Origin of the sequence: Mycobacterium sp. (assembly GCF_035623875.1) — a bacterium.
Taxonomy (GTDB): Bacteria; Actinomycetota; Actinomycetes; order Mycobacteriales; family Mycobacteriaceae; genus Mycobacterium.
Genome location: NZ_DASPSP010000122.1, coordinates 1 through 49,547, shown reverse-complemented (window position 1 = coordinate 49,547; position 49,547 = coordinate 1). Strand labels below are relative to the sequence as shown.

The following is a 49,547-nucleotide window of genomic DNA, read 5'->3' as shown; positions in this document are numbered from 1 at the left end:
GCCGAAGCGGTTGGTACGGAATCGATCCGGTCGACGCCGACCTGTTCACCTTCGGCAAGGTGATGAGCGGCGGGTTGCCCGCTGCGGCGTTCGGCGGCCGCGCCGAGGTGATGGAACGGCTGGCGCCGCTGGGGCCGGTGTATCAGGCGGGCACGCTCTCCGGCAACCCGGTGGCGATGGCCGCCGGGCTGGCTACCCTGCGCAACGCCGACGACGCCGTCTACGCCACGCTGGATGCCAATGCTGATCGGCTGGCCCGCCTGCTGTCCGAGGCGTTGACCGATGCCGGTGTGCCGCATCAGATTCCGCGGGCCGGCAACATGCTCAGCGTGTTCTTCGGCGATGCGCCGGTCACCGATTTCGCCTCGGCGCGGGCCAGCCAGACGTGGCGCTTTCCATCTTTCTTCCACGCCCTGCTGGACGCCGGTGTCTACCCGCCGTGCAGCCCCTTCGAGGCGTGGTTCGTTTCGGCGGCACTCGACGGTGCCGCCTTCGCCCGGATCGCCGACGCCTTGCCGATTGCGGCCCATCGGGCCGCGGCTGCTGCAGCCAAGGAGAGCAAACCCTGATGGCCGAACAGACCCGAATCCACCTGGTACGCCATGGCGAAGTGTTCAACCCCGAGCGGGTGCTCTATGGCAGGCTTCCCGGATACCGGCTTTCCGACAAGGGAATTCAGCAGGCCCAAGCGGTGGCTGACGCGCTGGCCGGCCGCGACATCGTCGCGGTCATCGCGTCGCCGTTGCAGCGGGCGCAGGAGACGGCCGCGCCCATTGTCGCCCGCCACGATCTGACCGTGGACACCGACCCCGACCTGATCGAGTCGGCAAACTTCTTCGAGGGCAAGCGATTAGGCCCGGGCGACGGCGCTTGGCGGGACCCGCGGTTCTGGTGGCACCTGCGCAACCCGTTCACCCCGTCGTGGGGTGAGCCGTACAAGCAGGTCGCGGCGCGGATGACGACCGCGGTGGAAAAGGCCCGTGCGCGCGCCGCCGGCCACGAGGCGGTGTGCGTCAGCCACCAGCTGCCGGTGTGGACGGTGCGGCTGTCGCTGACCGGCAAGCGGCTCTGGCACGACCCGCGGCGCCGACAGTGCGCGGTCGCGTCGGTCACGTCGCTGGTGTACGACGGCGACCGACTGGTCGATGTGCTGTACAGCGAGCCGGCGGGCGGCTGACCATGCGGCGGCTGGCGTTCGTTGCGACGGCGGTGGCCGGCCTGCTGGTCGGCTGTGACAGCGGTGCCATGGATGGGGGGACCGTCGCTCAGGGTGGCACCTTCGAGTTCGTCGCTCCCGGCGGCAAAACCGACATCTACTACGACCCGCCCGACCACCGCGGCCGGCCCGGACCGGTCGCCGGCCCTGACTTGATGGACCCGTCACGCACGTTGTCGCTCAACGACTTTGCCGGCCACGTCGTCGTCATCAATGTCTGGGGTCAGTGGTGCGGGCCGTGCCGAGCAGAAGTCACCCAGCTACAGCAGGTGTACAACGCCACCCGCGTCGACGGCGTGACACTGCTGGGTATCGACGTCCGCGACAACAACCGCCAGGCGGCCCAGGACTTCGTCAAAGACCGCAATGTGACGTTCCCGTCGATCTACGACCCGGCGATGCGGACCATGATCGCGTTCGGCGGCAAGTACCCCACCACCGTCATCCCGTCCACGCTGGTGCTTGACCGCCAACACCGGGTCGCGGCGGTTTTCCTGCGCGAACTGCTCGCCGAGGATCTGCAGCCGGTGGTGGCACGAATCGCGTCCGAACCCGCCGAGCAGCAGGCACCGCCGAGAGCGCAATGACCGGCTTCACCGAAATCGCTGCCGCTGGCCCGATATTGCTGGCGCTGGCCGTCTGCCTGCTGGCCGGCCTGGTGTCGTTCGCGTCGCCATGCGTGGTGCCGCTGGTCCCGGGTTATCTGTCGTATCTGGCCGCCGTGGTCGGTGTCGACGAGCACCCGAAGCCCGGTTCGGTTCAAGCACCGCCCGCCGCGCGGTGGCGGGTCGCCGGGTCGGCGGCGTTGTTCGTCGCCGGGTTCACCGTGGTGTTCCTGCTCGGCACCGTCGCCGTGCTGGGCATGACCACCACGTTGATCACCGATCAGCTGGTGCTGCAGCGGGTGGGCGGCGTGCTGACGGTCCTGATGGGTCTGGTGTTCGTGGGATACGTTCCGGCGCTGCAACGTCAGGTTCGGTTCGCGCCGCGGCAGTTGTCGACGGTGGCCGGGGCGCCGCTGCTGGGCGCGGTGTTCGCGCTGGGCTGGACGCCGTGTCTGGGGCCGACGCTGACCGGGGTGATCACCGTCGCTTCGGCCACCCACGGCGCCAGTGTGGCCCGCGGAATCGTGTTGACGATCGCCTACTGCCTGGGCTTGGGCATCCCGTTCGTGCTGTTGGCGTTCGGGTCGGCGTCCGCCGTCGCGGGCCTCGACTGGCTGCGCCGGCACACCCGGGCGCTGCAGGTCTTCGGCGGCCTGCTGCTGATCGCGGTCGGCGTCGCGCTGGTCAGCGGCGTGTGGAACGACTTCATATCCTGGCTGCGCGACACGTTCGTGTCCGACGTGAGGTTGCCGATTTGACCCGGCTTTTGGCCCTGACCCGCAACACTTGGCGCGCGCTGACCTCGATGGGCACCGCGCTGGTGCTGTTGTTCCTGCTGGCCCTGGGTGCGGTGCCCGGCGCGCTGCTACCTCAACGCAGCCTCAACGCCGGCAAGGTCGCCGACTACCTGGCCGCCCACCCGCTGATCGGGCCGTGGCTGGATCGACTGCAGGCCTTCAACGTGTTCGGCAGCTTCTGGTTCACCGCCATCTACACGCTGCTGTTCGTGTCGCTGGTCGGCTGCCTGACGCCGAGGATGATCGAGCATGCCCGCGGCATGCGGGCAACACCGGTACCGGCGCCGCGCAACCTGGCCCGACTGCCCAAGCACGCCACCGCCACGATCGCGGGCGAACCCGACCAGCTGGCGGCGACAATGGCGGACCGGCTGCGGGGTTGGCGCAAGGTCATCCGCAGCAGCGGCACTGTTGACGGCGACATCGAAATCTCCGCCGAGAAGGGCTACCTACGCGAATTCGGCAACCTGGTGTTCCATTTCTCGCTGGTGGGCCTGCTGGTGGCGGTGGCCGCCGGCAAGCTGTTCGGCTACGAGGGCAATGTCGTCGTGATCGCCGACGGCGGTCCCGGTTTCTGCTCGGCATCGCCCGCCGCGTTCGACTCGTTTCGGGCCGGCAACACCGTCGACGGCACGTCGCTGTACCCGATCTGCCTCCGCGTCAAGGACTTTGACGCCCGCTACCTTTCGAACGGGCAGGCCACGTCGTTCGCTGCCGACATCGACTACCAGGCCGGGCGCGACCTCACCAACGACAGTTGGCGGCGCTATCGGCTGGAGGTCAACCACCCGCTGCGCGTCGATGGCAACCGGGTCTACTTGCAGGGCCACGGCTACGCGCCGACGTTCACCGTGACCTTTCCCGACGGGCAGACCCGCACCTCGACGGTGCAGTGGCGACCCGACAACCCTCGCACGCTGCTGTCGTCAGGTGTCGCGCGTATCGACCCGCCGGCCGGCGCGTATCCCGACGCCGGCGAACGTCGCAAACACCAGATCGCCATCCAGGGCCTGCTCGCGCCGACCGAGCAGCTCGAGGGCACCCTGCTGTCCTCAAGGTTTCCCGCGCTGAACGCCCCGGCAGTCGCCGTCGATATCTACTCCGGTGACACCGGCCTGGACAGCGGCCGGCCGCAGTCGCTGTACACCTTGGACCCGCGTCTCATCGACCAGCACCGGCTCACCCGGGTCAAACGGATTAACCTGCGCGTCGGCGACAGTGTGCGGCTCGATCAGGGCCCGGCGGCAGGCACCGTGGTGCGTTTCGACGGCGCCGTCCCGTTCGTCAACCTGCAGGTTTCGCACGATCCCGGGCAGATCTGGGTATTGGTGTTCGCCATCACGATGATGGCCGGGCTGGTCGTGTCGCTGCTGGTGCGTCGACGGCGGGTATGGGTCCGGCTGATACCGGGCACGGCCGGTACGGTGAATGTCGAGCTAGGCGGCCTGGCGCGGACGGACAACTCGGGCTGGGGCGACGAATTCGAGCGGCTCGTCGACCGGTTGCAGGACGGATTGGAAACGCCGGCCGCGGCGCCCGGCGAGCCGGTTGGGACCGGGAGGAGCCGCCGATGAACCGCACCGACAACGATGATGCCGGCGCAGCCGGGATTGTGGGGGTACCGCCCGCTTGCGGGGGAGAGTGGCGCCAATGAACACAGCGCACATCAACCTGGAGCTGGCGCGCAATTCCGACTGGGCGTTCACTTCGGCGGTGGTAATGCTGGTGGTCGCCTTCTTGCTGCTCGCCGTCGAACTCGCCTATGCCCGCAGCCGGCGCGCCGAACCTGAGTTGGTGAGCGCCGGATCGGTGGCCGCTGACAGCGCGACGCCGGGCGTCGTGCTGGACGCCCCGCGGCGGCCGTTTGACGAACGCGTCGGACGGGCCGGGCTGATCCTGGTCTACGCCGGGATCGGCTTGTTGCTGCTCTGTATCGTGCTGCGCGGGCTAGCCACCGTGCGGGTGCCGTGGGGCAACATGTACGAGTTCATCAACCTCACCTGCTTTTGCGGCCTGGTCGCCGGCGCGATCGTGTTACGCCGACCGCAGTACCGTCCGCTGTGGGTTTTTCTGCTGCTGCCGGTACTGATTTTGCTGACGGTGTCGGGTCGCTGGCTCTACACCAACGCCGCGCCGGTGATGCCGGCGCTGCAGTCGTACTGGCTGCCCATCCACGTGTCGGTGGTCAGCCTGGGCTCGGGGGTGTTCCTCGTCGCGGGCGTGGCCAGCATCCTGTTCCTGTTGCGGACCTCTGGGCTAGGTGAGCCGGAGACGCCCGGCGCGTTTGCTCGGATGGTGCAGCGGTTGCCCGACGCGCAGACCCTGGACCGGATCGCCTACCGGACCACGATCTTCGCCTTCCCGGTGTTCGGGTTCGGGGTGATCTTCGGCGCAATCTGGGCCGAGCAGGCCTGGGGCCGGTATTGGGGTTGGGATCCCAAGGAAACGATGGCGTTTATCGCGTGGGTGGCTTACGCCGCCTACCTGCATGCCCGGTCGACGGCGGGCTGGCGGGACAAGAAAGCGGCCTGGATCAACGTGGTCGGTTTCGTGGCCATGGTGTTCAACCTGTTCTTCGTCAACCTGGTGACGGTTGGCCTGCACTCCTATGCTGGGGTGGGCTAGGCCGAGATCGGGGATACCGATCGGCACTGCGATATGTTCGGTAACAAGACCGTTCGTCAAAAAGCGACCCGAGTGTTGCTACAAGGGGAAAGAGCACGTGTCTGACCATCCGACGCATGGTGCGAATGCGGGGGGATCGCATAGTCGCGAAGACCGTCCGACAACCGAGCTGCGGCCGCAGCCGCCGCCACCGCCACCTCCAGCGGTCACCGAGCCGCCGACCAGGGCCTTTGCCGGGTTCCGCACCGAGCGGCGTTTCAGCGAGGCTGTGACGCGGGGCGTGCCGCCCCCGGAGACTCGCGTCGAACCGCGGGCCTGGGCGGCCACTCCGCACAAAGGACTTCCCCAGGTCGTCGATTCGCCGTCACAAAACTCCGGCGGCTATCACCGGGGACAACCCCCGGGCGCGCCGATCAACACCGGGCAACGGCCTACCATGCACCCGTCGCCGTATCCGGAGCTGTCCACCAGCACCCTGCTGCGCCATGTCAAGCCGCCGCCGTCGGAGGGCTGGCGCCGGTGGCTGTACGTCTTGTCGGGACGGCTGATCAACGTGGGCGAGAGTCCACGGATCCTGCGGTACAACGACCTGGTTGTGCAGGTCAACAGACCGCTGCGGGGTTGCTACCGCGTCGCGATGCTGTCGCTGAAGGGCGGCGTCGGCAAAACCACCATCACTGCCACGCTGGGGGCGACCTTCGCGTCGATTCGCGGAGACCGGGTGGTGGCCGTGGACGCCAACCCCGATCGCGGCACGCTGAGTCAGAAGGTGCCGTTGGAGACTCCGGCCACCGTGCGCCACCTCCTTCGCGACGCCGAGGGCATCGATCGCTACAGCGACGTTCGCAGCTACACCTCGCAGGGTCCGAGCCGGCTGGAAGTGCTGGCCTCGGAAAGCGACCCGGCCATGTCCGAGGCGTTCAGCGCGGAAGACTACGCGCAGACGCTGGAAATCCTGGAGCGGTTCTACGGCCTGGTGCTCACCGACTGCGGGACCGGCCTTTTGCATTCGGCGATGACGCCGGTGCTGGAGAAGGCCGACGCCCTGATCGTGGTCAGCTCGGGATCGATCGACGGCGCGCGCAGCGCGTCAGCGACGCTGGACTGGCTCGACGCGCACGGCCACGAGGATCTGGTCCGCAACTCGATCGCGGTCATCAACGCGGTGCGGCCGCGTTCCGGCAAGGTCGACATGCGAAAGGTGGTCGATCACTTCTCCCGGCGGTGCCGCGCGGTGCGCCTAGTGCCGTTCGACCCCCATCTCGAGGAGGGTGCGGAGATCAACCTGGACCGGCTGAAGCGGGAAACCCGGGAAGCGCTCATCGAACTGGCAGCCGTTGTCGCCGATGGTTTTCCGAACGATCAGCGCCGATCCAACGAGCACTTCATCTAGCTAGCGCGGGTTGTTGTCGCCGTGGGTTAGCCGCCACATGAACTCCGGATCATCGTCGGGCCCGATGACGCGAGTCTTCTGCCGGTTGACCTGTGAACGGGCAACACGCCAGCCGACGTAGATCAGTGTCCCCAGAACGAGGACGAGGAGCAGGTACAGCACTCAACACCTCCTTGGTGTGAATATACGCGGCGTCTTAGGCTCGCATCGTGCCAAAGGCTCAGAGCTCGGCCGGTCGGGCCGCCGTCAGCGTCCTGCTTTACGTCGCGGCACGGCTGGTCTTGGTGGCGGCGCTGACCGCGGTGATTTACGGAGCGGGCCGACTGCTCGGCGTCCACGAATTCCCGATGACCGTCGCCCTGTTGTTTGCTCTCGTCATTGCGATGCCGCTGGGCATTTGGCTGTTCGGTCCGCTGCGCCGCCGGGCCACCGAGGGCCTGGAGGTGGCCACCGAGCGCCGGCGCCGCGACCGCGAGCAGTTGCGGGCCAGGCTGCGTGGCGAGACACCGCCCGACGCCGGCTCCGAAACATCTGACTAAAAACGCATCCGGGGCAAGGCTTGCAAAGAGTCTGTCAACCTTCCTTGACACGCCTGAAGTTGTCAAGTTATCTTGACGAGCGTGAGCGAATTGTCCGATCTGTCGCTGGGGCCCGCAGCGGACGCCGCAGGTAGCGCCGATCCCGCAGTCGGGCTGCGCGCGGTGCGTGCACTGCAGCGCCTGCAGGAGCGGTTGGAGGCAATCCACGTCGCCAACGCACGCGAGCAGGGCTGGAGTTGGCAGGCGATCGCCAACGCGCTGGGCGTGAGCCGGCAGGCGGTGCACCAGAAATACAACCGGAGGAGATGACCGATGAGACCGTTTCAGCGGTTCGCCCGCAATGCCCGGGTCGCGGTCATGCTGGCCCAGGAAGAGGCGCGCGAACTGTGCGACCGCGAAACCGGTTCGCAGCACCTGCTTCTCGGAATCCTGCAGGCCGCGGGCGAGGAGCTCTCGGCGGTGTTGACCGGCTACGGGCTGACCACCGAGGTTGTGCGGGCCCAGCTGGCCGAAACTTCACCCGGCGACAAGTCGTTCGACGAGGATGCCGACGCGCTGAGCACCATCGGTATTGATCTGCGGGCGGTCCGCGACAGCGTGGCCCGCACCTTTGGCGCCGACGCATTTGACCAGGCCCTGTCCCGCTCGGGTCGCCGTCGCCGGCTACGGGGGCATATCTCGTTCAGCCACGGGGCCAAGAAGGTATTAGAACTTGCGCTACGAGAAGCATTGGCGCACAAGGACAACGAGATTCGCTGCGAGCATCTTTTACTGGGCATCCTGCGAAGCGGCGACAAAGCGGCCATCGACTTGATCACCGAGCACGTCTACACCGCACAGTTGCGTGCGGTGGTCGTCAAACTGATGGACAAAGCCGCGTAGTGCACGCGGCTTCTCGTCGAGTGTGCATCCACGACGACGACACGCCGACGGCTCCCGCCCTGTGTGCGCACTCGAAGTCCCTAGCGCACAGTCGAAAGCATCTCAGGTCGCCAGCGTCAACGCGGCTGCCACCGCGGTCGACCACACCAGCATCGCCAGGCCGGTGTCGCGCAGCACCGGAATCAGCTCGGCACCCGCCCGGCCCGATCGCACCGGCGCCGCCGCCCGCAGCGCCAACGGCGTGGCCAGCAGCCCCAGCGCGCACCACGGGCTGGCCACCGTCAGCGTCAGGGTCAACACGCAGGCGAGCGCTAGCAGTGACAGATAGAGCTTGCGAGTCCCGGTGTCGCCCAAGCGCACCGCCAACGTGAGCTTGCCGGACTGTGCGTCGGTGGGGATATCCCGCAGGTTGTTGGCCACCAACACCGCCGACGACACCGCCCCTGTCGTCACGGCCAACACCAGACCCACCCAGTCCACCCGCAACGCCTGGGTGTACTGGGTGCCGAGCACCGCGATCAGCCCGAAGAACACGAAGACCGCGAGTTCACCAAAACCCGCGTAGCCGTAAGGTTTTGAGCCGCCGGTGTACAACCAAGCGCCGGCGATGCAGAACGCACCGACTCCGATCAGCCACGGCGCGCTTGTCAATGCCAGCACCATCCCGGCCACGGCCGCGACGCCCATGCTGACCACGGCCACCGTCAGCACCGACCGCGGTGTCGCCAGCCGCGAGCCCACTAGGCGCATCGGGCCGGCGCGGTCGTCATCGGTGCCGCGAATGCCGTCGGAGTAGTCGTTGGCGAAGTTGACCCCGATGATCAACGCCACCGCGACGGCCAGTGCGAGCAGGGCCTTCCACCAGTTGGCGCCGTGCAGCCAGGCAGCGGCGCCGGTGCCTGCGATCACCGGTGCGATGGCGTTGGGAAGTGTCCGCGGTCGCGCGCCCGCGATCCATTGCGCAAAACTGGCCACCCGTCAATCGTTCCATGCCCGTGCACGACAATGAGCCCATGCCCGCCGGCTGACGGTGCAGTGCGGGCACGCCCCCTCGCCGCTGTGCGGCTGAGGGTACCCCCACCCGCTTGCGGGGGGACGAAGCGATGAGGAGGCGCGGCGTACATGATCGGAGTGATCGGCGGCAGCGGCTTCTACACGTTCTTCGACCCAGACGCACGCACCATCAACCTGGACACCCCGTTCGGCGAACCCAGCGCCCCGGTCACGGTCGGTGCCGTCGGCCAGCACGAGGTCGCGTTTCTGCCCCGCCACGGCGCCAACCACCAGTATCCGGCGCACAAGGTGCCGTACCGGGCCAACATGTGGGCGCTGCGCGCGTTGGGGGTGCGCCAAGTCTTCGCCCCGTGTGCGGTCGGCAGCCTGACGCCTGAATTCGAGCCGGGCACGATCGTGGTGCCCGACCAGCTGGTGGACCGCACCCGTCGCCGCGCCGATACCTACTTCGACTCCGGGGCCGCGCACGTGTCCTTCGCCGATCCGTATTGCCCGACGTTGCGGTCCGCGGTCACCGGGCTGGCCGACGTGGTCGACGGCGGCACCATGGTGGTCATCGAGGGTCCGCGGTTTTCCACCCGCGCAGAAAGCCAGTGGTTCGCCGCCGCCGGCTTCACCTTGATCAACATGACCGCCTACCCGGAAGCGGTGCTGGCCCGTGAGCTCGAAATATGCTATGCGACAATCGCTTTAGTGACAGATTTGGACGCCGGCATCGACGCCGGAGCCGGGGTGAAGGTCGTCGACGTGATCGGCGAATTCGAGAAGAATATCGAGCCGTTCAAGAAACTTGTGCGCGAGGCGATCGGCCGCGTCGCCGCCGAACGCTCCTGCACCGAGTGCCTGTCGCACACCGGTATCCAGCTGCCGTTCGACCAGCCGTGAGAGTGCTGCTGACCGGTGCGGCCGGTTTCATCGGCTCGCGAGTCGACGCGGCGCTGCGAGCCGCGGGTCACGACGTGGTCGCCGTCGATGCCATGCTGCCCGCCGCACACGGCGACGACGCCGCGCTGCCGCGCGATTGTCGGCGCGTTGACATCCGCGACGCCGACGCGCTGGCCCCGCTGCTGGACGGTGTCGGCCTGGTGTGCCACCAGGCCGCGGTGGTCGGCGCCGGCGTGGATGCCGCCGACGCGCCGGACTACGGCAGCCACAACGATTTCGGCACGACGGTGCTGCTGGCGCAGATGTTTCACGCTGGGGTAGCGCGTCTGGTGCTGGCGTCGTCGATGGTGGTCTATGGGCAGGGCCGGTACCGCTGCGACGAGCACGGGCCGGTCGATCCGCTGCCGCGGCGGCGGGCCGACCTCGATGCGGGTATTTTCGAGCACCGCTGCCCGGTCGGCGGGGAGGAGCTGGCCTGGCAGCTGGTCGACGAGGACGCGCCGCTGCGGCCGCGCAGCCTGTATGCGGCCAGCAAGACGGCACAGGAGCATTACGCGCTGGCGTGGTCGGAGTCGACGGGCGGATCGGTGGTGGCGTTGCGCTACCACAACGTCTACGGCCCCGACATGCCGCGCGACACGCCGTATTCCGGGGTCGCCGCGATTTTTCGCTCAGCGCTCGAAAAGGGCGAACCACCAGAGGTTTTCGAGGATGGCGCGCAGATGCGGGACTTCGTTCACGTCGATGACGTCGCGGCGGCCAACGTGGTAGCGGTGGCCGCTGACCGCGGCGGGTTCACCGCTGCGAATGTCTGCTCTGGGCAGCCGATTTCCATCATGGAGGTGGCGACGCAGCTGTGCCAAGCGCGAGGTTCCGCTGTGGGCCCTGTGTCGCCGGTTGTCACCGGCCAATACCGCAGCGGCGACGTGCGCCACATCGTCGCTGATCCGACCCGCGCCGCCGACCTGCTGGGTTTCCGGGCGGCGGTCAAGCCGCGGGAAGGATTGCGTGACTTCGCGTTCGCCCCGCTGCGCGGCTAAACAGCGGCACAGAAAGCTATTACGGCGGGTGCGCCGCCTGTACGATTCAAAGATGTCTGAACCAGCCCCGCCGCGGCCCGCCGTGACACGCCGCCAGGTGCTACTCGGCAGCTCGTTGCTCAGCGTTGGCCTGCTCGCCTGGCGCAGTTCACTACACAGCCCGGTAGTCCATAGCTCACCGGACACATCGAACGACACCTTCGCAGTCACCCACACCGATGCCGAGTGGCGGCAGCTCCTGAACCCGCAGCAGTATCAGGTCCTGCGCAAGGCCGGCACGGAGCAGCCGTTCAGCAGCCCGCTCAATGACGAGCACCGCCCTGGTGTGTTCAGTTGCGCGGGTTGTGCACAGGATCTGTTCTCGTCTGCCACCAAGTTCGACAGCGGCACGGGCTGGCCGAGCTTCTACCAGTCGCTGGCCAACGCCGTGATCACGCGTGAAGACACCACGCTGGGCATGACGCGCACCGAGGTCCTGTGCCGTCGCTGCGGCGGGCACCTCGGCCATGTCTTCGATGACGGCCCAGCACCGACCGGCCTGCGTTACTGCATGAACGGCGTCGCAATGAACTTCCGGCCTCAATCAGTTTGAGGTCGGCATGGCCGACGGTCTGGTGACGGTGGTGCTGCCGTGTTTGAACGAGGCCGAGTCGCTGCCGTTTGTGCTGGCGGCCATGCCCGCGGGTTACCAGGCGTTGGTGGTGGACAACAACAGCACCGACGACACCGCCGACGTGGCCCGAAGACACGGCGCCAGGGTGGTCGCCGAACCCCGGCCCGGCTACGGCTCGGCCGTACACGCAGGCGTCGTTGCGGCGACGACACCGATCGTCGCGGTGATCGACGCGGACGGGTCCCTGGACCCCGCCGATCTGCCATCGCTGGTCGCCGAGCTGGATCGCGGCGCCGACCTGGCGATCGGCAGGCGCCGCCCGGTACGGGAGCTGCGCTGGCCCTGGGTAGCGCGGCTGGGCACAGTGATGATGAGCTGGCGGCTGCGCACCCGGCACGGCCTCCCGGTGCACGACATCGCGCCGATGCGAGTCTTCCGGCGGGACGCCTTGCTGAGCCTGGGTGTCAGCGACCGCCGGTCGGGATATCCGCTGGAGCTGCTGGTGCGGGCGGCCGCGGCCGGCTGGCGGGTGGTCGAGCACGACGTGGCATACGGGCCCCGCGTGGGGGGTAAGTCCAAGGTGAGCGGTTCGTTGCGGGGCAGCATGACCGCGATTCTGGACTTCTGGAAGGTGATCTCGTGAGCCGCGACGGCGACAATGCGGAGTGGCGCGCATGAGCCGCGACGGCGACAATGCGGAGCGAAGCGACGAGGTGGGGGTACCTCCCGCTTGCGGGGGAGAGCGGCGCGCATGAGCGTCGTGCCGGTGACGCTGTTGGTGGTGGCCAAAGCCCCGGTGCCCGGCCGAGCTAAGACCCGGCTGGCCGCGACGGTCGGCGACCAGGTCGCCGCCGGGGTGGCCGCCGCCGCGTTGCTCGACACTCTCGATGCGGTAGCGGCCACCCCGGTCGCCGCGCGGGTCGTGGCCCTCACCGGCGAACTCGACGCCGCCGCCGACGCCGCCGAGATACGACGCCGGCTGGCGTCGTTTTCCGTGATCGGCCAGCGCGGCAACGACTTCGGCGAACGGTTGGCCAACGCGCATGCCGACGCCGCGTCCGTCGACGGGCATCCGGTGCTACAAATCGGGATGGACACCCCGCAGGTGACCGCCGCACTGCTGGGCGACTGTGGGCGCCGCCTGGTTGAATCTTCGGCTGTCCTCGGGTTGGCCAACGACGGAGGGTGGTGGGCGCTCGGCGTGCACACCCCCGCGCTCGCCGATTGTCTGCGCGACGTCCCGATGTCGCAGCCGGACACTGGAGCTCTGACGCTGAAAACCCTGCGCGGCAACGGTGTTGATGTCGCTCTTCTCGACGAGTTGGCTGATTTCGACATCGCGGACGATGTGGCCCCGGTGCGTGAGGCGTGTCGGCCGGGCAGCCGGTTCGCCCACGTCACCCGCGCCGCGGGTCTGTGAGCGATCGTTGGGTGATCGCGCGTCCGGTCAGGCCGATCGCGAACACCCCAAGCCCGACGACGACCGACTGCCACGGCAAGGTGGCGACCAGCAGCAGGCAGCCGACGACCCCGCACACGTTCAGCACACGCGGCCAACGCCGCTGCGTGGCCGGCTGGGTGTAGGCCGCCGCGTTGGCGATCGCGTAGTAGATCAGCACCCCGAACGACGAGAAGCCGATCACGCCGCGCAGGTCCACGGTGCCCGCCAGGACGCACACGACCGCAGCAACGGCGATCTCGGCGTGATGTGGCACCTGGTAGCGCGGATGTACGGCGGCCAGCCAGCCGGGCAGGTCCCGGTGACGGGCCATCGCCAGCGTCGTGCGCCCGATCCCGGCGATCAGCGCCAGCAGCGCACCCAGGCTCGCCAGCGTCGCACCCACCGCCACTGCCGGCAGCAACGGCGCGGCCCCTGCCGCGCGCAGCGCCTCGGCCAGCGGGGCCGCAGACCGTGCCAGCCGGTCGGGTCCCGCTGCCAGCAGCGCCGCGACTCCGACGATCAGATACACCGCCACCGTTATCCCGAACGCCACAATGATCGCTCGCGGTATGGCCCGGGCCGGGTCGCGGACCTCTTCGCCCATCGTCGCGATCCGCGCATAGCCCGCGAACGCGAAGAACAGCAGCCCGGCCGATTGCAAAACACCGTAGACCGTGGCCGATGACCAGGCGCCCGCGCTGCTGAGATTCGACGGCTGTACGCCGGCGATCGCGATGGCAATGACCACAACGGCGAGGGCAACAAGCGTGCAGGCCACCAGGATTCGGGCCAATCTCGCGGTCTTTCTGATGCCGCGGTAGTTCAGTGCGGTCAGCCCGATCACCGCGCCGACGGCGATAAGGCGCTGCGCCCACCATGGGCCTGGCAGCGCATAAGTGCCGATCGTCAGCGCCATCGCCGCACACGACGCTGTCTTGCCGACAACAAACCCCCATCCCGCGACGAAGCCCCACCACGGGCCGAGCCGTTCGCGCCCGTAGATGTAGGTGCCGCCGGAGGTCGGATAAACCGCCGCCAGCTGCGCCGAGGCCGCGGCGTTGCAGTACGCGATCGCCGCGGCAATGGCCAACCCGATCAACAACCCGGCCCCGGCGGCGCGCGCGGCGGGGCCGAACGCGGCGAACACCCCGGCGCCCATCATCGATCCCAGTCCGATCACCACCGCGTCGCCGGTGCTGAGTCGGCGGGACAGTTCCGGCTGCCCCGACTGATTCTCTTGGCCGTCCACGTCCACTACCAGTGGGTGAAGATCAGGCTGTTCAACAACAGCGCCCCGACGACGTTGACAGCCAGCCACAGCCGCTGAGACCACGGCGGCAGCAGGGCGGGCGCGGCCGTCAGCCAGACCGTGAACGGCAGCCAGATCCGTTCGGTCTCGGCCTTGCTCAGCGTGGTCACGTCCGCCCAGATCACGGCAACCAGCATCGCCAGGAGCAGCAGGTGCAGGCCCGACCGCCGACGAATCGCGGCCGGGTCGAAGACCCGGCCGAGCCCCGCAACGCTGCCCAACCCGATCGCGCACACTGCCGCGGCCAGGTTGGCCCAGCTCCAGTACTGGAATGGCCGATCATGCGCAATTCCCTGCCAATAGCGTTGCTGCACAAGGGCATAACCGTCGAACCAGCAGAAGCCGGTAGCCGCGAACGCCGCCGCCACCGCGGCTGCGGTGAGCAGTGCCGGGCCGAGCGCGCGCAGCGACGAGCGCCAGTCGGTCGCGCACACCAGCACCGCCAACGCCGGAAACGCCAGCAACGTCAGGCCGTAGCTGAGGAACACCGCCCAGCCGAGCAGCAATCCCGCTGCGGCCGCGATCACCGCAGCGAACCGAACCGCGCCGTGCACCGCCACTGTCAGCAGTGCGATACCCCAGGCGGCGACTCCGGCAAAGTATCCGTCGGCGGAGACCGCGATCCAGATCGCGGTGGGTGCCACCGCGACGAACGGCGCGGCTCGGCGCGCGGTCGGCTCGTCGGCCACAGTCCGCAGCGTGATCACGATTGCGGCGGCGGTGCTCGACCCGACCAGCACACACAGCAACCCGGCCCACGCACCGCCACCGAGGCCGATGCGGTCCAGCCACACGAACGTCAGCAGCGCCCCCGGCGGGTGACCGGAGACGTGGGTGATCCACGAGTTCGGCTGAAAGTCCAGGATCCGGCTGGAGAACGTGCGCAGCGCCTCTGGGATGTCGATGATGCCCGGAACCTGCGGCAGGTACTCGTCCTTGTCGGTCAACCGGCCGGCGAAGCCGCGTTGCCAGCCGTCGATCATCGCCAGTGAGAACGCCCACGTGCATGACGTGGCCCAGGCGGCCAGCGGCAGCATCCGCCACGAAAGCCGCTGCGCCACAGCGGGTCCCCACACCACTGCGGCCAGCCCGAGCAGAATCGCCGGTCCGGTGCCCCAGCCGACGTGGGCGTTGAACCAGCCGAAGATCGGGGCAGCGCCGGCATGCCAGCCGAAACGGTCCGGCGCGGCGTGCAGACGCGATCTGATGCCCCAGTGCAAGCGGGGCAAGACGAACGCGGCGGCAACGAGGACCAGCCCGATCGCAGCCGCGATTGCGTCCCGGCGAGCGATCCTCACGACCGCTTAACCTACTTTCCGGCTGGCGCTTCGGCCGCGGGTTGTTGGGGTGGCCGTCCTTTGCGCAGCGTGGCAAGCAATTCGCGGTAGGGCCCGACGAGGTAGACGGTGTCGTCGGCGTGCAGTCGGGCGTCGCGGCGCGGGTGCAGTTTGACCAGTGCATTGGGCCGGGTGATGGCGATGACCCGGGTTTGGGTGGACAGGTCGAACATGCGCAGGCCGTCGAGTTCGCTACCAGGCGCCACGCGCATTCCGCCGACCACAAACGAGCGTTGCCCCACCGAGAACGTGCCCAGCACCTGCAGACCGACCGCGGCGCCGATGAACCACGGTGCGGCCAGCTCGACGGTGGAGCGCACGTTTTCAAAACCGAACCGCTGCGCCACCGCAAAGCCCAGCGTGTTGTCATAGACCCGCAGCACCAGCGGAACATCGGTCCAGTTGAGCCCGGGCCGCACCTCGGTACCCAGCATCTCGGTCAGCACGATCCCGGTTTCGATGTTGGTCATGTCGTCACGAGTCAGCACCGCCACCGCGCGGGCGCGATCCACCCGCGCCGATCGCAGTGTCTGGCCCAACGTGGCGTCGCCGAAGATCACCGGCACATCGAGTTTGCGTGCCACCGACAAGAAGCTGTTTTCCTCGTCTCGCTCGATCACCGCCACGTCATAGCCGGCAGCGGTCAGATCGCTGACCACGCGCATGCCGAGTGCACTCAACCCGACGACCACAATGTGATTGCGCAGATGGCGCACCCGCGGGCGCGCGACCCCAAAGACGAAGCGGCGCGAGAGCAGCACGTCAGCGACGAACGCGACCAGCAAAGCGGTCATGGTCACCCCGCTGAACATCAACAGGGCGGCGAACATACGTAGCCAGGTGGGCTGGTGCACGAAGCTGAAGTCGCCGTAGCCGGTCGTGGTCATCGTCTCGACGGTGAAGTAGAACGCGTCGATCCAGCCCATCCGCGGCGGGGCCCGGTAGTTGAGCCGCAACAACACCGTGGAGGTGGTCAGCAACATCAGCGTGCCGGCCACAACTGGGTAAAACGCCGGGTTGAAGTCGGTGAGCAGGGCGCGGACCGCATCGAACGCCTTCCGCAGTCGAGGCTGGCGCGACCGTGTGCGGGTCAGGCTCCGGACCTTGATGTTTTGGGCGGCCACCTCGTCGGCGGTGCCAACCATCATCGTCCAATCACCGGCGTGCACCCGCTGATCTCGGCTCGGGCAGACCTCCACCTCGCCGGGGGTGGGGGAGTCTTCGCTGTGAATCACCGCCACCGGCGCCAAATCGCCGTATAGCTCGCGCAGCGTCGCGTCGCGCGACGCCTCGCGGCCCGCGACGACGAATTCGATGCCCGCGGCCTCGAACTGGTGCGTGGTTTGCTCCAGACATGCCTCGACCACCGACGGCGCCGCGAGTTCGGCGACGTTGAAGATCGCGCCGGGCCCGTTGTCGTCGGCTACCGCTTCGCGCAGCACGTCGTTGGACAGCCGCGCCACCACCCGCACGTTCGGGTTGGCTTTCCTTGCCAGCAGCGCGATTTCGAGATTTGTCGCGTCGTCATCCCCGGCACAGACGACGGCGTTCGCATGACCGATATCGGCGAGGGCGAGTTCGCGCGCGACCCCGGCCTCGGAGAGTTCGAGGTTGGCCAGGCTGGCGACGGTCACGCCGGCGTTTTTGAGCTCCTCGATGATCGTCATGGCCAACGCATCGTCACCGCTGACAATGATGTGGCGGTGCATTGTTGCATTATGTCATCCGGCTCTAATACTCATTCGACCTGACACGGACGTCCGGTGGTGGCGATGCGAAAGTTGGCTAAGGCAACCGTCTTCCAGCGTGATAAGCCAGCGCCTGCCGGTCCACCTTGCCGATGCCGCGCATCGGCAGCGCATCGAGGATATGCAGCTCGCGGGGCGCGGCGGTGCGATCCAGGGTTCGCGTGACATGTGCCCGCAGCGTTTCGAGCGAGGGCGGGGCATAACCATCGACCAGCACGATGGCAGCGACCACCCGCTGACCCAGCCGCTCGTCGGCGAGCCCGAACACCGCGCAGTCGGCCACTGCGGGGTGGGTCCGCAGCGCAGCCTCCACGGGCTGTGGCAGCACGGTCAACCCGCCCGTGCTGATCGCCTCGTCGGCTCGGCCCAGCACACTGAGTGCACCCGAATCATCAACAGCGCCAATATCATCGGTGCGAAACCAGCCCGGCTCGGCGAACGGGTCGGGATCGGGTGGGTTGCGATAGCCGTTGGCCAGCGTCGGGCCGCCGATCACAATCCGGCCATCAGCCTCCACCCGCAGTCGCACCCCGTCGAGTGGAACACCGTCGTACACGCAGCCGCCGGCGGTTTCGCTCATCCCGTAGGTGCGGACCACCGTGATACCCGCGCTCGCGGCAGCGTCGAGGATCGGTCGCGGGGCCGGCCCGCCGCCGATCAGCACGGCATCCAACTCCGCCAGCGCGGCAGCAGCCGCCGGATCGGTCAGCGCCTTGGCCAACTGCGTGGCCACCAGCGCCGTGTAGCGGCGATCGGAGCCGAGTTCCTTGACGGCAGAGGGCAATTCACTGATATCGAATCCGGTCGAGACATCCAGCTCGACCGGAACGGTATCGGCCAGTAGGCTGCGCACCAGCACCTGGACACCGGCGATGTGATAGGGCGGCAAAGCCAGCAGCCATCGGCCCGGGCCGCCCAGACGGTCATGGGTGGCGGTCGCACTGGCGGTCAGCGCGGCGGCGGTGAGCATCGCACCCTTGGGTGCGCCGGTGGTACCCGAGGTCGTCACCACCAGGGCGATGTCATCGTCGATGGCTTCGCCCACCCGCAGCGCCGACAATGTGAATTGGCGATTAGCCCCGGCCGGCACCGGCAGCAGTGCGGAGGCACGGCCGTCCAGAACCTGCTCGAGGGCTGCGAGCAGCGGGCGCGCCGAGGAGCCCTGCGCCACGGCGAACGCGCGCAGAACGGCTATCCGGCCTCCTCGCCGTTGCGGGCATCGTCTAGCGGCCAGCCCTTGGCGGCCAGCCGTGCTCGGACCCGCTCGATGTCTTCCGGGGACGGCAGCTGGTCGGTGAGCTGGGTGATCAACACGCCGATGTCGGTGTCATCGAACCCGGGCCGGTGCATCACTTCGCGGGCCACCACCTTGACCTCGTCGTTAGACAGCCGACGCGTCAGCAGGGCGAGTACCGGAAAGTAGTCGGTGGGTGGGATGCCGTCTGGATATCCCGCGCGGAGCCACTCGATTATCGAGGTCAGGAATCGGTTCACACTGCCTCAACTTCCCCCGCACAGCGTCGGTTAAGCCTGAACAGCAAATGAATTTTCATACTACGCAGGTTTGGCTCCGAGGATGTACATGCCGGTGTGCGCCCCGATGAAATCCCGGGCGATGTACAACACGCCGATCACGACCGCGACCAGCGCCACCGAGTACAACAACCAGCTGAGGGCGGTCAGCGCCGGATTCTTGTGGCCCACGGCAGTGCCATCGGAGGAGCCCACGACACCGGCGCCCGCGGCGCCCGCCCGCACCGCGAGTGCGAACAGCGCGGGCAGTCCGCTACCGAGGAGCAAACCGAAAATCAGGATCTTCAACGAAGCCTCGTAGTTGAACCAAGTGCTCATGGCGTGCCCGCTTTCTTTGCCGGGGCGGTGCCGGTAACCTTGCCGTTCCCGCCTGGGACTCCCGCGCCGACGGTGACCGTGGGCTGGTCGGCCTCATCGAGCCCGGCAGTCAAGTCACCCTTCCACTCGGCGTTGACGTTCTTGTGGTCGACCTTCGTCTTGCGCGACCGCAGGTAGATGACGGAGGCCGTCGCCACCAGCAGGCCGAAGCCGATGGCCGCGCCGGCGAAGCCGCCGATCCCGTGTACCACCCAGTAGGTGATGGCACCGACGAGACCGGCCAACGGCAGCGTGATCAGCCAGGCGGTTGCCATCCGGCCAGCCACTCCCCAGCGCACCTCTGCGCCGGGTTTGCCAACCCCGCTGCCGAGCACGGATCCGGTCACCACCTGAGTGGTGGACAGGGCGTACCCGAAATGAGCGGACAGCAGAATGATTACCGCCGAAGACGATTCGGCGGCCATGCCCTGCGGCGACTTGATCTCGACGAGTCCCTTGCCCATGGTGCGGATGATCCGCCAGCCGCCGGTATAGGTACCCAGCGCCATCGCGCAAGCGCAGGCCACGATGACCCACAGTGGCGGCAGGGCGGCTGTCCGGCTGACCGCGCCGTAAGAGATCAGCGCCAGGAAGATCACGCCCATCGTCTTCTGGGCGTCGTTGGTGCCGTGTGCGAGCGAGACCAGCGACGCCGAGAAGATCTGGCCGCGACGGAAGGCGGCCTCGCTGCGCTTTTCCGGGATGCCGCGGTTCAACCGGTAGACCAGCCAGGTGCCGACCGCACCGACCACCCCGGCCAACACCACCGACACCAGGGCCGGGATCAGTACCCGGGACACCACCCCGGTCCAGATCACCCCGTGCCCGCCGACCGCGGCGATCATGGCACCGACGATGCCGCCGACCAGGGCGTGCGAGGAGCTTGACGGGATACCCAGGAGCCAGGTCAACAGGTTCCAGACGATGCCGCCGACCAGACCGGCGAAGACCAATTGCAAGGTCACCAGATGACCGTTCACCAAATCCTTGGCGATTGTCCCGGCGACCGCGGTGGACAGGAACGCGCCGCCGAGGTTCAGCACCGCCGAGAGTGTTACCGCGGCCTTCGGCGAGAGCGCGCCGCTGGCGATGGAGGTGGCCATCGCATTTCCAGTGTCGTGAAACCCGTTCGTGTAATCGAATGCGAGGGCGGTGATCACGACGATGATCAAGAGGAACAACTGGAGGTTCACGGGCCTAATTCTGGGGGTAGGCGAGTGCGGTTGTCGAAAGAACGGCGATGTGAATCCCAGGTATTCGACACTCGTCGTCAGATGTTCGCTTCGGGTTAACTTTGAGGCTTATGGCGTTGACCTCTGACGTCGCGGCGCAGTGGGTGATCGCCGGGAATCTGGACGAAAATCAGGGTCACGCCGTCGGGATCGACGACATGCATTTCGTGCAGCCCCCATGACTCGCGGCGGGCCTCGCGGGCGATCGTGACACCTCTGCTCTCCAGCTCCGCCTGTGTCGCGGCGAGATCGCGCACCTGCAACCAGAGCGCGCCGGGAAAGGGCCCGGCGGGGTGCTCCGGCGCGCCGTGGCCGGCAAGTTCGATCAGTGACTGGCCGGCATAGAACACGGTGCCCGCGCCGTACTCGCGGGCGATCGCCAACCCAAGCTGGTCGCGGTAAAAGCTCAGCGATCGCTGGTAGTCCGCCGGCCGGAACAGCATCCGGCTGGCGAGAATCTCCATGCCTTCGTGTCTAGCACGGCCGGCCCAGAACTTGGCTGAAGTTGATTGCCCGGCTCCTCCTCATCGCGCTTCGCGCTCTGCATCGTCGCCGGGCTGAAGACGCTGTCGCCTTATCAGCGCCGTGGCCACGCCCGGGCCGATGGTGTCCAGCGCCTGTGTTACGACGGCCATCCGCGGCGCGATCCGGACCGGCCGGGTGCGCGCAGCGGTGATCATCCAGCCGGCCGCCTCGCGTGATGACAACGCCGGCAACCCCTGGTATTGCTTCGTCGGCGCGATCATCGGGGTGGCCACCAGCGGGTAATACAGCGTCGTCGAATGCACACCCTTTCTGGCCCATTCGGTTTCGATGACCCGGCTGACCGCCGAGAGCGCGGCCTTCGACGCGTTGTACACCGAGAACAGCGGTGACGCCTCGCTGAAGACTCCCCAGGTTGCCACGTTGATGATGTGCCCATCACGGCGCTGCAGCATCCCGGGCGCGATCCCTCGGATCAGGCGCAGCGGCGAGTAGTAGTTGAGCACCATCGTCCGCTCGACGTCGTGCCAACGTTCCAGCGACTCAGCCAGCGGCCGGCGAATCGAGCGACCGGCATTGTTGATCAGAATGTCCACCCCGCCAAGACGCTCTTCGACGTCGGCGGCCAGTGCGTCGACGGCGTCCATGTCGGAGAGATCGCAGGGGATCGCAATCGCGGTGCCGCCGCGGTCTTCGATCCGACCCACCACCGCATCCAGCAGGTCCTTGCGTCGGGCGACGGCGACCACGGTGGCGCCGCGGCGGGCGAACTCTTCGGCGGCACTCTCGCCGATCCCCGACGACGCTCCGGTGAGTAGGACTCGCTTGCCGTCGAGGTCGATGGATTTGGCGGCCGGCCGGTATGACGCGAGTTGCCGCGCGATGGGCGGGCGCATGGTGGCCAGCGTGAACTGCTCGGCCAATCGTCGAAGCGGATTTTTGCTCACAGGTCGCGAGTCTAAGGGGGCCCGGATTGCTAGAAGTAGCGCGGGAACCGGCTCCAATCGGGCGGCCGCTTCTCCAGGAATGCGTCGCGGCCCTCGACGGCTTCGTCGGTCATGTATGCCAGCCGGGTGGCCTCACCGGCGAACAGTTGCTGACCCACCAGCCCGTCGTCGAGTAGGTTGAATGCGTACTTCAGCATCCGTTGTGCCTGAGGCGATTTCGCGTTGATCTCGGCCGCCCACTGCGCACCCACCGACTCCAGTTCGGCGTGGTCGACGACGGCGTTGACCGCGCCCATCGCGTGCATCTGCACGGCGGTGTAGTCGCGGCCGAGGAAGAAGATCTCGCGGGCGAACTTCTGGCCGACCTGCCGGGCCAGGTACGCGCTGCCGTAGCCACCGTCGAAGCTGCCGACGTCGGCGTCGGTCTGCTTGAACCGGGCGTGCTCGCGGCTGGCCAGGGTGAGGTCGCAGGTCACGTGCAGGCTGTGCCCGCCGCCCGCCGCCCAGCCGTTGACCAGGCAGATCACCACCTTGGGCATGAACCGGATCAGCCGCTGCACCTCGAGGATGTGCAGCCTTCCGGCGCGCGCGGTATCAACGGTGTCCGCGGTCTCGCCGGCGGCGTACTGGTAGCCGCTGCGCCCGCGGATGCGCTGATCCCCGCCGGAGCAGAACGCCCAACCCCCGTCCTTGGGTGAGGGCCCGTTTCCGGTCAACAGCACCACCCCGATGTCGGGCGACATCCGGGCGTGATCGAGCACCCGGTAGAGCTCGTCGACGGTGTGCGGTCGAAACGCGTTGCGCACCTCCGGGCGATTGAAGGCCACCCGCACGGTGGCGTCAGCGACGTGGCGGTGATAGGTGATATCGGTCAGCTCGGCGAACCCGTCGACCGGCTTCCAGTCCTCAGCGTGAAAGGGGTTGTTAGTCATCGGTTTACACCCGGTCCAACCGGAACACTGCGCAGCGGCCGGCCAGCGCCTCGAATTCTTCAGGCCGGACCGGTTCGCTGCTGCCCATACCGCGACGGTACTCGTCAGCTCGGCCAGCGCTTTGGCAAGGCCACGTATCTTGGCGACGGCGGTGCGGGTTGCTTAATGTGTGCATCCGTGACCGCTACGTCGCATCCGCATGAGCCGCACCTGGGTTCGGTTTCGGCCAGACTGAACTGGCTACGCGCCGGGGTGCTCGGCGCCAACGACGGGATTGTGTCAACCGCCGGCATCGTCGTGGGCGTTGCCGCGGCGACCGTCGCACGTGGCCCGATCATGACCGCAGGCATCGCCGGGTTGGTGGCGGGCGCGGTGTCGATGGCGTTGGGCGAATACGTGTCGGTGAGCGCTCAGCGCGACACCGAGCAGGCGCTGTTGCGCACCGAGCGCCGGGAGCTCCGTGAGGACCCGGCTGCCGAGCTGGACGAACTCGCCGCGCTGTATGAAGCCAAAGGGTTGTCGACGGCGACGGCGCGCACCGTGGCCGAGGAACTCACCGACCATGATCCGATCGTCGCGCACGCCGAGGTAGAGCTCGGGTTCGATCCCGCGGATCTGACCAACCCGTGGCAGGCCGCGTTGTCGTCGGCCTTGTCGTTCGCCATCGGCGCGCTGCTGCCGCTGATCGCGATCCTGGCCGCGCCGATCGCGCTGCGGATCCCGGTCACCGTCGCGGCGGTGCTGCTGGCGCTGGTGATCACCGGGGCGGTGTCGGCCGGCTTGGGCGGCGCGCGGAAACATCGCGCAGTACTGCGCAATTTCGTCGGCGGGGGCCTGGCTCTGGCAGTCACCTACCTGATCGGTCATCTGGTCGGCGCCGCGATCACCTGACCATCAGCGCCTCTCAATGAACCTTTCGACGCCGTGGCGGTACTGCGGGCTTGCCTCGGGCGGGCTGACCGCGTCCAGCCGCCCCGGCCTGCTGGGCGGAAGATACGACAGCCAGACCGGCCCGGCCAGACGATGAACCGAACCAATGCGATTTCGGCCGCGAGCGGTCATTATGTGCAGATGGACACCGGGACGATCGACCGCGAGGCGCTGCGGGCGAGGTACCTCGACGAGCGGACGAAGCGGCTGCGGCCCGACGGCAACGCGCAGTACGTCGAGCCGACTGGCCGGTTCGCGCACCTGCTGGGCGACCCGTACACCGAGCCGGTCGACCGCGCGTCGCGCTCCGACGAGGTCACCGTGGCCGTCATCGGCGGCGGCTTCTCCGGGCTGGTCACCGGCGCTCGGCTGAAGCAGGCGGGCGTTTCCGACGTACGCCTGATCGAGGCCGGCGGTGACGTCGGCGGGGCGTGGTACTGGAACCGCTACCCCGGCGCCATGTGCGACACCGCCGCGATGATCTACCTGCCGCTGCTCGAAGAGACCGGGCACCGCCCCACCCGGAAGTACACCTTCGCGCCCGAGATCTTCGGTCATGCGCAGCGGATCGCCCGCCACTTCGACCTGTATGAGAACGCGCTGTTCTCGACCGAGGTCACGAACCTGGCGTGGGACGGGAGGTCGTCGCGCTGGATTGTCGAGACGAACCATGGCGACCGGATCCGGGCCAGGTTCGTCACGATGGGCATTGGCCCGTTGCACCGGCCGAAGCTCCCCGGCATCCCCGGCATCGAGACCTTCGGCGGACACTGCTTCCACACCAGCCGCTGGGACTACGACTACACCGGGGGTGACTTCACCGGCGCGCCGATGGACAAGCTGGGCGACCAGCGGGTCGGCATTATCGGGACCGGCGCGACCGCCGTGCAGTGCATCCCGCACCTGGCGCAGGCGGCCGGGGAGCTGTTCGTCTTCCAACGGACGCCGTCGTCGATCGACGTCCGCAACAACTATCCGCTCGATTCGGAGCTCTTTGACTCGCTCGAACCCGGCTGGCAGCAGAAGTGGCTGATGAACTTCACCGTCCTGCAGAACGGCGGCTTCGCCGATGAGGACCTGGTCACGGACGGCTGGACCGACATCGCGCAACGAATCCGCGACCGGGTGGTCAGTAACATGGCCGAAGCGCGCGGGATGTTCGGGCTCGAGGGGTATCGGCGGGCGTACGAGGAGAGCGACGACGAGAAGATGACCGAGATTCGGGCCCGGATCGACGCCGTCGTCACCGACCCCAAGACCGCCGAGGCCCTGAAACCTTGGTATCGCTTGCTCTGCAAGCGACCGTGCTTCCACGACGAATACCTGCAGGCCTACAACGAGCCGAACGTCCATCTGGTCGACAGCGACGGGCAGGGCGTCGGCGCCATCGACGACACGGGCGTCTGGGTCGGCGGGGTGCACTACGAGCTCGACTGCCTGATCTTTGCGTCCGGCTTCGAGGTCGGCACGGAGTATTCGCGACGAGCCGGCTTTGACGCGACCGGGCGCGATGGGCGCCGGCTCTCGGAGCACTGGGCGGACGGCATGCAGACCCTGCACGGCATCCACTCACACGGCTTCCCCAACCTGTTCATCGTAGGGCCGCACCAGGGCGCCAACCTGATCGCCAACATCACCCACAACCTGGTCGAAGCGGGTACGACGATCGCCGCGGTCGTCGCGCACGCGCTCGAGGACGGCGCGGACGAGGTCGAGGTGAGCGAGGGCGCTGAGCAGTCGTGGGTCCAGATGCTCGAAGCCGCCCCGCGGTCGTTCCTCGACGATCCCGACTGCACGCCCGGTTACTACAACAACGAGGGCAAGCCGATGGGGCGCCGCGAGCGGCTCAACAGCGGCCGCTATCCGCACGGTCCAGTCGCCTACTTCCACTACGTCGACGCCTGGCGGCGGTCGGGGGAGTTCGAGGGCCTCGAGTTCCGCGCGAACGCGGCCGCAGCGCAAAGCATCGGCTGGCTGAGGCCGACGGGCGAGGAGTGACGACACAGTCAGCGACGGCGGGCGACCTGCCCAGCGGCTCGCCGGAGCAGACCGGCCGACTGCTGGACCTATTGGTGGCAGGCGTGGCCGCTTCGAATCGCTGAGGGAATGAAACGACGCGTTCAGCGGTAGAACACCGCATGAGACTCAATGAAGCCGCGCGCGAACTCATCGGCAACGGCGCCGACGCCACCCTGGTCACCCTGAATCCCGATGGCAGCCCCCAGGTCACGCTGGTCTGGGTGGCGCTGCGATCCACACCCGACGGCGACGAGCTGGTGACCGCCCATCTGGCCGAGCACAAGAAGGTCCGGAACATCCGCCGCGATCCTCGCGTCGCGTTGACGATCGCGTCGACTGGCGACGCCGGCAAAGCCATGCGGCCGTATCTTGCGATAGAGGGGACCGCGCAGATCGAAGAGGGCGGCGCCCCTGAGCTTCTGAAGACTCTGGCACAGACGCTGTCAGACCCGAACGTGTTCCCGCCCAAAGGGGCGCCGCCCGGCTTCGTGACGCACATCCACGTCGACAAGATCGGCGGAATGGGTCCCGGGGTGTCCTGACCTCGCCGAGCAGACAAACTCAGCCGACGGCGCGGCCGGCGCCTTCCCAGAACTGCGCCCGGACGGCCTTCTTGTCCGGCTTGCCCAGCCCGGTCAGTGGCAACGCGTCGACGATCACCACCCGCTTGGGTGACTGCACCGAGCCCTTGCGATCCTTGACCGCGGCCTGGATTTCGGCGGTCATGTTGGCGATCGCGTCGTCGTCGGACGCCGCGTCGGCGCGTAGCACCACCACCGCGGTGACGGCCTCTCCCCACTTCTCGTCCGGCGCACCGACCACGCACACCTGCGCGATTGCCGGATGCTCGGCGACGACGTCCTCTACCTCGCGGGGAAAGACGTTGAAGCCGCCGGTCACGATCATGTCCTTGACCCGGTCGACGATGTAGTAGAAGCCGTCCTCGTCCTCGCGGGCCATGTCGCCGGTGCGCAGCCAGCCGTCCTTGAACGTGTCCGCCGTCGCCTCCGGCAAGTTCCAGTACCCACCGGCCAAAAGCGGTCCGCTGACACAGATTTCGCCTGGCTCGCCCTGCGGCACCGGGTTGCCGTCCTCACCGAGCAGCGCCACTCGGGCGAACAGCGTGGGCCGCCCACAAGAGGTCAGCCGCTTCTCGTCGTGGTCGGCCTTGGCCAGATAGGTGATCGCCATCGGCGCCTCGGATTGCCCGTAGTACTGGGCGAAGATCGGGCCGAACCGCCGGATCGCCTCGGCCAGCCGCACCGGGTTGATCGCCGAAGCGCCGTAGTAGACGGTCTCCAGCGATGACAGGTCCCGGGTGTGCGAGTCCGGGTGGTCCATCAAGGCATAGAGCATCGACGGCACCAGCATGGTGGCCGTAATGCGTTGCTCTTCAATGACTTTCAACACCTCAGCCGGGTCGAACTTGCCGAGTACGAACATCGACCCGCCCTTGACCACGGTCGGCGTGAAGAACGCCGCACCCGCGTGCGACAGCGGGGTGCACATCAGGAACCGCGGGTTTTCCGGCCACTCCCATTCTGCGAGCTGGATCGACGTCATGCTGGCGATGTTTCCCGCAGTGCCGATGACGCCCTTGGGCTTGCCCGTCGTGCCACCGGTGTAGGTCAGGCCGCCGATATGGTTCGGCGCAAGGTCGGCGACGACCAGCGGCTTCGGCTCGTACTTCGCTGCCTCCGCCGACACATCGACCGCCACGTCGTTGAGCTGTTCCGGCACCGGACCGATGGTCAGGATCTGCTTGAGCGAGTCGACCTTCTCCAGCAGGCCCAGCGCGCGCTCGACGAACATCGGGTTGGGGTCGATGATCAGCGAGGTGGCACCAGCGTCGGACAGCACGTAGGCGTGGTCGTCCAGCGAGCCGAGCGGGTGCAGAGCCGTGCGCCGGTACCCCTGGGTCTGGCTGGCACCGAGGATCATCAGGACCTCGGGACGGTTGAGCGACAGCAGGCCGACCGTGACACCGGTGCCGGCGCCCAGCGCGTCGAAGGCCTGGATGTACTGGCTGATCCGCTCGGCCAGCTGACCGCCGGTCAGCGTGATATCGCCGAGGAACAACACCGGCTTGTTCTTGTGCCGCTTCAGCGCGCCCACCAGCAAGTGGCCGTTATGGGTCGGGTTACGCAGCAGTTCGTCACTCATATGGCCAGACTAGAACGTGTTGCAATTCGTGTCTGTCGCGCCCTGTTGCCACCCTGAAGATCAGTAGGCTTTCTGCACATGGTGCTGTCGGCTGATCCGCGCGCGGTGCCGCCCGAGCAGATCACCGACCTGGACGTGCGTGCGACGTCTGTGGCGGGCCGCCAGGTCTACTCGCAGTGACTCCCGCACTTGACGAGCTGCTTGACCGGCTGCATGTCGTGGCGCTGCCGATGCGGGTGCGGTTCCGCGGCATCACCAGCCGTGAGCTGGCATTGATCGACGGTCCGGCCGGATGGGGCGAATTCGGCGCCTTCCTGGAATACGACCATCCCGAGGCCGCGCACTGGCTGGCCGCCGCCCTCGACTCGGCCTACCGGCCGGCGCCGCCGCCGCTACGCGACCGCATTGCGATTAACGCCACCGTCCCGGCCGTGCCCGCCGCTCAGGTACCCAAAATCCTCGCCCGGTTCCCCGGCGCGAGCACCGCGAAGGTGAAGGTCGCCGAACCCGGCCAGACCCTCGCCGACGACGTCGCCCGTGTGGACGCGGTCCGCGGCATGGTGTCCACTGTGCGGGTCGACGCCAACGGCGCCTGGACCGTCGCGCAGGCTGTGGAGGCCGCGTCCGCGCTGACCGCAACCGGTCCGTTGGAGTATCTGGAGCAGCCCTGCGGCACGGTCGACGAACTCGCTGAACTGCGCCGCCGCATTAACGTCCCGATCGCCGCCGACGAGAGCATCCGTAAAGCCGGCGATCCGCTGGCTGTGGTCCGCGCCGGCGCCGCCGACATCGCCGTGCTGAAAGTGGCACCGCTGGGGGGTATTTCGGCTCTGCTGGAGATCGCCGAGCAGATCGACATTCCGGTCGTGGTCTCCAGCGCGCTGGATTCCGCGGTCGGGATCGGCGTTGGCCTGGCCGCCGCCGCGGCCCTGCCGGAACTGCGTCATGCCTGCGGGCTGGGCACCGGCAGGCTCTTCGTCGAGGACGTCGCCGAGCCGGTCGTGCCCGCCGACGGCTACCTGCCGGTCGCGCCCGTGACACCGGACCCGGCGCGGTTGCAGGCGCTGGCCGCGGAGCCGCAGCGGCGGCAGTGGTGGATCGACCGGGTCAAGGCCTGTTACCCGCTGATGTCCTGATTTGTGGGGTGCATGGCGTAGACGACATGGCGTCTGTCGCCAACACTTACCGGTATGGCACGAAAAGTGTTGATAGTCGGCTTCCCCGGCGTCCAGGCGCTGGACATGGTCGGGCCGTTCGACGTATTTGCCGGGGCGTCGCTGGCCCTGTCCGCCGAAGGCAAGGAGCCTTACCAGCCGATGGTGGCGTCGATCGACGGACAACCGGTTTCCACCGAGACCGGGCTGAGCTTCGGCGCCGTAAAACTGCCCGACCCGAGTGAACCCATCGACACCCTGGTCTTGCCAGGCGGCCACGGCGTGCAGGCGGCCCGGCGGGATTCGCGCGTCATCGACTGGATCGCCGCGGCAGCGCCGCATGCCCGCCGGGTCGTTACGGTGTGCACCGGAGCGTTCCTCGCCGCCCAGACCGGTCTGCTGGACGGTTGCCGGGCGACCACCCATTGGGCGTTCGCTGACCAATTGGCGCGGGAATTCCCGGCAGTCGACGTCGACCCGGATCCGATCTTCGTGCGTAGTTCGAGCACCGTCTGGACCGCCGCCGGCGTCTGCGCGGGCATCGATCTGGCGCTGGCGCTGGTCGAAGAGGACCATGGCACCGAGCTGGCGCAGACAGTAGCCCGGTACCTGGTGCTGCATCTGCGCCGGCCCGGCGGGCAGACGCAGTTCGCCGCGCCGGTGTGGGTGGCCCGGGCCAAGCGCGAACCGATCCGCGCCGTCCAGAATGCCGTCGAGTCCGAACCCGGTGGCGTGCACAGCATTACCGAGCTGGCCCGCCTGGCCGCGATGAGCCCACGGCATTTCACCCGGGTGTTCACCGACGAGGTCGGCGAGGCGCCCGGCGCTTACGTCGAACGAGTCCGCACCGAGGCGGCCCGCCGCCAGCTCGAGCAGACCGACGATACGGTAGTGGCGATCGCGGCGCGCTGCGGCTTCGGCACTGCGGAAACCATGCGCCGCAACTTCATTCGGCGGATCGGGGTTTCGCCCGACCAATACCGCAAAACATTCGCCTGAACCGAGGAGCACCATGACACAGATCGCGATCGTCACGTATCCGGGTTTCACCGCGCTGGACTTCATTGGCCCCTACGAGGTGCTGCGCTGGCTGCCCGACGCCGAGGTCCGCTTCGTGTGGCACGAACCGGGCCCGGTCACGGCCGACTCCGGAGTGCTTGTTGTCGGGGCCACTCATTCGTTTGCCGAAACTCCTTCGCCCGACGTGGTTTTGGTGCCGGGCGGGATGACCACTGTAGAGCACGCCCGAGATGAGGCGCTGCTGGACTGGGTGCGTCGGGCGCATCAGAGCGCGACCTGGACGGCTTCGGTGTGCTCGGGCTCGATCATTCTCGCGGCGGCCGGGCTACTCAACGGCAAACGCGCCACCTCGCATTGGATGACTCTTCCCATTGTGAAAACGTTGGGCGCCATCCCAGTTGGCGATGAACGCGTGGTCCAAGAAGGTGACATCGTCACCAGCGCCGGGGTGTCGGCGGGTATCGACCTGGCGCTGTGGCTGGCCGGCCGGATCGGCGGTGACGATCGGGCGAAAGCTATCCAGCTGTCGATGGAATACGACCCCCAGCCGCCGTTCGACTCCGGCCACATGGCCAAGGCGTCGGCGAAGACCAAGGCGGCCGCCACCGCGCTGTTGGCCAGGGATGCCGCCAAACCGGCTCAGCTCAAGGCCGGGACGCTGCTGCTGTGGGACCGCGCGCTGTCGGCGGCGCGGGCCAAGGCCCGACGCGCGTGAGTACCTAAGCTGCTATTGCGTCGATCACCGCGTCCGGGTTGTCCAGGGCGACAAATGTTTTAGCATCCGGCACCTCGATCAGTTTTCCGTTGCTGAACACCCCGGCCAGGCGGCGGCCCAGGCTTGGTGTGAAGCAGCGATCCAACTGGCCCCAGACCAGCGTGACCGGCTTGCTGAACCGGGGCAGGCGGGTGGCCACGTCGGTGAGATCGGTTGTGGCCACCTGACGCAGCAGGGCGGCCAGGTCGCGGCAGATGCGTGAGTCCTTCAAACACGGTTGCAGCCAGGAGGCCGTGAGATGCGGATCGGGCTGGTTGATCAGCAGCCCGTAGCCAAGTGGAGAGTGACGCAGCGCCCGCAACCGCAGTGGCCCCATCAGCGCCTTGATCGAGATGGGGCCGCGAAGCACGCCGAACGCGACGTCGAACGGGTACGGCGGGCATTTTTCGAAGGCGTCGCAGTTGGTCAGCACCAGGCGCCCGATCCGGTCCGGATGGGCGTCGACGACCAGTTGGCACAGCCCTCCGCCGGTGTCGCTTCCGACCAGCGTCACATCGGAAAGGTCGAGGGCGACGATCGCGTCGTTGATGATCTCCGCCACGCCGGGCAGCGACAGCGCGCTCGCCTCGCGGACCGGGATGGTGTGTGAGCCCAGCGGCCACGTCGGCACGATGCAGCGGAAACCACGGCGCGCCAGGTTTTCGGCGACGTCGCGCCACAGCTGCCCGTCCACCAGGATGCCGTGCACGAACAGCACTGGCGGATGCGCTGAATCCTGCGGTCCGAACTGCCGGTATTCGATGGTGGCCTGCTTGAGTGCGAGCTCTGGCATGCGTTTTTCCTCCTCGAGTAGTCGGTTCCGCTGCCCGAAATTGAAGTTCAACGGCTGCTGCCAGGTCGACGTAGTGAACTGCCAGATACTGCCAACATGCGAGCATCGCGTAGGTTCGTCGTCGTGATCAACCTGGCTTACGACGACAAAGGCAGCGGCGAGCCCGTCGTTTTCATCGCCGGACGTGGTGGTTTGGGACGCACCTGGCATCTGAACCAAGTGCCGGCCTTTCAGGCGGCCGGCTACCGCGTCATCACCTTCGACAATCGCGGGGTGGGCGCGACGGAGAACACTGACGATTTCACAACGCAAACCATGGTCTCCGACACCGTTGCGCTGATCGAATCCCTGGACGTCGCCCCGGTGCGCATCGTCGGGGTGTCGATGGGCTCCTATATCGCGCAAGAGTTGATGCTGGTCCGGGCCGATTTGGTCAGCAAGGCCGCGCTGATGGCCACCCGCGGCCGGCTCGACCGCGCCCGCAACTTCTTCCACACCGCCGAAGATGACCTGGCCGCCTCAGGTGTGCAGTTGCCGACGAGCTACGACGCAAAGATTCGGCTGCTGGAGAGCTTTTCCCCGAAGACGCTGAACAACGAAGAAGCGGTCGCCGAATGGATCGGCATGTTCAACATCTGGCCGATCAAGATCACCCCTGGGTATACCCGTCAGGGCGCGATTGCGCCGCTGACTAACCGGCTAGCCGCCTACCGAAGCATCACCGCGCCGGTGCTGGTGATCGGATTCGCCGATGACGTGGTGACGCCGCCGCACCTGGGCCGAGAGGTCGCCGATGCCTTACCCAACGGCCAGTTCCTGAAGCTCGCCGACACCGGGCATCTCGGGTTCCTCGAGCGGCCAGAGGCGGTCAACGCCGCGATACTGCAGTTCTTCGATGGGATGGTCCCCTAAGTCTGCTCGCTAGGCTGTACTGGTGAATCCCTCGACGGCTCAGGCTCGCGTCGTCGTCGACGAACTGATCCGCGGCGGTGTCCGCGATGTGGTGTTGTGCCCGGGCTCACGCAACGCCCCGCTGGCGTTTGCGCTGCAAGACGCCGACCGGGCCGGCCGGATCCGGCTGCACGTGCGCATCGACGAGCGGACCGCCGGATATCTGGCGATTGGGCTGGCGATCGCCGCGGGCGCACCGGTCTGCGTCGCGATGACGTCGGGCACTGCGGTGGCCAACCTGGGTCCGGCCGTGGTGGAGGCCAACTACGCGCGGGTGCCGCTGATCGTGTTGTCGGCCAACCGGCCCTACGAGCTGCTCGGCACCGGCGCCAACCAGACCATGGAGCAGCTGGGCTACTTCGGCACCCAGGTCCGCGCCACGATCAGCCTCGGGCTGGCCGAGGACGCGCCGGAGCGGATGGACGCGTTCAACGCGACCTGGCGGTCGGCCACCTGCCGGGTGCTGTCGGCCGCTACCGGTGCTCGCAGCGCCAACGCCGGGCCGGTGCAATTCGACATCCCGCTGCGCGAGCCGCTGGTACCCGACCCTGATCCCGGCCATACGCCGCAAGGACGCCCGGGCGGCAAACCATGGACCTACTCCCCGCAGGTCAGCTTCGACCAGCCGCTGGACATCGACCTGAGCCTGGACACCGTTGTCATCGCCGGCCACGGCGCCGGCGAGCAACCTGAACTGGCCGTGTTGCCGACCGTCGCCGAGCCGACCGCGCCGCCGGCGGCCAATCCGCTGCACCCGCTGGCGTTGCCGCTGCTGCGCCCGCAGCAGGTGATCATGCTGGGGCGCCCGACCCTGCACCGGCCGGTGTCGGCGCTGCTGGCCGACCCGTCGGTGCCGGTCTCCGCGCTGACCACCGGCCCGCGCTGGCCCGACGTGTCGGGCAATTCCCAGGCCACCGGGACCCGGGCGGTCACCACCGGTGAGCCGAACCCGGCCTGGCTGCGCCGCTGCGCCGAAGTCAACCGGCACGCGATCACCGCGGTGCGCGGCCAGCTCAAGGCCCACCCGCTGACCACCGGCCTGCACGTGGCCGCCGCCGTCGCCGACGCGCTGCGCCCCGGTGACCAACTGGTGCTCGGTGCGTCCAACCCGGTGCGCGACGCCGCGCTGGTGGGCCTAAATCCGCACGGCATCAAGGTGCGCTCCAATCGCGGGGTTGCTGGCATCGACGGCACGGTGTCCACCGCGATCGGGGCGGCGCTTGCCCATGAGCAGACGGGTAGCCAGAGCCGCGCAGGCGGCGACATCGTCCCTCGCACTATTGCGCTGATCGGTGATCTGACCTTCGTCCACGACAGCTCCGGATTGCTGATCGGGCCGACCGAGCCGGTACCAGCGCAACTCACCATCGTGGTGTCCAACGACAACGGCGGCGGCATCTTCGAACTGCTCGAGCAGGGCGACCCGCGATTCTCCGACGTTTCCTCCCGGGTGTTCGGCACCCCGCACGACGTGGATGTCGGCGCGCTGTGTCGCGCCTACCACGTCGACAGCCGGCAGATCGAGGTCGATCAACTCGGCGCGGTCCTCGACGAACCTGGTACCGGCATGCGGGTGCTCGAGGTCAAAGCCGACCGATCCTCGCTGCGGCAGCTGCACGCCGCCATCAAGGCCGCCCTGTGAAAATTCCTGCCAGCGCGGTGACGGCCCTTGCATCGCTGAAAGCCGTGGTGCGCATCCTCATTCACGGTTGCAGCGGCGACCTCCCCGACACCCGGGGGCATCGCGTGGTGCGCTGGGCACGGATCGGCGTGCTGATCCTGACCGGCCTGGTTACGCTGCAGTCGTTGCTGCTGGTGGTCGGCGCGTGGCGCAACGACATTGCCATTCAACGCAATATGGGAGTGGCGGAGGCCGAGGTGCTCAGCGCCGGTCCGCGGCGCTCCACCATCGAGTTCGTCACGCCGGACCGGGTCATCTACCGTCCGGAGCTCGGTGTGCTCTATCCGTCCGAATTAGCAACGGGGATGCGGATTTACGTCGAATACGACAAACTCAACCCGAACCTGGTACGCGTGCAGCACCGCAACGCCAAGCTGGCCATCATCCCGGCCGGATCCATCGCGGTGGTCGGCTGGCTGGTCGCCGCGGCTGCCCTGGCCGGTCTGGTGTTGGCGGACAAGCGGCTGGACCGTCAGCTGGACAAGTCGTCAAGCCAGGCCGGGTCCTGAAGATCGACGAGCCTGTTGGCCCTCAGGTCGTAAACCGTTGGGGTGCCGGGGTTTGCCGGGTTCACCTCATTGAGACATGCGCGGTTGGCGTCGCTGACCGCGGCGGTGTCCACCGCGTGATCACCGGCTGCGATCCGGTCGGCCACCGCCTCGGGTATCCCGCTTTCCCGAGCCATCGCCGCGATATCGCTGTTGTTCGGGCCGTCGGAACTCTGGTGGCGGTAGAGATCTTGCACGAAAGCCTGATACGCGGTCGCCGAGGTTGTCGGGTCGGCCGCCACAAACAGCGCATTGGCGATCCGGGCGGAAACGTCGTTGTGACGCTTGTCGTCGAGGAAAGTCAGCCATCGATACGTAACGGCGAGTCGGCCGCTGGCCAGATCGCCGGCAACCCGGTCGCCGTAGGTCGACTCCAACTGCGCGCAGTGCGGGCACTGCGGTTCGCAGAAGATCTCCAACTGCGCTGGAGCGTCGTTGGACCCAACCATCACCCCGTTGCCGTCCGGGGTGCGTGGCACGTCGGCGTGCGCGGTCCCGGCGCCGAAAAGCACCGACCACAGCGCGGTGGCCGCCAATAATCGCAGGCAGGAGCACATTGTCCAACTCCCCTTTGCGTCAGAGTTCGCATGACGTATGCCCGTCGGTAACCATATCGACAGGCGACGCTGCCACCGTGATGGTGTGCGCGTAGCGATTGTCGCGGAGTCCTTTCTCCCGCACGTCAACGGCGTCAGCAACTCGGTGGTTCGGATACTCGAGCACCTGCGCCGCACCGGCAACGAAGCTCTAGTCATCGCACCCGACACCCCGCCGGGACAGCCGCCGGCCGATCGGATCCACGATGGTATTCGGGTGCACCGGACGCCGTCGCGGATGTTTCCGAAGGTGACCACCCTGCCGCTGGGCGTGCCCACGCCCCGGCTGATGAGCGTGCTGCGCGGATTCGATCCCGACGTAGTGCATTTGGCGTCGCCGGCGCTGCTCGGCTACGGCGGGCTGCGAGCGGCGCGTCGCCTCGGGGTGCCAACGGTCGCGGTATACCAAACCGACGTACCGGGTTTCGCGGAGAGCTACGGGATCGGGATCACCGCGCGGGCAGCGTGGGCGTGGTTCCGCCACCTGCACCGCCTGGCCGACCGTACCCTGGCGCCGTCCAGCGCGACAATGGAATCTCTTACCGCTCAAGGTATTCCGCGGGTGCACCACTGGGCGCGCGGGGTCGACGTACTCGGCTACGCACCGTCCGCTCGCAGCGAGACTCTCCGGCAGCACTGGTCGCCGGATGGCAAGCCGATTGTCGGGTTTGTCGGTCGGCTCGCGCCGGAGAAGCATGTCGAGCGGCTGATCGGGTTGGCTGCCAGCGGCACTGTGCAGGTGGTCATTGTCGGTAACGGGGTCGATCGTGCCAAGCTGCAATCGGCAATGCCGACAGCAGTTTTCACCGGAGCGCTGTACGGCGAGGAGCTTGCCGAAGCGTATGCCAGCATGGATGTCTTCGTGCACGCCGGTGAGCACGAGACGTTTTGCCAAGTCGTGCAGGAAGCGCTGGCGTCGGGGCTGCCAGTGATCGCCCCCGACGCCGGCGGTCCACGCGATCTCGTCACCCCATGGCGTACCGGACTGCTGTTGGGAGTCAACGAGTTCGAGGCGCGGCTACCCGAGGCCGTCGCGCACCTGGTCGCGGAACGCGAGCGCTACGCGCTGGCAGCCCGGCGCAGCGTACTCGCCCGCACCTGGCCGGTCATCTGCGACGAGTTGCTTGGTCACTACGAGGCGGTACTGGGCAACCGCCGCGCAGTGGCGGCCTAAGCTAGCCCTGCGCTAACTTCGCAACGGGCTGCCACTGCTCCCAAGTGCGCAACCGGTTTTCGTAGTCTTCGCGCGCCAGCCCAAGCGGTGCCTCGCCGAAGAACACCGGTAGCGGCGGCTCTTCGGCGTCAACAACTTTCAGCAGCGCCGCCGCGGAAGCTTTCGGATTGCCCGGCGCGGACCGCCGTTGCTGGCGTACCGCTTCGGTCGCCGCATGCACGTCGGCGTAGGCGGGCAGCGGATCGGCACGCCTGGACGACGAACCGGACCAGTCGGTGTCGTAACCGGCCGGTTCGATCAACGTGACATGAATGCCGAACGAAGCCACCTCTTGGGCCAGCGCCTGGGAGAAGCCCTCCAGCGCCCACTTCGACGCGTGGTAGATGCCGACGTTCGGAAACGCGGTGATGCCGCCGATCGAGGAGACCTGGATGATGTGCCCGCTGCGCTGCTCGCGCAGGTACGGCAGTGCGGCCTGGGTGATCCACAGCGCACCGAACACGTTGGTTTCGATCTGATCGCGTGCGTCTTGCTCGGACAATTCTTCGACGAAGCCGAACTGGCCGTAGCCGGCGTTGTTGACGACGATGTCCAGCCGGCCGAAGTGATTGTGGGCCTGCTTGACCGCAGCGAAGTCCGCGTCGACGCCCCATTCCCGGATCGCCACGATTGGCCCGTTAGTGTCGACAGCGTGAGCCGCGCGACCCTGGACAAGGATCCTCGCGAGGTGGCGTCGATGTTCGACGGCGTCGCCCGGCGCTACGACCTGACCAACACCGTGCTGTCGCTGGGCCAGGACCGGTACTGGCGTCGTGCCACCCGGTTGGCGCTGGACATCGGGTCGGGCGAGAAGGTGCTGGATCTGGCCGCGGGTACCGCGGTGTCGACGGTCGAGCTGGCCAGTTCCGGGGCGTGGTGCGTGGCGACGGACTTTTCGATCGGGATGCTGGCCGCCGGGCGCGCGCGCATCGTGCCGAAGGTCGCCGGTGACGCCACCCGATTGCCGTTCGGCGACAGCGTGTTCGACGCCGTCACCATCAGTTTCGGTTTGCGTAACGTCGCCGACCGCGACGCAGCGCTGCGCGAGATGGCTCGGGTCACCCGGCCCGGCGGGCGGTTAGTGGTGTGCGAATTCTCCACGCCCACCAACCCGCTGTTCGCCACGGCCTACAAGGAGTATTTGATGCAGGCACTGCCGCGGGTGGCGCGGGCCGTGTCGAGCAATCCGGAGGCGTATGTCTACCTGGCCGAGTCGATTCGGGCCTGGCCCGACCAGGCGGCGCTGGCGCATCAGATCTCGAAAGCCGGATGGTCGGCGGTGCGGTGGCGCAACCTGACCGGCGGCATCGTCGCGCTGCACGCCGCCTACAAGCCGCTCAGCTGAACGGTTTTCGACGATCGATCAGCCGCGAGGCCAGTCCGCCGCCGCGCCATACCCGTGCCACCCAGTCGGCGTCGTCGTCGGTGACCAGGTTGCCCATCACCCGCACCGCGATGCCCATCAACGCCGTCGAGCGCATGGCGGTCGGACCGGTCGCGGGCAAGAACCGCGGGAACGTCAGCAACAATGCCAGCCGGCGCGCCACCGAAAACCCGCGCCCGTAATGGGATTGCAGCGTCTGCGGCCAGATCTTCGACAGGTCGCCCGAGCCGAGCACCTCGACGGCGAGCCGACCGGTTTCCAGCCCGTAGTCGATGCCCTCGCCGTTCAGCGGGTTGACGCAGGCGGCGGCGTCGCCGATCAGCATCCAGTTCCGCCCAGCCACCCCCGACACCGCCCCGCCCATCGGTAGCAGCGCCGAGGAAACCGCACGCGGTTGGCCGGTGAACCCCCACTCGTCGCGGCGCAGGTCGGTGTAATACGACATCAGCGGCCGCAGCGCCAGCTCGGCCGGTCGCTTGGAGGTCGACAGCGCGCCCACGCCGATGTTCACCTCGCCGTTGCCCAGCGGGAAGATCCAGCCGTAGCCGGGCAGCACCGCGCCGTCGGGGGAGCGTAGTTCCAGGTGTGAGGTCAGCCACGGCTCGTCGCTGCGCGGCGTGGTCAGGTATGCGCGGGCGGCGATGCCGTACACCGTGTCCTGATGCCATCGCCGGCCCAGAACGCGGCCCAGGGTCGAGCGGGCGCCGTCGGCGACAATCAGCTCGCGGCAACCGACTTCTGTCCCGTCGGCCAGCGCCACCGACACCACCCGACCCGGCGAATCATAATGAACACCAACAGCTTTCACGCCTAGGCGCATCCGCGCGCCAGCGTCCTCGGCGACTTTGCGGATCCGGTCGTCCAGCTCGACGCGGGCCACCGCGCTGCCGGTGGACGGGAACGACGGGCCGGGCCATGCCACTTCCACCTCGCCGTCGAATCCGCTCATCCTCAAGCCCCGATGCCGGATTCGGGCATCCAGCCATTCGCCCAGCCCCAGCCGTTCCAGCTCGGCGACCGCGCGCGGCGTCAACCCATCACCGCAGGCCTTGTCGCGGGGAAAGTTCGCCGCGTCGATGACGAGCACGTCGCGGCCCGCCCGGGCGGCCCAGGCGGCAGCCGCCGACCCGGCCGGTCCGGCGCCCACCACCACCACGTCGGCATGGGAGTGCATGTTCACCAGTATGTTGGTCGGGTGAGGACTCCGACGACGGTGGTGGCAGGCTTAGATCTCAGCGACTTCGGCGACGCTGCCTTCGCGACCAATGTGCGCGACGGGGTGGCTCGCATCGAGCAACTCATGGAGACCGAGCTGCGCGGCTCCGACGACCTGATGACGGAGGCGGTGCTGCACCTGTTCGAGGCCGGCGGCAAACGGTTCCGCCCGCTGTTCACGGTGCTATCCGCGCAGCTGGGCCCGCAGCCGGACGCCGGTGAGGTGACGATCGCCGGCGCAGTGATCGAGCTGGTGCATCTGGCCACGCTCTACCACGACGATGTGATGGACGAGGCCGAGGTGCGCCGCGGAGCACCCAGCGCCAACGTGCGGTGGGGCAACAATGTTGCGATTCTGGCCGGCGACTACCTGTTCGCGACGGCCTCCCGGCTGGTGTCAAGGCTGGGCCCCAACGCGGTGCGGATCATCGCGGAGACATTCGCCCAGCTGGTGACCGGCCAGATGCGCGAAACCCGGGGCTTAGAAGGAGCCGCCAATGGAGCCGATCCGATCGAGCACTACCTGAAGGTGGTGCATGAGAAGACGGCCTGTCTGATCGGCGCGGCAGGCCAGTTCGGCGCGATGTTCTCCGGTGCCGATGAGGATCAAATCCAGCGGCTCAGCCGCCTGGGCAGCATCGTCGGCACGGTGTTCCAGATCTCCGACGACATCATCGACATCGACAGCGACCCGGACGAGTCCGGCAAGCTGCCCGGCACTGACCTGCGTGAAGGTGTCCACACGTTGCCGGTGCTCTACTCGTTGCACGAAAGCGGGCCGGAGGCGGACCGACTGCGCGAACTGCTGGTCGGGCCGATCGACGACGACGAGCGGGTGGCCGAGGCATTGAGGCTGTTGCGGTCCTCGGCAGGCATGGCCAAGGCCAAGGACACCTTGGCGCGATACGCGGCGCAGGCGCGCGAAGAGTTGGCGGGGCTGCCCGACGGTCCTGGTCGGCAGGCGCTGGTCACCCTGGTCGACTACACGATCCACCGACACGGCTAGGTTTCAGGAACCCGATGGCCCGTCGTGAGCGTTTAATGAACGAGTACCAGGTTTTTCTAGGAGGAAACTGATGACCTGGCATCCGCATCACAACACGTTCAAGACGTTCGCGTTGCTGGTGGGCATGTCGGCGCTGATCGTGTTCGTCGGCGCGCTGTTCGGCAGGACGGCGTTGTGGATTGCTGTGCTGTTCGCCATCGGCATGAACGTCTACACGTATTTCAACAGCGACAAACTGGCGCTGCGGGCGATGCATGCGCAGCCGGTGTCGGAAGTGCAGGAGCCGGTGATCTACCGGATCGTGCGTGAGCTTGCCACCGCGGCGCACCAGCCGATGCCGCGGCTGTACATCAGCGACACCGCCGCGCCCAACGCGTTCGCCACCGGCCGCAACCCGCGCAACGCTGCGGTGTGCTGCACCACCGGGATTCTCAACATCCTCGACGAGCGTGAGCTGCGTGCGGTGCTGGGTCACGAGCTTTCGCACGTCTACAACCGCGACATCCTGATCTCGTGTGTGGCCGGCGCGCTGGCGTCGGTGATCACTGCATTGGCCAACATGGCGATGTTCGCCGGCATGTTCGGTGGTAACAACCGAGATGGCGCGAATCCCTTTGCGCTGCTGCTGGTTTCGATGCTGGGCCCGATCGCGGCGACCGTAGTGCGGATGGCTGTGTCGCGTTCGCGGGAGTATCAAGCCGACGAATCGGGTGCGTTGCTGACCGGCGACCCGTTGGCGTTGGCCTCGGCGCTGCGCAAGATCTCCGGTGGCGTGCAGGCCGCCCCGCTGCCGCCTGAGCCGCAGCTGGCCGCCCAGGCGCACCTGATGATCGCCAACCCGTTCCGCAACGGCGAGCGAATCGGTTCGCTGTTCTCGACGCACCCGCCGATCGCCGACCGGATTCGCCGGCTCGAGGAAATGGCCGGACGCTAGTACCACAAGACTCGGCAGCCTCAGGAGTCTCCACAGCTGACCATTCCAAGTCGACCGCGCATGTGATATCACGCGCACGTGAATCACTACACGTACCGCGCCGAATGGTGCGGTGAGTACGGCGAATACGTTGGCCGATGCATTGAATTGTCCTGGATGTCGCGGTGGGCGCCGACTCTGCAGCAAGCGATTGCGGACGTCGAGCAAGCCGTCGACGAGTACATCGCCGAGTGCGAGGCGGCTGACGAAGAGCCGCGGGTCCCGCTAACCGAACGAAAATACAGCGGCAAGTTCGTCGTCAGGACGTCGCCGGCGCTGCATGCGCGCCTCGCCGTCGAAGCCGCCGAACAGAACGTGTCGATGAATCAATGGGTGGTGCAGAAGTTAGCTGACCGTCCGCCAACTGGTCTTTTCGACCTGTGATATCGCATTCGCCATCGTTTCCGAAACAAGGTGCATCCCCAGCTCTCGTTACAGCTGTGGCAGGTGTGCTCAGAACCCCGCGCCATATACCTCGTGTCCGGGTGTGTCGGCTGCCAAGCCGCGGTAGGCGTCGTCGACGGTCGCGCCGTGGTTGATCACGGCGTCGACTTCGCGCGCGAGCGGCATGTTCAACCCGTACTTGTCGGCGAACTCCATGATCACGCTGGCGGCCTTGACGCCCTCGGCGACTTGGTTCATCGACGAGATGATCTCGTCGATGGGTTTGCCCGCGCCAAGTTGCTCACCGACGTGGCGGTTGCGGCTGCGCTGGCTGGTGCAGGTGACGATCAGGTCGCCCATGCCGGCTACTCCGGCGAAGGTGTCGCGTTGCCCACCCATCGCCTCGCCCAGCTTTGACATCTCGCGCACCGCGCGGGCCATCACCATCGCGCGGGTGTTCTCGCCGATGCCCAGCGAGTAGCCCATCCCGACCGCGATCGCATAGACGTTCTTCAATGCGCCGGCCATCTCCACGCCGACCACGTCGTCGGTGGTGTACACGCGAAAACGCCTGGTGCGGAACAGCTGTGCGAGTCGGGCGGCGAGGTGTTGGTCGGGCATCGCCAGCACCGCCGCGGCCGCGTAGCCTTCGCCGACCTCGCGGGCGATGTTGGGACCGGCCAGGATGCCGGCGGGGTGGCCGGGCAGCACCTCGTCGACGATCTGCGACATCCGCATGTTGGTGCCCTGTTCGAGTCCCTTGACCAAAGACACCACCGGCACCCATGGCCGCAACTCGCTCGCCAGCTCAGTGAGCACGCCGCGGAACCCGTGCGACGGCACCCCCATCACAACGACGTCGGCGCACCTGGCGGCCTCGGCGAAGTCGGTGGTGGCGCGCAGGCTTTCGCTGAGGACGGCGTCGTTGCCCAGATAGCGGGTGTTGCGGTGGTTCTCGTTGATGTCGTTGGCGGTCTCTTCCGAGCGCACCCATTGCAGCGTCGGTCCGCGGCGCGCGCAGATAGAAGCGACTGTGGTGCCCCAGGAACCGCCACCAAAAACGACGACGTTCGGTTCGCGCATAGCAACTGCCATGGCGATCAGCGTATTGCCGTCGCCCGTTCTTTACCGGAGGTTGGCTAGAAGTGGCCCCAGCCGCGTTGGCCGTCCCAGCCGCCACAGACGCCGTTGGAGCACGCGTTGACAGTTCCACCCTGGAAGGGGTTCCAGCCACCGCAGCCATTCCAGCCGGGACCACTGCCGCAGCCCCCGCCGCCACCCTGACCGTCGGGACCGCCGCTACCACTCGAGGGGTCGGCAAGAACAACGTGACTCGTTGCCGTGGTCGGCGTAGTCGTGCTCACGACGGCTACCGATGCGGCGGCAATCGCTCCAGCAGCCGCTCCCGCCACGACCACCGATGTGACGAAATTCCGTGTGATTAGCATGGCTCAATAATGCTCCGGCGAGTCCGCCGCCGCCACTCTGCTTGTCGGCGTGCCACCGATTTTCGAAAGACGGGCCGGAGCCGCTATCCGGTCTGCGCCGCCTTTTCGTCCGCGCGACCGAACACCATGGCCTCTTCGATCCGGTCGAACCGGTAGTCGATGGCGTCAGCGAAGTAGTTCTGCCGAACGTTCCACGGCCGTTTGGTGCCGGATTTTGGTAGCGCGTGCGGCGAGCGCAGCACGTAGCCGGCCTGGATGTCCCACGACGGTTTTTCCGGCATCGGCTGACCGTCGAGATGCGGATAGGCGTGCGTGTAGCCGTGAGATTTCATGTGCGCCAGCAGCTTTGCTGTCGCACGGGCGGTGATGTCGGCGCGTAGCGTCCACGAGGCGTTGGTGTACCCGACGCACCAGAACAGGTTCGGCACATCCTCCAACATGTGGGCCTTGTAGACGAAGCGGTCCTGCGGCTTGATCTCGCCGCCGTCGACGGACACGGCGACGCCGCCGAGCGCCTGCAGTTGCAGGCCGGTGGCGGTGACGATGATGTCGGCGTCGAGATGCTTGCCGGACTTCAAAACGATTCCGGTGGAATCGAAGTGGTCGATGTCGTCGGTGACCACTTCGGCCCGGCCCTCACCGATCGCGACGTACAGGTCGGCGTCGGGGATCAGGCACAGCCGTTGATCCCACGGGTTGTAGCGTGGCTTGAAATGGGTGGCGACGTCGTAGCCCTCGGGCAAGTTCCTGATCGCTATGCGGCGGATCAACCATTTGAAGAAGCCCGGTGTCTTGCGCGCCAAGAACCAGATCATGCCCTCGAGCAGCGCATTGCGTTGCCGGATGATCGAGTGAGCAACCTTGCCCGGCAACACTTTTCGCAGCCAATCCGCTGACGGGCTGTACTTGGACCCCGAAAATAAATAGGTCGGCGAGCGCTGCAGCATGGTGACCTTGGACGCCTTTTCGGCCAGCGACGGGATCAGCGACATCGCGGTGGCGCCACTGCCGATGACCACCATCTTCTTGGCGGCGTAGTCGAGGTCTTCCGGCCAATACTGCGGATGAACGACGGTGCCGCCGAACTCTTCGATGCCCGGGAAGTCCGGGGTGTAGCCCTCGTCGTAGTTGTAATAGCCAGACCCGAAAAACACGAAGCGTCCGCGGTAGACCTTCTCTGCGCCGTCCTGTTCGGCAGTGACCGTCCAGGTGTCGGTCGAGGAATCCCAGTCCGCCGAGCGAACGTAGCTGTTGAACCGGATGTGGCGGTCGATGCCGTGCTTGTGCGCGGTGGCCGTCAGGTATTCGCGGATGTGCTCCCCGTCGGCCACCCCTTCTTTCCGGGTCCACGGCTCCCACGGAAAGCACAAGGTGAAGATGCTGCTGTCGGAGCGGACGCCCGGGTAGCGGAACAGGTCCCAGGTGCCGCCGATCTGATCGCGCCGCTCCAAGATGACGTAGCGGGTCTCGGGGTTGCGCTCGGTGATGCGGTAGGCCGCGCCCAGTCCGGAGAAGCCGGCGCCGACGATGATGACGTCAACCTCTTCCACGTCCGGTGGCGTCACGCTCATTGCGAACCTCGCTTCTCCCGCGGCGGTGTGGTGCTGATCACCAGATTAGGCACCTATCGGTAGTTGACGAACTGCAGCGCGACGTCGAGGTCGGCCTTCTTGAGCATCGCGATGACGGCTTGCAGGTCGTCGCGCTTTTTGCTGGTGACGCGGACCTCGTCGCCCTGGATCTGGGTCTTGACGGTCTTGGGGCCCTCATCGCGGATCAGCTTGGTGATCTTCTTGGCGTTTTCGCTGCTGATGCCCTGTTTGAGGGTGCCGGTGACCTTGTAGGTCTTGCCGGAGGCCTGCGGCTCGCCGGCGTCGAAGGATTTGAGGCTGACGTCGCGGCGGATCAGCTTCTCCTTGAAGACGTCGACGGCGGCCTTGACGCGCTCCTCGGTCGAGCTGGTCAGCTCGACCGCCTCCTCGCCCTTCCAGGCGATCTTGGTGTCGGTGCCGCGGAAGTCGAACCGGGTGGCCAGTTCCTTGGCGGCCTGGTTGAGGGCGTTGTCGACCTCCTGGCGATCGATCTTGCTGACGACGTCGAACGATGAATCCGCCATTGGATCCGTCCCCTTCCTGTCGAGGTTGGCCGTTTGCGTCCCCGGTACATCCTCGTTGTACTCTTGCTACCCGTACCACACAGGCAGGTTGCCCGAGCGGCCAATGGGAGCGGACTGTAAATCCGTCGGCTTACGCCTACCCAGGTTCGAATCCTGGACCTGCCACCAAGATCAGCCGCCTTATTCGGGGGAGCTGGCGATTTTGAGAAGTCGGCCAGTCCGCAGCTGGTCCACTGCAGATTGCGCGGCGGCGTCGAAAGCGGTCGCCACGGCGTCGAGGTCGTCCGGGAAAAGATGCCCGTAGCGGTCCAGCGTCAGCACCGCCGTCTTGTGTCCGAGGAGCTTCTGCACCACGTTGGCCCCGGCACTGATCGCCAGCGAGGCGCGCGGTGGCTTTGTTCACGGGCCGCCAACTCGGAGGCAACCGCCACAACATAGCCACGTTGCTGGTTGTTTTTTGCGGAAGTGTCGGGGGTGCTCCGCTAGTGCCGGTTGAGATCCTCGGCGAGGATCACATCGACCAATACCCGCGGCACACCGGTGACAGCTGTGACCGCCGCCGGGTCCATGCCGTCGCGCAGCATCGCTCGCACGGTCAGCACGCGCAGACACACATAAGGACCCGGCCGTGAGCACGATCGCCCAGACTCATTGCGGGACACCGGTATCGGAACTAGCGGTCCCACCGGTGGGCGCGACCGCCCCCAGAGGCGGCGACGATGCCAAGTGGTGGACATGGTCAGGCCGTGCGTAGGGTCGCGCCGGTGACGTCCAAAGACGAGGTGGGCGACGGTTGGGGTTCTGCGGGGCAGGCCTGAGACAACATGTGCTTGGCGACTTGCACTGCAGCAACCACCAACAGCAGCTCAGGAACCCCCGCTCCGGCCGCCTCGGCAGCGAACATGAGAACCGGCTCAGCCATTCCCAGGACCCGCTTGACCGTGGCCGGGGTCGACATGCTGACATCGGCAAGGACCGGCAGCGACTGCGCCAGGGCGGCGATGCCGGGAAGGCGCAGGCTCCACGCGCGCGCGGACGAACCGGTCCCCCAAGTCACAGTGGGTGTCATCGCTGCCTCCTTTCGCGTCGAACATGGCCGCCGAGGGCGGCGATCATGATCGCCGGTGACTGCACGCGGTTGCGGCGGTAGTAGTCGCGCAGGTTCTTGCGCTCCTCGTCGGTGAGGCGGTGTCGGGCAACGAACCGACGCGCACGCCCCCCACCTGAGGTTGGGGACTCAGTCGACCTGCCAGCGTGATCGAAACGGTGAATAAATGCGTAAATGGTCATGGCGTCCTCCCGGGGAAAGGCCGCGAACCATAACAAATGTCCGTCCACACCGGAATTGGGCGTGCACTATTAGTCGACCGGAAAAAGGCGCCCCAGTCGAGGGTTTAAGAGCAGCGTGAATTCATAATGTGACGGTGAATGCTGGGCCGCGACCGAGTAGGGGCAAATTCGGACTCGGATACGGACTATCACCCGAAGTCATTGTCGATCCCCACCTCCTCACAGCCGGGACGCGCGCGGGCGTCTGGTCGCAAGCACACAGGGAGGAACTGTCGCAGCCGAAACCGGCGAGCACCCCTCTGTCCGTGCAGGCGTCTTACCTAACGAAGTGCTTACAAAGAAATGCTGCCTCCCCGCTCGAGGGAGGTCAACCCCCATGTTCGGCAATTGCGAATGCTTGACGAATTCTTTATGCCATTGCCCAAGCCGCTACTGCGTGCAGACTGGAGTAGTTGTATGCGCCCATGCTGCCACGTCGCTTCTGGGCTACGGTGGAACCGCTGCTCGATGTCTTGTCTTGGGCGAAATGCGGCAGCAGCCATCGTCTTGCCCTTGCGAACGAACTCTGGACGAGCCCGGTAAGGCTGACTCCGGTCACGCGCCGCTTTGAAACCGCCATGGCAGGAAACTGCAGCGAGTACGATCACCGCATCCAGCGTTCGGAACCTAGCTTCACGGTGACTCGACCCGGGAGGCCACGTGGTTGGAGCTGATCAGCACGCCAGCAGGCAGGCGGCGCAACATACTATCGGGTATCGCCTCGCTGCTGCTGGCCGCGAGGTTGCCGAGGAAGCTCGGCTCGCGCTCCTCGAGCAGATCTTCGACCCGCTATCGCGACGGCGTCGGGACATGGTTCAGCCCGGCTGGCGTTGTCTTGAGGTCGGTGCGGGCCGTGGGTCGATGGCGGTCTGGCTGGCTCAGCGGGTCGGCCCTTCCGGCCACGTGGTGGCCACCGACGTCGACGTCGGCTACCTCGAACGGTTGGATCTGCCGAACCTTGAGGTGGTGCAACACAACATCCTCGAGGACCCGCTTGAACTCCTGGGTCCTGGCTCGTTTGACGTTGTGTGCTCGCGCCTGTTGTTGTTTCACCTCGTCGGCCGCCAGGAGGAGGCGATAGCGCGAATGGCGCAGTGCCTACGTCCGGGTGGCTGGCTGATCGACGAGGACGCTGACTGGGGCACACCTGGGTCAGTTGATCCCGCGCATCCGAGTTATCAGGTCTACCACGACGCGTGGCGGAACGGTGACTGGTGGATTTCACGCGGCTACGATCCGGTGTTCGGGCGGAAGCTGCCAGCGCTGTTTGAGCGCTGCGGTCTGGAGGAGATTCGACACGAGGCCTCCACCGAAGTGGTTCGTGGAGGTTCCCCTTGGGGGCGGTGGTTTGTCGAGACCCTGGAGGTCATGAACACACTTGGCGGGGGCGCGACGAGCGAGGTCCAGCAGCGTGAGCACGAGCGGATCGTGGCCACTTTTGCGGACCCATCGACCTGGGTGCTGAGGGAACTGTTGCACGCCTGCTGGGGCAGGCGTCCAGGGCATGGTGGCTAACGGCTAACGCCCTACTCCGCCGAGGCCTCGAGTACCACCAATCGCGCGGGACTCGACCCGCAGAGTGCCAGGCCACGCAAAATATTCCGTAATGCCTGTTGAAATGCTGTTTTGACTGATGCGCCATCGCATGCCAACGCATGCAAACGCTCAGAAGTGCGGACATAAATCCGTCGGCTTACGCCTACCCAGGTTCGAATCCTGGACCTGCCACCAAGGCTCAGCGGGGGCGGTGTTCCACCGCGCCGCTCGGGTCGTAATACAGCTCCTGGCGGGCGATCCGGCCGTCGCGATAGCGGTACATCACCACGTACGTCGAGCGCAGGCGTTCCGCACCCTGGGTCCAGTCGAACTGCACGCGCACGAACGCCGCGTCCGCATCGGGCGTGATGGCGTGCTCCACCGCCTCGTAGCGAATGGCGGCGCAGTCACGGATGGTGAGTGCGACGAACTCGAGTGTGCGCTCGATGCCATCGATCTGCGCCGGCCAACCGAAGAGACGTACCGTCGGGCTCACGTACACCACGTCGGGCTGATAGAGGTCACGCGCGACTGCCGGATCGCCATCCGCGAATGCCCGCGCGAAGCACGCCTCCTGAGCAAGTAGCGCGTCCTCCGAAATGCCTTGCGCGGTCAAGCCTTACCACTCCACACCGGTAGAAACGCAGAACTCGTTCTGCTCGGGATCCGACATCCTTACCCATCGGGTTCCTCCGAAGCTCTGCACGCCTTCGTCGATGCGATGAGCGCCGAGTGCCTGCAGTCGGTGGACCTCGGCCTCGATGTCGTCGACCACGATGTCGAGGTGCATGCGATTCTTGCCCGCTTTGGGTTCTGGTACCCCCTGAAGGAGAAGCGGTGAAGCGATGCCTTCTTTGGGAACGAGCACAGCCAGCTTCACGTCCGTGTAGTACTCGCGATATTCGAGCGCCTCGCGCCAGAACGTAGCGAGCGTCTGTGGCTCTGCACAGTCCAGCACCAGTTCCACTGTTGCCTTGTGCCCCATCGAGTAAGGATACTCAGCGGCCGGGCGACCTACGAGCCATCGCTGAGTCTGGGGCTGCCCAGTCGGTCGACACCTTGCGATGCTTGATCAGCCAGGTGTTGTCGTCGGGCACAAAGGTGTCGCGATAGCGGCCGATGTGGTCGAGCCCCATATGAGTGACGACGGTGAAGTAGCACGAGACTTGCGCATGGTCGCGAGTCATGTTGGTGAACAGCACGTTGGCGACGTTGTGCCGGACGATCGGCTTGACGTCTGCGCTTGCGGCGACCTTCCCGGTGATCCCGCCGAGGAATGCGACGATCTCGGATCGGCCGCGCAGGGGTTCGGCGCCGCGTATCTCGAGTACACCGTCGGCACAGAAGGTCTCGGCAAGTTCGTCGAGTCGGCCCGCGTCACCGGCCCAGTTGTATCGCGCGAGGGT

General features: G+C 67.0%; 54 protein-coding genes, 1 tRNA gene and 3 pseudogenes. 32 read left to right on the top strand and 26 right to left on the bottom strand.

Going from position 1 to position 49,547, the window contains the following annotated elements; all coding sequences use genetic code 11:
* From VEI45_RS10150 to VEI45_RS10120, 7 genes are all read left to right on the top strand, one after another.
* Nucleotides 1-569, top strand: a 569-nt coding sequence (locus tag VEI45_RS10150; protein WP_324852694.1) for an aminotransferase class III-fold pyridoxal phosphate-dependent enzyme, incomplete at its 5' end; no start/stop codon positions are given.
* Nucleotides 569-1,177, top strand: coding sequence for a histidine phosphatase family protein (locus tag VEI45_RS10145; protein WP_324852692.1), 609 nt, complete (start codon nt 569-571; stop codon nt 1,175-1,177). The genes VEI45_RS10150 and VEI45_RS10145, both read left to right, overlap by 1 nt.
* Nucleotides 1,178-1,179: 2 nt before the next feature.
* Entirely contained in the window at nt 1,180-1,803 is a 624-nt protein-coding gene (locus VEI45_RS10140; protein ID WP_324852690.1) for a TlpA disulfide reductase family protein, read from the top strand.
* The gene (locus tag VEI45_RS10135; protein ID WP_324852688.1) at nt 1,800-2,579 is read left to right on the top strand and encodes a cytochrome c biogenesis CcdA family protein; all 780 of its coding nucleotides are present in this window, start codon (nt 1,800-1,802) and stop codon (nt 2,577-2,579) included. The genes VEI45_RS10140 and VEI45_RS10135 overlap by 4 nt, the downstream gene beginning before the upstream one ends.
* 47 nt (nt 2,580-2,626) lie before the next feature.
* On the top strand, nt 2,627-4,192 hold the full coding sequence (locus VEI45_RS10130) for a cytochrome c biogenesis protein ResB (protein WP_324852706.1): 1,566 nt from the start codon (nt 2,627-2,629) through the stop codon (nt 4,190-4,192).
* A gap of 76 nt (nt 4,193-4,268) precedes the next feature.
* Nucleotides 4,269-5,243, top strand: a complete 975-nt coding sequence (ccsB, locus tag VEI45_RS10125; RefSeq protein WP_324852686.1) for a c-type cytochrome biogenesis protein CcsB — start codon at nt 4,269-4,271, stop codon at nt 5,241-5,243.
* A gap of 97 nt (nt 5,244-5,340) precedes the next feature.
* Nucleotides 5,341-6,636, top strand: a complete 1,296-nt coding sequence (locus tag VEI45_RS10120) for a MinD/ParA family protein (RefSeq protein ID WP_324852684.1) — start codon at nt 5,341-5,343, stop codon at nt 6,634-6,636.
* Here the strand turns inward: VEI45_RS10120 and VEI45_RS10115 are convergent, their stop codons facing one another.
* The gene (locus VEI45_RS10115; protein ID WP_324852682.1) at nt 6,637-6,798 is read right to left on the bottom strand and encodes a hypothetical protein; all 162 of its coding nucleotides are present in this window, start codon (nt 6,796-6,798) and stop codon (nt 6,637-6,639) included.
* Nucleotides 6,799-6,845: 47 nt separating this feature from the next.
* Here VEI45_RS10115 and VEI45_RS10110 point away from each other — a divergent pair, with 47 nt between their 5' ends.
* From VEI45_RS10110 to VEI45_RS10100, 3 genes are all read left to right on the top strand, one after another.
* Nucleotides 6,846-7,175 (top strand): DUF4229 domain-containing protein, encoded by a 330-nt coding sequence (locus VEI45_RS10110; RefSeq protein WP_324852680.1) that lies wholly within the window; start codon nt 6,846-6,848, stop codon nt 7,173-7,175.
* A gap of 90 nt (nt 7,176-7,265) precedes the next feature.
* Nucleotides 7,266-7,484, top strand: coding sequence for a helix-turn-helix domain-containing protein (locus tag VEI45_RS10105; protein WP_324852704.1), 219 nt, complete (start codon nt 7,266-7,268; stop codon nt 7,482-7,484).
* 3 nt (nt 7,485-7,487) lie between these two features.
* On the top strand, nt 7,488-8,057 hold the full coding sequence (locus VEI45_RS10100; protein WP_324852679.1) for a Clp protease N-terminal domain-containing protein: 570 nt from the start codon (nt 7,488-7,490) through the stop codon (nt 8,055-8,057).
* Between the two features lie 102 nt (nt 8,058-8,159).
* On the opposite strand, the gene VEI45_RS10095 is transcribed toward VEI45_RS10100, so the two are convergent.
* Nucleotides 8,160-9,032 carry a 1,4-dihydroxy-2-naphthoate polyprenyltransferase gene (locus VEI45_RS10095; protein ID WP_324852677.1) on the bottom strand — a complete coding sequence of 291 codons (873 nt, stop codon included), beginning with the start codon at nt 9,030-9,032 and terminating at the stop codon, nt 8,160-8,162.
* A gap of 147 nt (nt 9,033-9,179) precedes the next feature.
* Between VEI45_RS10095 and VEI45_RS10090 the strand changes: the two genes are divergently transcribed.
* From VEI45_RS10090 to VEI45_RS10070, 5 genes are all read left to right on the top strand, one after another.
* On the top strand, nt 9,180-9,956 hold the full coding sequence (locus VEI45_RS10090; RefSeq protein WP_324852674.1) for an S-methyl-5'-thioadenosine phosphorylase: 777 nt from the start codon (nt 9,180-9,182) through the stop codon (nt 9,954-9,956).
* The gene (locus VEI45_RS10085) at nt 9,953-10,996 is read left to right on the top strand and encodes an NAD-dependent epimerase/dehydratase family protein (RefSeq protein ID WP_324852673.1); all 1,044 of its coding nucleotides are present in this window, start codon (nt 9,953-9,955) and stop codon (nt 10,994-10,996) included. Before VEI45_RS10090 ends, VEI45_RS10085 begins: the two co-directional genes overlap by 4 nt.
* Before the next feature lie 52 nt (nt 10,997-11,048).
* Nucleotides 11,049-11,588 (top strand): peptide-methionine (R)-S-oxide reductase MsrB, encoded by a 540-nt coding sequence (gene msrB / locus VEI45_RS10080; protein ID WP_324852671.1) that lies wholly within the window; start codon nt 11,049-11,051, stop codon nt 11,586-11,588.
* A gap of 7 nt (nt 11,589-11,595) precedes the next feature.
* Entirely contained in the window at nt 11,596-12,252 is a 657-nt protein-coding gene (locus VEI45_RS10075; RefSeq protein ID WP_324852669.1) for a glycosyltransferase family 2 protein, read from the top strand.
* Nucleotides 12,253-12,360: 108 nt separating this feature from the next.
* Nucleotides 12,361-13,029 (top strand): TIGR04282 family arsenosugar biosynthesis glycosyltransferase, encoded by a 669-nt coding sequence (locus VEI45_RS10070; protein WP_324852667.1) that lies wholly within the window; start codon nt 12,361-12,363, stop codon nt 13,027-13,029.
* On the opposite strand, the gene VEI45_RS10065 is transcribed toward VEI45_RS10070, so the two are convergent.
* The 10 genes from VEI45_RS10065 to VEI45_RS10020 form a co-directional block, all read right to left on the bottom strand.
* Nucleotides 13,007-14,299 (bottom strand): APC family permease, encoded by a 1,293-nt coding sequence (locus tag VEI45_RS10065; protein ID WP_324852702.1) that lies wholly within the window; start codon nt 14,297-14,299, stop codon nt 13,007-13,009. The two genes, VEI45_RS10070 and VEI45_RS10065, sit on opposite strands and share 23 nt — an antisense overlap.
* A gap of 5 nt (nt 14,300-14,304) precedes the next feature.
* Nucleotides 14,305-15,657, bottom strand: coding sequence for a hypothetical protein (locus VEI45_RS10060; RefSeq protein WP_324852665.1), 1,353 nt, complete (start codon nt 15,655-15,657; stop codon nt 14,305-14,307).
* 11 nt (nt 15,658-15,668) lie between these two features.
* Nucleotides 15,669-17,405: an NAD-binding protein gene (locus VEI45_RS10055; protein WP_324852663.1), complete on the bottom strand. Its 1,737-nt coding sequence runs from the start codon at nt 17,403-17,405 to the stop codon at nt 15,669-15,671.
* Nucleotides 17,406-17,481: 76 nt separating this feature from the next.
* On the bottom strand, nt 17,482-18,543 hold the full coding sequence (gene menE / locus VEI45_RS10050) for an o-succinylbenzoate--CoA ligase (protein WP_324852700.1): 1,062 nt from the start codon (nt 18,541-18,543) through the stop codon (nt 17,482-17,484).
* A gap of 92 nt (nt 18,544-18,635) precedes the next feature.
* Nucleotides 18,636-18,938: a DUF3349 domain-containing protein gene (locus VEI45_RS10045; RefSeq protein ID WP_324852661.1), complete on the bottom strand. Its 303-nt coding sequence runs from the start codon at nt 18,936-18,938 to the stop codon at nt 18,636-18,638.
* Between the two features lie 60 nt (nt 18,939-18,998).
* A complete protein-coding gene (locus VEI45_RS10040) occupies nt 18,999-19,295 on the bottom strand; it encodes a hypothetical protein (RefSeq protein WP_324852659.1) in 297 nt (98 codons plus the stop codon).
* Nucleotides 19,292-20,527, bottom strand: a complete 1,236-nt coding sequence (locus VEI45_RS10035; protein ID WP_324852657.1) for an inorganic phosphate transporter — start codon at nt 20,525-20,527, stop codon at nt 19,292-19,294. The genes VEI45_RS10040 and VEI45_RS10035 overlap by 4 nt, the downstream gene beginning before the upstream one ends.
* A 95-nt stretch (nt 20,528-20,622) precedes the next feature.
* Nucleotides 20,623-21,030 carry a VOC family protein gene (locus tag VEI45_RS10030; RefSeq protein ID WP_324852655.1) on the bottom strand — a complete coding sequence of 136 codons (408 nt, stop codon included), beginning with the start codon at nt 21,028-21,030 and terminating at the stop codon, nt 20,623-20,625.
* Between the two features lie 60 nt (nt 21,031-21,090).
* A complete protein-coding gene (locus VEI45_RS10025; protein WP_324852653.1) occupies nt 21,091-21,996 on the bottom strand; it encodes an SDR family oxidoreductase in 906 nt (301 codons plus the stop codon).
* A 29-nt stretch (nt 21,997-22,025) separates the two neighbouring features.
* On the bottom strand, nt 22,026-22,928 hold the full coding sequence (locus VEI45_RS10020) for a 1,4-dihydroxy-2-naphthoyl-CoA synthase (protein WP_324852651.1): 903 nt from the start codon (nt 22,926-22,928) through the stop codon (nt 22,026-22,028).
* A gap of 177 nt (nt 22,929-23,105) precedes the next feature.
* On the opposite strand from VEI45_RS10020, the gene VEI45_RS10015 reads away from it, so the two are divergent.
* From VEI45_RS10015 to VEI45_RS10005, 3 genes are all read left to right on the top strand, one after another.
* A complete protein-coding gene (locus VEI45_RS10015; RefSeq protein ID WP_324852649.1) occupies nt 23,106-23,819 on the top strand; it encodes a VIT family protein in 714 nt (237 codons plus the stop codon).
* Nucleotides 23,820-23,999: 180 nt separating this feature from the next.
* Complete coding sequence (locus VEI45_RS10010; RefSeq protein ID WP_324852647.1) at nt 24,000-25,856, top strand: NAD(P)/FAD-dependent oxidoreductase; 1,857 nt, start codon at nt 24,000-24,002, stop codon at nt 25,854-25,856.
* 140 nt (nt 25,857-25,996) lie between these two features.
* On the top strand, nt 25,997-26,419 hold the full coding sequence (locus VEI45_RS10005; RefSeq protein WP_324852645.1) for a PPOX class F420-dependent oxidoreductase: 423 nt from the start codon (nt 25,997-25,999) through the stop codon (nt 26,417-26,419).
* Between the two features lie 19 nt (nt 26,420-26,438).
* Here the strand turns inward: VEI45_RS10005 and fadD8 are convergent, their stop codons facing one another.
* The gene (gene fadD8 / locus VEI45_RS10000; RefSeq protein ID WP_324852643.1) at nt 26,439-28,040 is read right to left on the bottom strand and encodes a fatty-acid--CoA ligase FadD8; all 1,602 of its coding nucleotides are present in this window, start codon (nt 28,038-28,040) and stop codon (nt 26,439-26,441) included.
* Nucleotides 28,041-28,118: 78 nt separating this feature from the next.
* Between fadD8 and VEI45_RS09995 the strand changes: the two are divergent.
* The 4 genes and pseudogenes from VEI45_RS09995 to VEI45_RS09980 all read left to right on the top strand — a co-directional run.
* A pseudogene (locus VEI45_RS09995) lies at nt 28,119-28,220 on the top strand (hypothetical protein); the annotation flags it as partial.
* Nucleotides 28,217-29,176, top strand: coding sequence for an o-succinylbenzoate synthase (locus tag VEI45_RS09990; protein WP_324852641.1), 960 nt, complete (start codon nt 28,217-28,219; stop codon nt 29,174-29,176). The pseudogene VEI45_RS09995 and the gene VEI45_RS09990, both read left to right, overlap by 4 nt.
* A gap of 54 nt (nt 29,177-29,230) precedes the next feature.
* The gene (locus VEI45_RS09985; RefSeq protein ID WP_324852639.1) at nt 29,231-30,193 is read left to right on the top strand and encodes a GlxA family transcriptional regulator; all 963 of its coding nucleotides are present in this window, start codon (nt 29,231-29,233) and stop codon (nt 30,191-30,193) included.
* Nucleotides 30,194-30,206: 13 nt separating this feature from the next.
* Nucleotides 30,207-30,929: a DJ-1/PfpI family protein gene (locus VEI45_RS09980; RefSeq protein ID WP_324852637.1), complete on the top strand. Its 723-nt coding sequence runs from the start codon at nt 30,207-30,209 to the stop codon at nt 30,927-30,929.
* A 4-nt stretch (nt 30,930-30,933) separates the two neighbouring features.
* Here VEI45_RS09980 and VEI45_RS09975 read toward each other — a convergent pair whose 3' ends face one another.
* Nucleotides 30,934-31,761, bottom strand: coding sequence for an alpha/beta hydrolase (locus tag VEI45_RS09975; RefSeq protein WP_324852635.1), 828 nt, complete (start codon nt 31,759-31,761; stop codon nt 30,934-30,936).
* Nucleotides 31,762-31,884: 123 nt separating this feature from the next.
* Between VEI45_RS09975 and VEI45_RS09970 the strand changes: the two genes are divergently transcribed.
* The 3 genes from VEI45_RS09970 to VEI45_RS09960 are packed head-to-tail and all read left to right on the top strand — an operon-like array spanning nt 31,885 to nt 34,902.
* Entirely contained in the window at nt 31,885-32,673 is a 789-nt protein-coding gene (locus VEI45_RS09970; protein WP_324852698.1) for an alpha/beta hydrolase, read from the top strand.
* 22 nt (nt 32,674-32,695) lie between these two features.
* Nucleotides 32,696-34,354, top strand: coding sequence for a 2-succinyl-5-enolpyruvyl-6-hydroxy-3-cyclohexene-1-carboxylic-acid synthase (menD, locus tag VEI45_RS09965; protein ID WP_324852633.1), 1,659 nt, complete (start codon nt 32,696-32,698; stop codon nt 34,352-34,354).
* A 44-nt stretch (nt 34,355-34,398) separates the two neighbouring features.
* A complete protein-coding gene (locus VEI45_RS09960; protein WP_414687441.1) occupies nt 34,399-34,902 on the top strand; it encodes a hypothetical protein in 504 nt (167 codons plus the stop codon).
* Here VEI45_RS09960 and VEI45_RS09955 read toward each other — a convergent pair.
* The gene (locus VEI45_RS09955) at nt 34,866-35,498 is read right to left on the bottom strand and encodes a DsbA family protein (RefSeq protein WP_324852632.1); all 633 of its coding nucleotides are present in this window, start codon (nt 35,496-35,498) and stop codon (nt 34,866-34,868) included. The genes VEI45_RS09960 and VEI45_RS09955 overlap by 37 nt on opposite strands.
* Nucleotides 35,499-35,583: 85 nt before the next feature.
* On the opposite strand from VEI45_RS09955, the gene VEI45_RS09950 reads away from it, so the two are divergent.
* Nucleotides 35,584-36,711 (top strand): glycosyltransferase family 1 protein, encoded by a 1,128-nt coding sequence (locus tag VEI45_RS09950; RefSeq protein ID WP_324852630.1) that lies wholly within the window; start codon nt 35,584-35,586, stop codon nt 36,709-36,711.
* A gap of 1 nt (nt 36,712) precedes the next feature.
* Here the strand turns inward: VEI45_RS09950 and VEI45_RS09945 are convergent.
* Nucleotides 36,713-37,351 (bottom strand): annotated as a pseudogene (locus VEI45_RS09945) (SDR family NAD(P)-dependent oxidoreductase); the annotation flags it as partial.
* 51 nt (nt 37,352-37,402) lie between these two features.
* Here VEI45_RS09945 and VEI45_RS09940 point away from each other — a divergent pair.
* A complete protein-coding gene (locus VEI45_RS09940) occupies nt 37,403-38,095 on the top strand; it encodes a demethylmenaquinone methyltransferase (RefSeq protein ID WP_324852628.1) in 693 nt (230 codons plus the stop codon).
* Here VEI45_RS09940 and menJ read toward each other — a convergent pair.
* Nucleotides 38,088-39,308, bottom strand: a complete 1,221-nt coding sequence (gene menJ / locus VEI45_RS09935; protein WP_414687440.1) for a menaquinone reductase — start codon at nt 39,306-39,308, stop codon at nt 38,088-38,090. The genes VEI45_RS09940 and menJ overlap by 8 nt on opposite strands.
* A 21-nt stretch (nt 39,309-39,329) precedes the next feature.
* On the opposite strand from menJ, the gene grcC1 reads away from it, so the two are divergent.
* From grcC1 to VEI45_RS09920, 3 genes are all read left to right on the top strand, one after another.
* Nucleotides 39,330-40,355 carry a nonaprenyl/(2E,6E)-farnesyl/geranylgeranyl diphosphat synthase gene (grcC1, locus tag VEI45_RS09930; protein WP_324852624.1) on the top strand — a complete coding sequence of 342 codons (1,026 nt, stop codon included), beginning with the start codon at nt 39,330-39,332 and terminating at the stop codon, nt 40,353-40,355.
* A 70-nt stretch (nt 40,356-40,425) separates the two neighbouring features.
* Nucleotides 40,426-41,289 carry a zinc metalloprotease HtpX gene (gene htpX / locus VEI45_RS09925; protein ID WP_324852622.1) on the top strand — a complete coding sequence of 288 codons (864 nt, stop codon included), beginning with the start codon at nt 40,426-40,428 and terminating at the stop codon, nt 41,287-41,289.
* 78 nt (nt 41,290-41,367) lie between these two features.
* Nucleotides 41,368-41,712, top strand: coding sequence for a type II toxin-antitoxin system HicB family antitoxin (locus VEI45_RS09920; protein ID WP_324852620.1), 345 nt, complete (start codon nt 41,368-41,370; stop codon nt 41,710-41,712).
* A gap of 69 nt (nt 41,713-41,781) precedes the next feature.
* Here VEI45_RS09920 and VEI45_RS09915 read toward each other — a convergent pair whose 3' ends face one another.
* The 4 genes from VEI45_RS09915 to VEI45_RS09900 form a co-directional block, all read right to left on the bottom strand.
* The gene (locus VEI45_RS09915; protein ID WP_324852618.1) at nt 41,782-42,807 is read right to left on the bottom strand and encodes an NAD(P)H-dependent glycerol-3-phosphate dehydrogenase; all 1,026 of its coding nucleotides are present in this window, start codon (nt 42,805-42,807) and stop codon (nt 41,782-41,784) included.
* A 44-nt stretch (nt 42,808-42,851) separates the two neighbouring features.
* On the bottom strand, nt 42,852-43,160 hold the full coding sequence (locus VEI45_RS09910; protein ID WP_324852616.1) for a hypothetical protein: 309 nt from the start codon (nt 43,158-43,160) through the stop codon (nt 42,852-42,854).
* 83 nt (nt 43,161-43,243) lie between these two features.
* Nucleotides 43,244-44,731, bottom strand: coding sequence for an NAD(P)/FAD-dependent oxidoreductase (locus tag VEI45_RS09905; protein WP_324852614.1), 1,488 nt, complete (start codon nt 44,729-44,731; stop codon nt 43,244-43,246).
* A gap of 53 nt (nt 44,732-44,784) precedes the next feature.
* The gene (locus VEI45_RS09900; RefSeq protein WP_324852612.1) at nt 44,785-45,276 is read right to left on the bottom strand and encodes a YajQ family cyclic di-GMP-binding protein; all 492 of its coding nucleotides are present in this window, start codon (nt 45,274-45,276) and stop codon (nt 44,785-44,787) included.
* A gap of 82 nt (nt 45,277-45,358) precedes the next feature.
* Between VEI45_RS09900 and VEI45_RS09895 the strand changes: the two genes are divergently transcribed.
* Nucleotides 45,359-45,444, top strand: a tRNA-Tyr gene (locus VEI45_RS09895).
* Between the two features lie 12 nt (nt 45,445-45,456).
* Here the strand turns inward: VEI45_RS09895 and VEI45_RS09890 are convergent.
* Together VEI45_RS09890 and VEI45_RS09885 are read right to left on the bottom strand one after the other, a co-directional pair.
* A pseudogene (locus VEI45_RS09890) lies at nt 45,457-45,660 on the bottom strand (site-specific integrase); the annotation flags it as partial.
* Between the two features lie 355 nt (nt 45,661-46,015).
* Entirely contained in the window at nt 46,016-46,345 is a 330-nt protein-coding gene (locus VEI45_RS09885; RefSeq protein WP_324852610.1) for a hypothetical protein, read from the bottom strand.
* 920 nt (nt 46,346-47,265) lie between these two features.
* On the opposite strand from VEI45_RS09885, the gene VEI45_RS09880 reads away from it, so the two are divergent.
* On the top strand, nt 47,266-48,120 hold the full coding sequence (locus VEI45_RS09880; protein ID WP_324852608.1) for a methyltransferase domain-containing protein: 855 nt from the start codon (nt 47,266-47,268) through the stop codon (nt 48,118-48,120).
* A 220-nt stretch (nt 48,121-48,340) separates the two neighbouring features.
* Here VEI45_RS09880 and VEI45_RS09875 read toward each other — a convergent pair whose 3' ends face one another.
* The 3 genes from VEI45_RS09875 to VEI45_RS09865 form a co-directional block, all read right to left on the bottom strand.
* Nucleotides 48,341-48,757: a nuclear transport factor 2 family protein gene (locus tag VEI45_RS09875; protein WP_324852605.1), complete on the bottom strand. Its 417-nt coding sequence runs from the start codon at nt 48,755-48,757 to the stop codon at nt 48,341-48,343.
* A 3-nt stretch (nt 48,758-48,760) separates the two neighbouring features.
* On the bottom strand, nt 48,761-49,126 hold the full coding sequence (locus VEI45_RS09870; RefSeq protein ID WP_324852603.1) for a VOC family protein: 366 nt from the start codon (nt 49,124-49,126) through the stop codon (nt 48,761-48,763).
* A 13-nt stretch (nt 49,127-49,139) separates the two neighbouring features.
* Nucleotides 49,140-49,547: nuclear transport factor 2 family protein (locus VEI45_RS09865; protein WP_324852601.1), on the bottom strand; the 408-nt coding region annotated here is incomplete at its 5' end.

Bases quoted from the DNA above. Each gene is read 5' to 3' on its own strand.
- VEI45_RS10145 (WP_324852692.1), top strand. From the start codon at position 569: ATGGCCGAACAGACCCGAATCCACCTGGTACGCCATGGCGAAGTGTTC.
- VEI45_RS10140 (WP_324852690.1), top strand. From the start codon at position 1,180: ATGCGGCGGCTGGCGTTCGTTGCGACGGCGGTGGCCGGCCTGCTGGTC.
- VEI45_RS10135 (WP_324852688.1), top strand. From the start codon at position 1,800: ATGACCGGCTTCACCGAAATCGCTGCCGCTGGCCCGATATTGCTGGCG.
- VEI45_RS10130 (WP_324852706.1), top strand. From the start codon at position 2,627: ATGGGCACCGCGCTGGTGCTGTTGTTCCTGCTGGCCCTGGGTGCGGTG.
- ccsB (WP_324852686.1), top strand. From the start codon at position 4,269: ATGAACACAGCGCACATCAACCTGGAGCTGGCGCGCAATTCCGACTGG.
- VEI45_RS10100 (WP_324852679.1), top strand. From the start codon at position 7,488: ATGAGACCGTTTCAGCGGTTCGCCCGCAATGCCCGGGTCGCGGTCATG.
- VEI45_RS10090 (WP_324852674.1), top strand. From the start codon at position 9,180: ATGATCGGAGTGATCGGCGGCAGCGGCTTCTACACGTTCTTCGACCCA.
- msrB (WP_324852671.1), top strand. From the start codon at position 11,049: ATGTCTGAACCAGCCCCGCCGCGGCCCGCCGTGACACGCCGCCAGGTG.
- VEI45_RS10075 (WP_324852669.1), top strand. From the start codon at position 11,596: ATGGCCGACGGTCTGGTGACGGTGGTGCTGCCGTGTTTGAACGAGGCC.
- VEI45_RS10070 (WP_324852667.1), top strand. From the start codon at position 12,361: ATGAGCGTCGTGCCGGTGACGCTGTTGGTGGTGGCCAAAGCCCCGGTG.
- VEI45_RS10055 (WP_324852663.1), bottom strand. From the start codon at position 17,405: ATGCACCGCCACATCATTGTCAGCGGTGACGATGCGTTGGCCATGACG.
- VEI45_RS10040 (WP_324852659.1), bottom strand. From the start codon at position 19,295: ATGAGCACTTGGTTCAACTACGAGGCTTCGTTGAAGATCCTGATTTTC.
- VEI45_RS10030 (WP_324852655.1), bottom strand. From the start codon at position 21,030: ATGGAGATTCTCGCCAGCCGGATGCTGTTCCGGCCGGCGGACTACCAG.
- VEI45_RS10020 (WP_324852651.1), bottom strand. From the start codon at position 22,928: ATGACTAACAACCCCTTTCACGCTGAGGACTGGAAGCCGGTCGACGGG.
- VEI45_RS10010 (WP_324852647.1), top strand. From the start codon at position 24,000: ATGGACACCGGGACGATCGACCGCGAGGCGCTGCGGGCGAGGTACCTC.
- VEI45_RS10005 (WP_324852645.1), top strand. From the start codon at position 25,997: ATGAGACTCAATGAAGCCGCGCGCGAACTCATCGGCAACGGCGCCGAC.
- fadD8 (WP_324852643.1), bottom strand. From the start codon at position 28,040: ATGAGTGACGAACTGCTGCGTAACCCGACCCATAACGGCCACTTGCTG.
- VEI45_RS09985 (WP_324852639.1), top strand. From the start codon at position 29,231: ATGGCACGAAAAGTGTTGATAGTCGGCTTCCCCGGCGTCCAGGCGCTG.
- VEI45_RS09980 (WP_324852637.1), top strand. From the start codon at position 30,207: ATGACACAGATCGCGATCGTCACGTATCCGGGTTTCACCGCGCTGGAC.
- VEI45_RS09975 (WP_324852635.1), bottom strand. From the start codon at position 31,761: ATGCCAGAGCTCGCACTCAAGCAGGCCACCATCGAATACCGGCAGTTC.
- VEI45_RS09955 (WP_324852632.1), bottom strand. From the start codon at position 35,498: ATGTGCTCCTGCCTGCGATTATTGGCGGCCACCGCGCTGTGGTCGGTG.
- menJ (WP_414687440.1), bottom strand. From the start codon at position 39,308: ATGCACTCCCATGCCGACGTGGTGGTGGTGGGCGCCGGACCGGCCGGG.
- htpX (WP_324852622.1), top strand. From the start codon at position 40,426: ATGACCTGGCATCCGCATCACAACACGTTCAAGACGTTCGCGTTGCTG.
- VEI45_RS09915 (WP_324852618.1), bottom strand. From the start codon at position 42,807: ATGGCAGTTGCTATGCGCGAACCGAACGTCGTCGTTTTTGGTGGCGGT.
- VEI45_RS09910 (WP_324852616.1), bottom strand. From the start codon at position 43,160: ATGCTAATCACACGGAATTTCGTCACATCGGTGGTCGTGGCGGGAGCG.
- VEI45_RS09905 (WP_324852614.1), bottom strand. From the start codon at position 44,731: ATGAGCGTGACGCCACCGGACGTGGAAGAGGTTGACGTCATCATCGTC.
- VEI45_RS09900 (WP_324852612.1), bottom strand. From the start codon at position 45,276: ATGGCGGATTCATCGTTCGACGTCGTCAGCAAGATCGATCGCCAGGAG.
- VEI45_RS09885 (WP_324852610.1), bottom strand. From the start codon at position 46,345: ATGACACCCACTGTGACTTGGGGGACCGGTTCGTCCGCGCGCGCGTGG.
- VEI45_RS09870 (WP_324852603.1), bottom strand. From the start codon at position 49,126: ATGGGGCACAAGGCAACAGTGGAACTGGTGCTGGACTGTGCAGAGCCA.